This is a genomic window from Bacteroides sp. NSJ-39, from assembly GCF_014287315.1.
GTDB lineage: Bacteria > Bacteroidota > Bacteroidia > Bacteroidales > Bacteroidaceae > Bacteroides > Bacteroides finegoldii.
Genome location: NZ_JACOOB010000014.1, coordinates 1 through 57,671, shown reverse-complemented (window position 1 = coordinate 57,671; position 57,671 = coordinate 1). Strand labels below are relative to the sequence as shown.

General features: G+C 42.2%; 46 protein-coding genes, 1 rRNA gene and 2 pseudogenes (1 of these 49 running past the window's edge). 13 read left to right on the top strand and 36 right to left on the bottom strand.

The window, feature by feature from the left end; genetic code table 11:
* Together H8S63_RS14980 and H8S63_RS14975 are read left to right on the top strand one after the other, a co-directional pair.
* Positions 1 to 3,522 carry the 3' portion of a DUF4132 domain-containing protein gene (locus H8S63_RS14980; RefSeq protein WP_186927244.1) on the top strand. 1,539 nt of this gene lie to the left of the window's left edge, so the window shows 3,522 of its 5,061 coding nt (coding positions 1,540-5,061); its start codon lies off the left edge, out of view; it ends in the stop codon at positions 3,520 to 3,522.
* 7 nt (positions 3,523 to 3,529) lie between these two features.
* The gene (locus H8S63_RS14975) at positions 3,530 to 4,000 is read left to right on the top strand and encodes a GAF domain-containing protein (RefSeq protein WP_022275904.1); all 471 of its coding nucleotides are present in this window, start codon (positions 3,530 to 3,532) and stop codon (positions 3,998 to 4,000) included.
* A 112-nt stretch (positions 4,001 to 4,112) separates the two neighbouring features.
* Here the strand turns inward: H8S63_RS14975 and H8S63_RS14970 are convergent, their stop codons facing one another.
* The 5 genes from H8S63_RS14970 to H8S63_RS14950 form a co-directional block, all read right to left on the bottom strand.
* Positions 4,113 to 4,427 carry a chaperone modulator CbpM gene (locus tag H8S63_RS14970; protein ID WP_008025905.1) on the bottom strand — a complete coding sequence of 105 codons (315 nt, stop codon included), beginning with the start codon at positions 4,425 to 4,427 and terminating at the stop codon, positions 4,113 to 4,115.
* Positions 4,428 to 4,441: 14 nt separating this feature from the next.
* The gene (locus H8S63_RS14965) at positions 4,442 to 5,407 is read right to left on the bottom strand and encodes a DnaJ C-terminal domain-containing protein (RefSeq protein WP_007748510.1); all 966 of its coding nucleotides are present in this window, start codon (positions 5,405 to 5,407) and stop codon (positions 4,442 to 4,444) included.
* A 94-nt stretch (positions 5,408 to 5,501) separates the two neighbouring features.
* Positions 5,502 to 7,205 (bottom strand): phosphoethanolamine transferase, encoded by a 1,704-nt coding sequence (locus H8S63_RS14960; RefSeq protein ID WP_186927243.1) that lies wholly within the window; start codon positions 7,203 to 7,205, stop codon positions 5,502 to 5,504.
* Positions 7,192 to 8,391, bottom strand: coding sequence for a BamA/TamA family outer membrane protein (locus H8S63_RS14955; protein WP_186927242.1), 1,200 nt, complete (start codon positions 8,389 to 8,391; stop codon positions 7,192 to 7,194). Before H8S63_RS14955 ends, H8S63_RS14960 begins: the two co-directional genes overlap by 14 nt.
* 266 nt (positions 8,392 to 8,657) lie before the next feature.
* Positions 8,658 to 8,876, bottom strand: a complete 219-nt coding sequence (locus tag H8S63_RS14950; protein ID WP_007758501.1) for a winged helix-turn-helix domain-containing protein — start codon at positions 8,874 to 8,876, stop codon at positions 8,658 to 8,660.
* Between the two features lie 134 nt (positions 8,877 to 9,010).
* Between H8S63_RS14950 and H8S63_RS14945 the strand changes: the two are divergent.
* From H8S63_RS14945 to H8S63_RS14930, 4 genes and pseudogenes are all read left to right on the top strand, one after another.
* Positions 9,011 to 10,092, top strand: a pseudogene (locus tag H8S63_RS14945) (thiamine pyrophosphate-binding protein); the annotation flags it as partial.
* 216 nt (positions 10,093 to 10,308) lie between these two features.
* Positions 10,309 to 11,226, top strand: coding sequence for a DUF2157 domain-containing protein (locus tag H8S63_RS14940; protein ID WP_186927241.1), 918 nt, complete (start codon positions 10,309 to 10,311; stop codon positions 11,224 to 11,226).
* Positions 11,210 to 12,181 (top strand): DUF4401 domain-containing protein, encoded by a 972-nt coding sequence (locus H8S63_RS14935; protein ID WP_186927240.1) that lies wholly within the window; start codon positions 11,210 to 11,212, stop codon positions 12,179 to 12,181. Before H8S63_RS14940 ends, H8S63_RS14935 begins: the two co-directional genes overlap by 17 nt.
* Positions 12,168 to 12,665, top strand: a complete 498-nt coding sequence (locus tag H8S63_RS14930; RefSeq protein ID WP_186927239.1) for a GDYXXLXY domain-containing protein — start codon at positions 12,168 to 12,170, stop codon at positions 12,663 to 12,665. Before H8S63_RS14935 ends, H8S63_RS14930 begins: the two co-directional genes overlap by 14 nt.
* A 72-nt stretch (positions 12,666 to 12,737) precedes the next feature.
* Here the strand turns inward: H8S63_RS14930 and groL are convergent, their stop codons facing one another.
* From groL to H8S63_RS14910, 4 genes are all read right to left on the bottom strand, one after another.
* Positions 12,738 to 14,375, bottom strand: coding sequence for a chaperonin GroEL (gene groL / locus H8S63_RS14925; protein WP_186927238.1), 1,638 nt, complete (start codon positions 14,373 to 14,375; stop codon positions 12,738 to 12,740).
* A gap of 43 nt (positions 14,376 to 14,418) precedes the next feature.
* On the bottom strand, positions 14,419 to 14,691 hold the full coding sequence (locus tag H8S63_RS14920) for a co-chaperone GroES (RefSeq protein WP_004314007.1): 273 nt from the start codon (positions 14,689 to 14,691) through the stop codon (positions 14,419 to 14,421).
* Between the two features lie 791 nt (positions 14,692 to 15,482).
* Entirely contained in the window at positions 15,483 to 16,190 is a 708-nt protein-coding gene (locus H8S63_RS14915; RefSeq protein WP_186927237.1) for a DUF5039 domain-containing protein, read from the bottom strand.
* 17 nt (positions 16,191 to 16,207) lie between these two features.
* On the bottom strand, positions 16,208 to 16,756 hold the full coding sequence (locus H8S63_RS14910; RefSeq protein WP_007748539.1) for an NUDIX hydrolase: 549 nt from the start codon (positions 16,754 to 16,756) through the stop codon (positions 16,208 to 16,210).
* A 154-nt stretch (positions 16,757 to 16,910) separates the two neighbouring features.
* Here H8S63_RS14910 and H8S63_RS14905 point away from each other — a divergent pair, with 154 nt between their 5' ends.
* From H8S63_RS14905 to hydF, 4 genes are read left to right on the top strand one after another with little or no spacing between them, the layout of a single operon-like run.
* Positions 16,911 to 18,380: a 4Fe-4S dicluster domain-containing protein gene (locus H8S63_RS14905; protein WP_007748547.1), complete on the top strand. Its 1,470-nt coding sequence runs from the start codon at positions 16,911 to 16,913 to the stop codon at positions 18,378 to 18,380.
* Entirely contained in the window at positions 18,361 to 19,500 is a 1,140-nt protein-coding gene (gene hydE, locus H8S63_RS14900; protein WP_186927236.1) for a [FeFe] hydrogenase H-cluster radical SAM maturase HydE, read from the top strand. The genes H8S63_RS14905 and hydE overlap by 20 nt, the downstream gene beginning before the upstream one ends.
* Positions 19,497 to 20,918, top strand: coding sequence for a [FeFe] hydrogenase H-cluster radical SAM maturase HydG (hydG, locus tag H8S63_RS14895; protein WP_186927235.1), 1,422 nt, complete (start codon positions 19,497 to 19,499; stop codon positions 20,916 to 20,918). The genes hydE and hydG overlap by 4 nt, the downstream gene beginning before the upstream one ends.
* Positions 20,915 to 22,105 carry a [FeFe] hydrogenase H-cluster maturation GTPase HydF gene (gene hydF, locus H8S63_RS14890; RefSeq protein WP_186927234.1) on the top strand — a complete coding sequence of 397 codons (1,191 nt, stop codon included), beginning with the start codon at positions 20,915 to 20,917 and terminating at the stop codon, positions 22,103 to 22,105. The genes hydG and hydF overlap by 4 nt, the downstream gene beginning before the upstream one ends.
* An 83-nt stretch (positions 22,106 to 22,188) precedes the next feature.
* Here hydF and hisS read toward each other — a convergent pair whose 3' ends face one another.
* The 7 genes from hisS to H8S63_RS14855 all read right to left on the bottom strand — a co-directional run bounded on the left by hisS (position 22,189) and on the right by H8S63_RS14855 (position 29,605).
* Entirely contained in the window at positions 22,189 to 23,550 is a 1,362-nt protein-coding gene (gene hisS / locus H8S63_RS14885) for a histidine--tRNA ligase (protein WP_186927233.1), read from the bottom strand.
* Positions 23,551 to 23,649: 99 nt separating this feature from the next.
* Positions 23,650 to 24,327: a zinc metallopeptidase gene (locus tag H8S63_RS14880; protein ID WP_022275614.1), complete on the bottom strand. Its 678-nt coding sequence runs from the start codon at positions 24,325 to 24,327 to the stop codon at positions 23,650 to 23,652.
* Between the two features lie 130 nt (positions 24,328 to 24,457).
* A complete protein-coding gene (locus tag H8S63_RS14875; protein WP_186927232.1) occupies positions 24,458 to 25,729 on the bottom strand; it encodes an adenylosuccinate synthase in 1,272 nt (423 codons plus the stop codon).
* A complete protein-coding gene (locus H8S63_RS14870; RefSeq protein WP_007758474.1) occupies positions 25,726 to 26,214 on the bottom strand; it encodes a Fur family transcriptional regulator in 489 nt (162 codons plus the stop codon). The genes H8S63_RS14875 and H8S63_RS14870 overlap by 4 nt, the downstream gene beginning before the upstream one ends.
* 116 nt (positions 26,215 to 26,330) lie before the next feature.
* On the bottom strand, positions 26,331 to 26,990 hold the full coding sequence (locus tag H8S63_RS14865) for a DNA alkylation repair protein (RefSeq protein ID WP_007748568.1): 660 nt from the start codon (positions 26,988 to 26,990) through the stop codon (positions 26,331 to 26,333).
* Positions 26,991 to 26,996: 6 nt separating this feature from the next.
* Positions 26,997 to 29,045: a dihydrofolate reductase gene (locus tag H8S63_RS14860; RefSeq protein WP_186927231.1), complete on the bottom strand. Its 2,049-nt coding sequence runs from the start codon at positions 29,043 to 29,045 to the stop codon at positions 26,997 to 26,999.
* Positions 29,046 to 29,140: 95 nt separating this feature from the next.
* Positions 29,141 to 29,605 carry an AraC family transcriptional regulator gene (locus H8S63_RS14855; RefSeq protein ID WP_007748573.1) on the bottom strand — a complete coding sequence of 155 codons (465 nt, stop codon included), beginning with the start codon at positions 29,603 to 29,605 and terminating at the stop codon, positions 29,141 to 29,143.
* A gap of 269 nt (positions 29,606 to 29,874) precedes the next feature.
* On the opposite strand from H8S63_RS14855, the gene recQ reads away from it, so the two are divergent.
* Positions 29,875 to 31,680: a DNA helicase RecQ gene (gene recQ / locus H8S63_RS14850; protein ID WP_186927230.1), complete on the top strand. Its 1,806-nt coding sequence runs from the start codon at positions 29,875 to 29,877 to the stop codon at positions 31,678 to 31,680.
* On the opposite strand, the pseudogene H8S63_RS14845 reads toward recQ, so the two are convergent.
* The 3 genes and pseudogenes from H8S63_RS14845 to cysK form a co-directional block, all read right to left on the bottom strand.
* Positions 31,673 to 31,789, bottom strand: a pseudogene (locus H8S63_RS14845) (MGMT family protein); the annotation flags it as partial. The gene recQ and the pseudogene H8S63_RS14845 sit on opposite strands and share 8 nt — an antisense overlap.
* Before the next feature lie 2 nt (positions 31,790 to 31,791).
* Complete coding sequence (locus H8S63_RS14840) at positions 31,792 to 32,610, bottom strand: lipopolysaccharide assembly protein LapB (protein WP_186927229.1); 819 nt, start codon at positions 32,608 to 32,610, stop codon at positions 31,792 to 31,794.
* Positions 32,611 to 32,643: 33 nt separating this feature from the next.
* Positions 32,644 to 33,594 carry a cysteine synthase A gene (gene cysK / locus H8S63_RS14835; RefSeq protein ID WP_186927228.1) on the bottom strand — a complete coding sequence of 317 codons (951 nt, stop codon included), beginning with the start codon at positions 33,592 to 33,594 and terminating at the stop codon, positions 32,644 to 32,646.
* A gap of 132 nt (positions 33,595 to 33,726) precedes the next feature.
* On the opposite strand from cysK, the gene H8S63_RS14830 reads away from it, so the two are divergent.
* Both H8S63_RS14830 and H8S63_RS14825 read left to right on the top strand, forming a co-directional pair.
* On the top strand, positions 33,727 to 35,562 hold the full coding sequence (locus H8S63_RS14830; protein ID WP_186927227.1) for an LTA synthase family protein: 1,836 nt from the start codon (positions 33,727 to 33,729) through the stop codon (positions 35,560 to 35,562).
* A gap of 50 nt (positions 35,563 to 35,612) precedes the next feature.
* Positions 35,613 to 36,302, top strand: a complete 690-nt coding sequence (locus H8S63_RS14825) for a phosphatase PAP2 family protein (RefSeq protein ID WP_186927226.1) — start codon at positions 35,613 to 35,615, stop codon at positions 36,300 to 36,302.
* An 83-nt stretch (positions 36,303 to 36,385) separates the two neighbouring features.
* Here H8S63_RS14825 and leuB read toward each other — a convergent pair whose 3' ends face one another.
* From leuB to rrf, 17 genes are all read right to left on the bottom strand, one after another.
* Positions 36,386 to 37,447 carry a 3-isopropylmalate dehydrogenase gene (gene leuB, locus H8S63_RS14820; RefSeq protein ID WP_004311790.1) on the bottom strand — a complete coding sequence of 354 codons (1,062 nt, stop codon included), beginning with the start codon at positions 37,445 to 37,447 and terminating at the stop codon, positions 36,386 to 36,388.
* Between the two features lie 60 nt (positions 37,448 to 37,507).
* Positions 37,508 to 39,055, bottom strand: a complete 1,548-nt coding sequence (locus H8S63_RS14815) for an alpha-isopropylmalate synthase regulatory domain-containing protein (protein ID WP_004315473.1) — start codon at positions 39,053 to 39,055, stop codon at positions 37,508 to 37,510.
* Entirely contained in the window at positions 39,037 to 39,633 is a 597-nt protein-coding gene (leuD, locus tag H8S63_RS14810; RefSeq protein ID WP_186927225.1) for a 3-isopropylmalate dehydratase small subunit, read from the bottom strand. Before leuD ends, H8S63_RS14815 begins: the two co-directional genes overlap by 19 nt.
* Positions 39,634 to 39,674: 41 nt before the next feature.
* Positions 39,675 to 41,069 carry a 3-isopropylmalate dehydratase large subunit gene (gene leuC, locus H8S63_RS14805; RefSeq protein ID WP_004311792.1) on the bottom strand — a complete coding sequence of 465 codons (1,395 nt, stop codon included), beginning with the start codon at positions 41,067 to 41,069 and terminating at the stop codon, positions 39,675 to 39,677.
* 81 nt (positions 41,070 to 41,150) lie between these two features.
* The gene (locus H8S63_RS14800; RefSeq protein ID WP_004315472.1) at positions 41,151 to 42,647 is read right to left on the bottom strand and encodes a 2-isopropylmalate synthase; all 1,497 of its coding nucleotides are present in this window, start codon (positions 42,645 to 42,647) and stop codon (positions 41,151 to 41,153) included.
* Between the two features lie 440 nt (positions 42,648 to 43,087).
* Complete coding sequence (locus tag H8S63_RS14795; RefSeq protein WP_186927224.1) at positions 43,088 to 43,516, bottom strand: hypothetical protein; 429 nt, start codon at positions 43,514 to 43,516, stop codon at positions 43,088 to 43,090.
* Positions 43,513 to 44,241, bottom strand: coding sequence for a hypothetical protein (locus tag H8S63_RS14790; protein WP_186927223.1), 729 nt, complete (start codon positions 44,239 to 44,241; stop codon positions 43,513 to 43,515). The genes H8S63_RS14795 and H8S63_RS14790 overlap by 4 nt, the downstream gene beginning before the upstream one ends.
* A 152-nt stretch (positions 44,242 to 44,393) precedes the next feature.
* Positions 44,394 to 44,933, bottom strand: coding sequence for an RNA polymerase sigma-70 factor (locus H8S63_RS14785; protein WP_007748606.1), 540 nt, complete (start codon positions 44,931 to 44,933; stop codon positions 44,394 to 44,396).
* Positions 44,934 to 45,082: 149 nt separating this feature from the next.
* Positions 45,083 to 46,414: a DUF4989 domain-containing protein gene (locus tag H8S63_RS14780; protein ID WP_186927222.1), complete on the bottom strand. Its 1,332-nt coding sequence runs from the start codon at positions 46,412 to 46,414 to the stop codon at positions 45,083 to 45,085.
* A gap of 75 nt (positions 46,415 to 46,489) precedes the next feature.
* Positions 46,490 to 47,920 carry a BT_3987 domain-containing protein gene (locus tag H8S63_RS14775; RefSeq protein ID WP_186927221.1) on the bottom strand — a complete coding sequence of 477 codons (1,431 nt, stop codon included), beginning with the start codon at positions 47,918 to 47,920 and terminating at the stop codon, positions 46,490 to 46,492.
* Between the two features lie 27 nt (positions 47,921 to 47,947).
* Positions 47,948 to 49,105: a DUF1735 and LamG domain-containing protein gene (locus H8S63_RS14770; protein ID WP_186927220.1), complete on the bottom strand. Its 1,158-nt coding sequence runs from the start codon at positions 49,103 to 49,105 to the stop codon at positions 47,948 to 47,950.
* A gap of 8 nt (positions 49,106 to 49,113) precedes the next feature.
* On the bottom strand, positions 49,114 to 50,181 hold the full coding sequence (locus tag H8S63_RS14765; RefSeq protein WP_255467671.1) for a glycoside hydrolase family 18: 1,068 nt from the start codon (positions 50,179 to 50,181) through the stop codon (positions 49,114 to 49,116).
* A gap of 22 nt (positions 50,182 to 50,203) precedes the next feature.
* The gene (locus H8S63_RS14760; protein WP_186927218.1) at positions 50,204 to 51,829 is read right to left on the bottom strand and encodes a SusD/RagB family nutrient-binding outer membrane lipoprotein; all 1,626 of its coding nucleotides are present in this window, start codon (positions 51,827 to 51,829) and stop codon (positions 50,204 to 50,206) included.
* 11 nt (positions 51,830 to 51,840) lie between these two features.
* A complete protein-coding gene (locus H8S63_RS14755) occupies positions 51,841 to 55,197 on the bottom strand; it encodes a TonB-dependent receptor (protein WP_022275625.1) in 3,357 nt (1,118 codons plus the stop codon).
* A gap of 93 nt (positions 55,198 to 55,290) precedes the next feature.
* Positions 55,291 to 56,262, bottom strand: a complete 972-nt coding sequence (locus tag H8S63_RS14750; protein WP_007748631.1) for a FecR family protein — start codon at positions 56,260 to 56,262, stop codon at positions 55,291 to 55,293.
* Positions 56,263 to 56,335: 73 nt separating this feature from the next.
* The gene (locus H8S63_RS14745; RefSeq protein WP_186927217.1) at positions 56,336 to 56,932 is read right to left on the bottom strand and encodes an RNA polymerase sigma factor; all 597 of its coding nucleotides are present in this window, start codon (positions 56,930 to 56,932) and stop codon (positions 56,336 to 56,338) included.
* 622 nt (positions 56,933 to 57,554) lie between these two features.
* Positions 57,555 to 57,665 (bottom strand): 5S ribosomal RNA (rrf, locus tag H8S63_RS14740).
* Between the last annotated feature and the right edge of the window lie 6 nt (positions 57,666 to 57,671).

Sequence of the window (57,671 nt, the reverse complement as noted above, 5' to 3'; positions counted from 1 at the left end):
GACGTTCGTGACGAAGCCTACAAAGTCTTGTCCGAGATGACTTTGTCGCCCGAACAGAATCAGAAAGTAGAAGAGTTGCTGCGCTTCAAATATAGTGAGATGCGTATCAACGCCATCAATCTATTGATGAAGCAGCCGAAAGAACAACTGTCCGGCAGTATCCGCCGCTTACTAACAGACAAGGTGGCCGAACGCCGCCTGGCCGGATTGGATATGATGAAGACTATTCACAACATAGAATTCCTGCAAGATACCTATCAGGAACTGATCCCCACCGTCAAAGAAATTCAGAAACCGAACGCGAAAGAAAAAGTGTTGATAGAATCTCTGATCGGCGACGGAACGGAAGAAAACACCGCACAACACTATACCAAAGATAACGGCTTCGGTCTGTACGACCCGGCTCTTGAAGTCAATCTGCCGGAAATTACCCAGGATAAAGGATTCAACGTGAAAAAAGCATTCGAATTCATTTGTTTCGGAAGGGCCAAACTTGTATTTAAAAAACTAAGCAAATACATCGAAATCTATAAGAATGAAGAGTTCAAGAATGGGTACGGAGAAGCACGCCTGGTAGGCAACAGTGTCCTAATAAACTGGAGCAACTACGGAGGATTGAGCGGACTCGGTTTCCCGGAACTGTGGAAGGCCTTCTACGAAGAAGAGATCGGAAGCTATGACAAATTACTGATGATGAGTTTCATGCTTGCATCGACAGGCGCTCCTAAAGACGATGACGACTACGATGAAGAGGATGAAGAAGACATCAAGGCAGACCAGAAATCAAGCAACACTTTCGAGCCGCTTATCAACCGGATGTATGCCGGCATCACTTACCGCGGATTGCAGAAAGAACTCCGTAAGATGCCGTACTACGAACAGATGAGTGATATTATCGAAGCATTGTCATACGAGTACAAAGACGAAGCAGTCTACCAACGATTGGCTGTCAATATGCTGCTCCAACTGTTGCCTTTGCTGAATACTAAAAACATTTTCCGCCAGTACACCAACAAGCATGCATGGCTTCGGGACAAACTGGAATATGGAGAAAAGGAGATCGTTTACCCGATACATAACAACAAGTTCGTGAATTTCTGGCTTGAAATGCCTCAAAAGCCTATGAGTGATGATCTGTTTATCCGCTACTTCACGGTGCGCTACCAACTTTACAAGCTCACCAACTACATGGAACACACACCCGAACTGGAAGAAACAGACTCTTACCTTCATGCCACAGACTTCGCCCGTGCATGGATGCTCGGAATCATCCCGACAGAAGAAGTATACCGCGAAATGATGGGACGCATCAGCTCGCCCGCCCAGATCAAGGCAATCACCACGGTATTGAACGACAACGTTCGTTTCAATAAGGAAAAAGAAAGATACGCCGACATCAAAAACGTCGATTTCTCTCTCTTCCGTTCTCTTGCACAGAAGATAGTAGACCGGATTCTTGAAATCGAACTGAAACGGGGAGACTCCGAGACACAAGTCACCAGCCTTGCGGAAGAACTAAGTTATATTTATGGAGCGGACACATTTATCCACATTCTGCAAGCATTCGGCAAAGATACTTTCATACGCGACAACTACAACTGGGGCAGCACCAAACGAGGTGTATTGAGCAGCTTGCTCCATGCTTGCCATCCCCTACCAACAGATACCAGCGAAAACCTGAAGAAACTGGCGAAGCAAGCCGAAATCAGTGACGAACGACTGGTAGAAGCCGCCATGTTCGCTCCGCAATGGATTGAACTGACCGAAAAGGCAATAGGCTGGAAAGGACTGACAAGTGCCGCCTATTATTTCCACGCCCATACCAATGAAACATGTGACGACAAGAAAAAAGCAATCATCGCCCGCTACACCCCTATCGACGTGGAAGACTTGCGGGAAGGTGCTTTTGATATCGACTGGTTCAGGGATGCATTTAAGACAATTGGCAAACGACGCTTCGAAGTGGTCTACAATGCCGCCAAATATATATCATGCAGCAATAGCCATACCCGTGCCCGCAAGTTTGCCGATGCCACCAACGGCGCAGTGAAGGCGGCAGATGTAAAGAAAGAAATAGTTGCCAAACGCAACAAAGACTTATTGATGAGCTACGGCCTCATCCCATTGGGACGGAAACCGGACAAAGAACTGCTGGATCGTTATCAATACCTGCAAAAGTTCCTGAAAGAGAGTAAGGAATTCGGTGCTCAAAGGCAGGAAAGCGAAAAGAAAGCGGTAAACATCGCCCTGCAAAACCTAGCACGCAACTCCGGCTACGGAGACGTTACCCGTCTGACCTGGAGCATGGAAACGGAACTAATCAAAGAACTTCTCCCCTACCTGTCTCCCAAAGAGATAGACGGCGTAGAAGTGTATGTGCAAATCAATGAGGAAGGCAAATCGGAGATTAAACAAATCAAAGACGGCAAAGAGCTCAACAGTATGCCTGCCAAACTGAAAAAGCATCCGTATATAGAAGAACTGAAAGCGGTACACAAAAAGCTGAAAGACCAGTATACCCGCTCCCGCGTGATGCTGGAACAGGCGATGGAAGACTGTACCCGTTTTGAAGAAAGCGAATTGCGCAAGTTGATGCAGAACCCTGTCATCTGGCCATTGTTGAGACATCTTGTCTTTATCTGTAACGGACAGACGGGCTTCTACACCGATGGATTGCTGGTGACTGTAAATGCCGTTTGCCTACCGTTAAAACCGAAAGACGAGTTACGCATCGCCCATCCCACAGACTTGTACGCAAGCGGTGACTGGCATGCTTATCAGAAATTCCTGTTCGACAAAGCAATCCGCCAGCCTTTCAAACAGGTGTTCCGTGAGCTCTATGTTCCGACTTCGGAAGAAGTGGAAGCTACTCAATCCCGCCGTTACGCCGGCAATCAGATCCAACCGCAGAAAACGGTTGCCGTACTGAAAGGCCGTCGCTGGGTAGCCGACTACGAAGACGGTTTGCAAAAGATCTATTACAAAGAGAACATCATCGCCACCATCTATGCGATGGCAGACTGGTTCTCTCCTGCCGACATCGAAGCTCCGACGTTAGAATATGTCTGCTTCCACAACCGCAAGGACTACAAGCTGATGAAAATCTCGGAGATTCCTCCTGTCATTTTCTCGGAAGTGATGAGAGACGTAGACTTGGCAGTAAGTGTAGCCCATGCCGGAAGCGTCGATCCGGAAACCAGCCACTCTACCATCGAGATGCGTAGCGTGCTGGTGGAACTGACAATGCCGTTGTTCCATTTCAAGAACGTGACGATAAAAGGAAGTTTTGCTCACATCGAAGGCAAACTGGGTAAGTACAATATCCATCTGGGCAGCGGCGTGATTCATCAGGAAGGCGGCGCGCAAATTGCCGTTCTTCCGGTACATTCGCAAAATCGCGGACGCCTGTTCCTGCCTTTTGTAGATGAAGATCCGAAGACAGCCGAGATATTGACTAAGATTATCTTCTTTGCAGAAGACGATAAGATAAAAGACCCGAGCATCCTGAACCAAATCAAATAGAAAAGAGATGGCAGAGAATTTAATCATCGGCACAGGAAATAAGGAGGAGAAATACCGGGAGTTACTTCCGCAACTGCACGCTTTGGTAAGTACGGAAACGGATCTCATAGCTAACCTTGCCAACGTTGCAGCGGCGCTCAAACAGACTTTCGGTTTCTTTTGGGTAGGCTTTTACCTTGTGAAAGAGGATGAACTCGTACTGGGTCCGTTTCAGGGTCCCATTGCCTGCACCCGCATCCGCCTCGGCAGAGGAGTTTGCGGCACAGCTTGGAAAGAGGCCCGGACACTGATTGTTCCTGACGTAGAACAGTTTCCCGGACACATTGCTTGTAGTTCGGACTCGAAATCGGAAATAGTAGTACCGATCCTCCAACAGGGTGAAGTCATTGGAGTGCTGGATATTGACAGTGATGAACTGGATAGTTTCGACACCATCGACGCACGCTATCTGGAAGAGATTTGTACGTATATTGGATAAGTTGACAACCATGCAAACGTCCTGAAAAAACAGAGGCTCTGATTGAGTGAATCAGAGCCTCTGTTTACTATAAATAGAGCCTCTGTTCGGATCAAACAGAGGCTCTATTTTTTTACCAGTCCATATCTTCTATTTCCCGTTCCCGGTACAGCAGAAGTTGTTTGCGAAGCGAACTCATTTCGCGTCTCATATCTTCCATCTTTTCCAGTAAATGATGAATGGCATCGATCCCTTCCATATTGATGGATAAGTCGTAGTACATTCTGCTGTAACGCTCCACGTTCGGGAGTTCCGACAAAAGCAGATAATGTTCGCCGCCTTCGGTATGTACGTTAATCAAACCGCCCTCTTCCAACAAATCGATGAATGAAGGCTCAATATGACATTTGTGACAGTATTCACTGACAATAATTAATTCGGTCTGCATAGTACTCATTCATTTTAGTTCATACTCTGTAATTGACGGAACAACTCTTTCTGTTTGTCGGTCAAGTTCGTAGGAATCTTGACGGAATAGGTCACAATCAAGTCACCGAATTGTCCTTCCTTCTTATAAACCGGGAATCCTTTACCTTTCAGCCGGACTTTCGTACCGTTCTGCGTTTCCGGTTTTATCTTCAGTTTCACTTTACCGTCCAGCGTGTCGATCACTTTCTCACCTCCCAATACAGCAGAGTAAAGGTCTACTTCCACATCTACGTACAGGTCGTCGCCCAGGCGTTTGAACACCGGGTCTTCGGCTATCACGAACGTAATGTACAAGTCGCCCGCAGGTCCTCCGTTGACACCTTCGGCTCCGTAGCCTTTCAGTTTGATTACCTGTCCGTCGGCTACACCGGCAGGGATGGTGATACGCACTTGTTTACCATTGACGGTCAATATCTGCTTATGCGTTTGAGCAGCATCACGAAGGGAAAGATGAAGTTCGGCATTAAAGTCCTGTCCGCGGAATCCCGCAGAGCCTTGTCCTCTTCCTCCCCGATGTCCGAACATGGATTCGAAGAAATCGGAAAATCCACTGGCATTGCCACCGGAAAATCCCTCTCCATCGGAGCTATACCAATAACTTCCGTTACCGTCGGAGAAACCTTGACCTGCACCGCCGAATCCGCCGAACCCTCCCGCACCGCCATAGCCTCCGGCTTGTTGCTGTGCACGCTTCTGCGCTTCGAATTCATCGGCATGTTTCCAATGTTCTCCGTACTCATCATACTTTTTACGTTTCTCTGGATCACTTAGTACTTCATTGGCTTCGTTGATTTCCTGAAATTTATCCTTTGCACTAGGGTCATTAGGATTCAAGTCAGGGTGATATTTCCGGGCCAACTTACGAAAAGCCTTTTTGATATCATTCTGCGAAGCACTTTTGTCTACTCCAAGAATCTTGTAATAATCTATATAGGCCATGTTTTATGAATTTAATCGTTCATACATCATACGGCAAATAACACGCCAATCCCGCTTTTGGATGCAGAAATTAACAAGGATTAATACCTAATACTTAATACTTGATATTCCTCTTTTCCAGCATCTGGAAGTCTTGCTTCTTCATACCCAAATCATCCAGCGGACGGGGTTCGTTGTGATCGTTCAGATAAACTCTCGGTTTTAGGACGTAGTGCGGAGCCGTTACAGATTGCGAATCATTCCGGTAAGGAGTTTCTATTCCGGCTAAAGACAACATGGTCGGGAAGAAAGAGCTGCTGGAAGAAACATTCTTATCCTTATTATCAATGGCGGTATCCCAGTATTCGGGATAAGTTTCGCGGTAGTTGTCGGACATCCAGATGAGGAACGGCACGTGAAGTTGATAATAAGAAGGTACGGGAGAAGCGTGGAGAAACAGATGGCGGGAATCGTCGAAAATGTCCTCACCATGATCGGAAGTGTAGAGCATGGCCGCATCTATCTGCTGCTTTTCCAGCATGTGGATAAGGCGTGACAAGAAACCGTCCGTGTAACGGATGGAGTTGTCATAGGCATTGACCAGGTTATCCCGGTATTTTCTTTCTGCTTCCATCGGATAATCGGGCGTAAAGAAAGCACTTTCCAACGGGTAACGTTCGCGGTAGTTAAAGTGAGAACCGTAGGTATGGAGCACGATAAATTGTTTCGTCGCACCTTTAGCCAGTTCCTGCTCCACCAATTTCAGAAGTTCGTCGTCAGAAGGATTGTAGGAGGAGCTGACAGAATCTTCTTTTATAAAATCGTACGTATCGGCTTCCATTCCGAAGAAGTCGATAAACGAATGGTTGTAACGTTGGTTGGAGAAAAAGGCTGTCCGGAAACCTGCCTCTTTGAAAGCGGTGATGATTCCTTTCTGATGATAGATAGAGTCGTAGTTGCAAGCGGTAGCGTCCGACATCAACATGGGGACACTTTTATGTGTCGTATTCGACTCTGTCAGTACTTTCGGGAAAGCAATCAGACCCGATTGCCGGGATAAGAGCGGGTTTGTTTCACGTTCGTAACCATACAGTTGCCAGTTCAGGGCACGGGAGGTTTCTCCTACGACCATTACGTATACTTCCCGTTTCTCTTTCGGATGCGTAGGCAGGGCATGGAAAGTAAAGTCCTTCGAAGTACGGTGATAATTCTGCGTCAAGGCGGTTCGTTGGAAGGCAAGACCTACGTTATAACACACGTTCAGCGGATATAAATCGGACTTCAACTCATATCCCGGGTCCTGCATATATGCTCCGACAAGGCTAAGGAGGGAAATCCCAAAGACTATGGAGGCTCTCTTCCGTTCTCTGCGGATAAATTCTACCGTGAGTTTCCGTTTACGTACAATTGAAATGGTTCCCAATATCAAAGCAGGTACGTAGAGTATGATGACAGCAATAATGGCAGGTGTGAGATTATCAAGCAATTCGAGGGCTTCACTCGAATTGGTAGTCACCAGGTTCAGAAACATATCGACAGCGATAATGGACTGGCCGAACAAATAAAGCAATACAATCTGAAAGGCTCCGAAAAACAGGAACAGGAATAAAATCCAAAGCATCTTGCCACAGTTTCTCGACAAAGTCATCAACAGATAATAGCAGCCGAAAGGCAAAAGCACATTACACACCTTTGCCATCAACGGTAAAGGCTCTGTCAAACAGAGCACAAGGTTGGGTACTATCAAGATGAAGAGGAACAGATAAAACAAATGTTCCTGATTCTCCAACCAATTCTTTATATTCTTAAAAAGCTTCATTGATATTAAAAATAAATCCGGTCTGGTGTTTGCCAAACCCTAAATCCAAACGTACATTTACTCTCTTCTTAAACTCCCAACGATAACCGAAACCATAATTAGGCAGAATATGTTTCGGAGTAAACTCGGAGAGTCGTGGAAAAATCGTTCCCGCTCCTGCCCATACAGCCACTCCATTCCGTTTCCAGACGTGTTGCCGGAGTTCTATTTGCGCATCCATTGCTCCTTTGTCCCGATAGCGTCCTTCGTAATATCCGCGCATGGAGTAAGAGCTTCCCAGCGTTGCCATCAATCCCCACGGGGTATCGCCATAGGTGAGCAATGTGTGGAATTGTCCTGCCAGCACTCCGCCTTTCCATACGGGCTGATAATAGCTGGTAGTCAGTTCTGTGCTGCTAAACGCATATTTATTGCCGAGAAAAGCCGGGCTGAATCGCTGGTCTATCCGCAAGTAGTAGCCGTGAAATGCATTTGTCAGGAAATCACGTGAATCGTAAAGGAGGGAAAGCCCCAAGCTGGTATTGGTGGTCCGGGCCGCCATTCCTTCCCATAGTTCCGGTTTATCAAAGTCCCGCCCGTCAATATAATCGAATATGGCCATCGGGCCGATGTAGAAGTTCTTTGCCAGCCGGAACATAAAATCGACTTTCACCTGTGCTTGAAAACGTTTATAGTCGCTTTCATTATCAGAGTTGGCTCCATTGTCATATCCCCGTCCCCAATACAGGCTGGGGAAAGAATAGAAATAGAGATTGTAATTCAAGCGGTATTTGTCTTGTGGAAACAGATGGTTCCCACGGATTCCCAACAGATAGAAGCCGACCGTCGACACATCTCCGTAAAGAGAGACATTGGAGGGAGGAAGAAGCGAATCGTTCCGATCGGTGCGATATAGTCCGGCTGCCACCAGTCCGAGTCCGAACTTGGTGTCACTGGAATAGTGGGGACCGCCTATCACACTGAAATCAAACTTTTTATTCTTTTTTTCCTTATTGGCGTCATTGAAGTAATCAAGAAACTTTTTAAAGAAGTTGCGCTTTGCCGGAATGGAATCTTCCATGGTTGCAGATACAGAATCCTCCGGCAGTTCAATTTTAGTAGAATGCAGCTGTGCGCCCAACGGGGTTTGTGTCAACAACAAAAGCGCGAATATGATTAGCCTGTTCTGTCTAGTATTCATAATCATAAGAAGTAGAAAACATTGCGGACAAAGTTAGTTTCAAACTTCTTATAAAAACAGAGATTTAGGCGTTTTTGTTGTTCCGGATTTCCTTTTTAACGTTTTAAAAGTCTTATAAATTCGTCTACATCCTCCTTTGTGGCATCAAAAGAAGGTTCAATGCCTCCGATACACAAAGCGGAAAAAGAATAAAAAACGAGAGTCTCCAGAGTCCCGACCGTTCCGTCATTCCTCCGGAGACTCTTCTGTTCCCGTTAAAGCGTCAGACTCTTTTAGCCAATATAAACATTCACACAGAGATATACATAAAGCTCTTCATCACACTGATCGAACTCTATTTTGCTCTCTCTTGACAACCACCCCAAAGCGGCACCCAGCTCTTTATCTTTCAGCCCGGATTTTCTCTTCAAAAGTCCATAGCTCCACTTCTCATTATTGCTAAGCAGTTGCCAAACCTTACCGGCATTCACGCCGATTTCATTTTTGTTCATTTTCCTAGAGTTATTAAAAGGTTTAATACATTAGGTTAAGATTTCGCCTATAAAGATAACAAAAGGATATTGCAATTGTTTATACATCTTCACTAGAAAGTTGTTACAGAATTAATTTTAACATAAAAGCGATGATGTGTCCCGACACAGAGACGTTATTAGCATATGTTAAAGTAGAACTTTTCTTTGCAGCCATCTGTTATTACATAAAAATCAATCCTAAACCAATTACAGCTATGGCAAAAAAATAGCAGAACAGCTGATAGATACTCTGGTAAAATCCGGAGTTGAACGCATCTACACCGTAACAGGCGACAGTCTGAATGAAGTAAACGAAGCAGTCAGAAAAAACGATTAAATAAAATGAATACATATGCGCCACGAAGAAACAGGGGCGTATGCCGCTGCGGCAGAAGCACAACTGACCGGTCGCCCGGGATGCTGCGCGGGAAGTAGCGGACCGGGACATATTCATCTGATTAACGGCTTGTATGACGCACACCGATCCGGCGCACCGGTAATCGCCATTGCCTCTACAATTCCTACCGGAGAGTTCGGCACGGAATATTTTCAGGAGACGAATACCATCAAACTTTTTAACGATTGCAGTTATTATAATGAAGTAGCCACTACTCCCGCACAATTTCCACGTATGCTCCAATCGGCCATACAAACAGCTGTCACCCGTAAAGGGGTGTCCGTCATCGGGCTACCGGGAGACTTGGCAAAGGCTTCTGCCGTTGCTATCGACTCGTCGGTCCGGAACTATCCTGCCCCACCGGAAGTTTGCCCGTCGGAAGAAGATTTGGCTCAATTGGCCGACTTGTTAAACAAACATACACGTATCACTCTTTTCTGTGGCATCGGTTGCCGGGGAGCTCACGAGGAAGTAATCGCGCTTTCCGAGAAGCTGAACGCTCCGGTTGTATATACTTTCAAAAGAAAGATGGAGATACAATATGAAAATCCGTATGAAGTGGGTATGACCGGATTGCTGGGAATGCCGTCGGGCTATTACAGCATGCATGAAGCCGAAGTGCTTCTCATACTCGGCACCGACTTTCCATATTCCGCTTTCTTGCCGGATGACATAAAGATAGTACAGATTGACATAAAGCCCGAACGTCTGGGACGTTGTGCAAAGGTTGATATCGGACTTTGCGGTGATGTTAAACTTAGCATCCAAAGTTTATTGCATATGCTGAATCCGAAGACGCTCACAAGAAGTAATTGATACCATCAATTCTAACTTTAAGCATATACGGGAGGTATTTTAAGTTATTCTCTTTTTAAGTTCTTCAATACCTCTCCCAAAGTATGACTTACTATTATTGCTAATCGCAATAAGGTAAGTCATACCTTTTTATAGTCTATCTTGAAGTGGAAATCATTTTATTTTCTTATGTTTGCAATTATCAAAAAGTAAAAACACATGGAAAAGCCCGACTTTTCGCCTTTATCCCGACAAGCTCTACATGCAAATAAAAAAGAGTGGAATCAATTCCTTTCTATTTTTTTATTGGCAGTGGGTGTTGGCTTTACAGTGGCAGGCATCGTCTTCTTTTTTGCCTATAACTGGGAGGAACTACCTAAATTTGCAAAATTAGGAATGGTAGAAGTTTTATTAGTAGCCTCTGCCCTGCTCGCTACATTTACCCGTTGGAGTAAGCTCGTCAAACAAATTCTCCTCACCGGAGCTACATTTCTGATAGGTACGCTTTTCGCTGTCTTCGGACAAATTTACCAAACAGGGGCCGATGCTTACGATCTCTTTCTGGGATGGACTCTTTTCACCATTCTTTGGGCGATTGCTATCCGCTTCGCTCCGTTATGGCTGACGTTCATCGGATTACTTTGTACTACGATATGGCTGTATAATATACAAATTGCCGGCTATGGCTCTTGGGAAATAACTCTATTGGGCAATGCAGTAACCTGGATATGTGCCGTGGCAACTATTATTACGGAATGGATGAGTGCGAAAGGTCATTTGAACAGAAACAATCGTTGGTTTGTCAGTCTTCTTTCGTTGGCTACCATTCTACACACCAGCTTTCTGTTAATGGCGGCCATCTGTGATGATTATACCATATTATCTGTTCCTCTCATAACTACCGTCCTTCTATTCGCAGCGGGACTTTGGTACGGATGGAGAAAAAAGAGTCTGTTCTATCTGGCTATCATTCCTTTTGCCACATTAATGATTTTATTGACTACATTCATATCTAAAAGTGATCTTAGGCATGTTCAGATATTTTTCTATGGAGGAATCATTGTCATCAGCGGAACAACTTTACTCATTTACATCATTCTTCATCTAAAAAAGCAATGGTATGGCGCAGAAGCATAACCTCACTATTCAAGTCGTATCTATTATCGGGGGAATCCTGACGGCTATTTTCTTTCTGGGATTTCTGGCACTTGCCAGAATCATTCAATCAGAGATTTCCAGTCTGATTATAGGAACTTTGTTAATCATTACTACGTTAATAATCAGCCGCATCGTTATCCGGCCTTTTCTGGATGCGATGAACATCACTTTATATATAGCAGGATGCGTATTGGCAGGCTTTGGCATGAGTGCTAATATTCATACCCTCTTCTTTATACTTATAATAATCAGTATACTCACTTTCTTTTTATCGAGAGGATTCATTCTCCCCTTTCTTTCAGTCATTCTGTTTAATATATCTTTATTTGGAGAAGTTGCCTATGTCTTTTCTTCATTTTATCCCCTGCAAATAGCAGTAATCCCTATCCTCGGAGCATTTCTATTTATCAATGCTTTCGAAAAGCTGTTTGAAGGTACAAAGACGGAAAATTATTTTTCCAAATACAGACCATTTCATGCCGGTTTATTTGTATCTAGTATCGTATCACTGGGAGGATTATCAGTCAGTTACCTGGTATCGGAAACAAATAGCTGGCTCGTATCGGGCATATTGTCCGTTTATATATGGATAGGACTTCTCATCATGATTCAACAAATCATACAGGTCATGAAAGGGAATAATCCAGTGAATCAGGTTAGTATCTATATTCTTTGTATTATCATTTGTCTGCCTACCGTATTTGCTCCTTATTTATCCGGTAGTTTGCTACTGATTTTAATATGTTTTCATTATGGTTATAGAGCAGAGTGTACCGCTGCACTCCTTCTCTTTATCTATGCCGTTTCCAAATACTATTATGATTTGAATTTGAGCCTGCTCACCAAATCCATTACGCTTTTCTTCATCGGAATTGCATGTATTGCAGCCTGGTATTTCTTCACTCAAAAAAGAACAAGACATGAAAAAATATAGCCGAATATTAATTATCGTAAACCTGATACTGTTACTAGGGTATTTCAACTGGTCGGTTTATAAGAAAGAGCAAATCTTGAAAGACGGACGGTTGGTTTTGTTACAGTTAGTTCCTGTCGATCCCCGCTCTCTTATGCAAGGAGACTATATGAGACTTAACTACCAGGAAGCCTCATCAGCTCCGGTAGACGAACAAACTGCCACACGCGGTTATGCCGTACTTCGAACTGACAGTAATCAGGTAGGAGAAATAGTGCGACTGCAAAATGCTTTAGAACCTGTAAACAGTGATGAACTGGTCATCAAATATAAAATAGTACATCACAGGCTCTTCCTCGGTGCCGAATCTTTCTTCTTCGAAGAAGGACAGGATACTCTTTATCAAAAAGCCATGTATGGCGGACTGAAAGTAGATGATAAAGGACAAAGTTTACTTGTAGGACTGTATGATAAGGACTTTCATCGTATTCAATCTGATAAATAAATAATAATCGAGTGAGGTTGTGTCAAAACGCTGACACAACCTCCTCCTATATTCATTCTACGAAAGCCGGAATTACATCATTCCGCCCATGCCTCCCATTCCGGGAGCACCCATCGGCATTTCTGGTTTATCTTCCTTCTTTTCTACGATTACACATTCAGTAGTCAGGAACATACCAGCGATAGAAGCTGCATTTTCCAAAGCTACACGAGCAACCTTAGCAGGATCTACCACACCGGCAGCGTGCAAGTTTTCGTAAACATCCGTACGGGCATTGTAACCGAAGTCACCCTTTCCTTCACGTACTTTCTGAACAACTACAGCACCTTCTTTACCGGCATTAGCTACAATCTCACGAAGCGGTTCCTCGATGGCGCGTTTGATGATACCGATACCGGTTGTCTCATCAGCATTGTCACCCGTCAGACCTTCCAAAGATTCGATGGCACGGATGTAAGCTACGCCACCACCCGGAATAATACCTTCTTCGATAGCAGCACGGGTTGCACGCAATGCGTCATCTACACGGTCTTTCTTTTCTTTCATTTCCACTTCAGAAGCAGCACCTACATAGAGAACAGCTACACCACCTGACAATTTAGCCAGACGTTCCTGCAATTTCTCGCGGTCATAATCAGACTTAGTTGAAGCAATCTGAGCTTTGATCTGTTCGCAACGTTCTTTGATATTGGCTTTGTCACCTGCACCGTTTACGATTGTTGTATTGTCTTTAGAAACAGTAACCTTGTCGGCAGTACCCAACATTTCGATGGTAGCCTGTTCCAGTTTCAAACCTTTTTCTTCACTGATAACAACACCACCTGTCAGGATAGCAATATCTTCAAGCATTTCTTTACGACGATCACCGAAGCCCGGAGCCTTCACTGCACAAATCTTCAATTGAGAACGCAGACGGTTTACTACCAATGTAGTCAATGCTTCGCTATCTACATCTTCTGCAATTACCAACAAAGGACGACCTGTCTGTACAGCTGGTTCAAGGATAGGCAAGAAATCTTTCAGGTTAGAAATCTTCTTGTCGTAGATCAGGATGTAAGGTTTCTCCATCTCACATTCCATCTTTTCCGTATTTGTTACGAAATAAGCCGACAAATAACCACGGTCGAACTGCATACCTTCCACTACGCCGATGGTAGTATCAGTACCCTTAGCTTCTTCGATAGTGATAACACCGTCTTTAGAAACTTTACGCATAGCGTCAGCAATCAATTTACCGATCACCGGATCATTGTTTGCAGATACAGTAGCCACTTGCTCGATCTTATCGTAGTTGTCACCTACTGTTTCAGCTTGGTTCTTGATTGATTCCACTACTTTGGCAACAGCCTTGTCGATACCGCGTTTGATATCCATCGGGCTGGCACCTGCTGTTACGTTCTTCAAACCTTCAGCTACGATAGCCTGAGCAAGAACAGTTGCAGTAGTTGTACCGTCACCTGCATCGTCACCTGTCTTAGAAGCGACCTCTTTTACCAACTGTGCACCAGTATTCTGGTAAGCATCTGCCAATTCGATTTCTTTTGCTACTGTCACACCGTCTTTTGTGATGTGCGGAGCACCGAATTTCTTCTCAATGATAACGTTACGTCCTTTCGGGCCCAGAGTTACTTTTACTGCATTTGCCAAAGAATCGACACCTTTTTTCAATTGGTCACGGGCATCGATATTGAATAATATTTCTTTTGCCATCTCTTTATTTACTATTTAAAGATTTACTATTTACTATTATTAATTAACCCAAAACAGCGAGAACATCGCTCTGACGCATGATAAGATATTTAGTACCTTCAACATCAAGTTCTGTTCCGGCATATTTACCATAAAGAACTGTATCGCCTACTTTCAATACCATCTCTTCGTCTTTCGTACCGTGACCTACTGCCACAACTTCACCCTTCAAAGGTTTTTCTTTTGCTGTATCAGGGATAATGATACCACCAATTGTTTTTTCTTCTGCAGGTGCAGGGAGGATAAGCACTCTGTCTGCTAATGGTTTAATGTTCATAGTTACTTGTTATATTTTAGTTATACATTTAATGTTTAGATGTTACCCGTCATTTTCAGGCGGAACGCTAAAAACATTGCGAAAAGTGTGCCAAAGCAGTTTAGTGATTCTTTGTCAGAAATTGAACTGACAAAATGGCTGTCTGCCTACCTCGTTATGGCAAAAACAAATGAATCCCGTGCGAAAGTTTTCGCACAGGAATCATATTATGCCTTATTATAACATGAGTTTGATATATTAATAGTCTTCACCTTTTCACTGTAATTCCTCATTCATCAGTGTTAACGGGTGAAGAGCGACATCTTCACCCGCATTTACACCTCCGGTTCATTAATAACAAGCTTACTTTCTATAGGCACTAAACTTCTTTTCTATTATAGATAAACCTCTCTTCTTCCGAATATAAAATTCTTTTGCACTAGACACAATCTATAAACGCAAGTTGCGTTTATAAAAACAAAGCTTGCGTTTATAAAAACAAAGGCTTCGTTTTTATAATCAAAGCCTTCGTTTATAGTTTATCTATAACCAAAAAGAAATTAGTTCTTATAGAAAGGAAGTTTAGATCCTATAGAAAAGAAGTTCATCTACAATATCCGGTCGCCATCAGACCAATTATCGGTATACATAGATAGCTTAAGAAGAGGAAAGCGGGTGAAATATATGCCCTTCACCTGCTAACGTCCATGAATAAGGCGTTATAGCGAAAAGGTGAAGGGCATATCACATTTGTACGACACACGGACATCATACCTTAATTCCGGTAAATCAGACAGATGGAAAGTCTTTTCTTACTCTTCTTTATCTTCAGTCAAGCCATACTTTGCTCTCGTAATTTTCCGTACAAGTTCCCTTTGAACACTTTCCAATGCGTTCACTTCTTTATCCAACAGTTCCAAAGCTGAACCTTTCTGTAACAGATAAGAACGGTCTGAGTATTTTATCATAGAAGTGGGCACTGCCTTATTATCCTTTTTATATTGTTCAATCATATATCGCAAAGCTTCCGATCTATATTTACAAACGGTCTTCCGTTCCGCATAATATAATTCTTTGTAAGCATTGTCTTCACTTCTCAACTTCTTCCAAAAAGCAGAAAAAGCTGCCGACACCGCATCTTTCTCTTCCTTAGATACAGCCTCCGATTGTCTCTTTTTAAGCTCCCTATATTCCTTATATGTATTTAAGAACTTATCCAGCGCATCTTTACAGACTTTATGCTCAAGCCGGTAATTTTCCAATGAAGCAGGACGGTTATATTCAACAATCTCTTGCAGGTAAGGCACATCATTCCAACTGATATACTTATTATTCGCTTCACAATAGTCTGCGTAAGCACTCACAAGTTGCCAACTATATTCTTTTGTTTTCTGATTCAGTTCTTCATTGATGGCCGACAAACTTTTCTCCATTTCCTGTAAATCCTGCGCTAATGCGGTCTGCATACTCCCCCATCCCGAAATGAACAGACAAAGGACGCTTAATAATGTTGTTTTCATAATATAATGATTTTAAATTATAGACTTGCCATGTATTTCCAAAGCGGAGCGGCATTCAGAGACTGCATAATTTCGTTATTCTCAAGCAACGTCCTCACCTCTTCCAATGTGAACAAATGCACAGAAATATCTTCCGTAGCTTCCAAATGTTGATGATCTATCAGTTCCACATCTGTGGCGAGAAAGCAATGAGTCAAGTTGGTGTGAGTACTCGGATTAGCCGAAACTACCATATATTCCTGCCAGTTCCCATTGCCATACCCTGTTTCTTCCCACAATTCGCGCTGGGCGGATACCAGTGGCGAAACATCTTCCTTCTCGCACACACCGGCGCAAAGTTCATAACAAGTCCGTCCGATTCCAGGACGGTACTGACGAACAAAAACAAATTTACCTTCTTTGGTGATGGCAATCGTATTCACCCAATCGGGATATTCTAAGATATAATATTCGGGGATATGATTCCCATTTGGGAGCAACATATCTTCGCAACGTACAGTTAGCCAAGGGCGACGAAACAGGTACTTACTACTCACAGTTTGCCATGCTTTATTCTTTTCTTCCATGAAGTTTCATTTTTCTTCCGACAAATATAGGAATTTCCAGCGAACCACCTCACTTCGCCTGTTTATTTTCTTTTATTGCAAAAAACTTAAATATTGAAATAGTGTTCGTATCTTTGCACCGGCTAACTAATAATCTCTTTATTTTTATTACAATATGGCATTTACGAATAATATTATGATTGTCCGGCACAAATTGCTGGCAGACCTTGTAAGACTCTGGAAAAACGACCAGTTAATAGAAAAGATAGACCGGCTCCCCGTAGAACTGAGTCCCCGAAGATCGAAGCCGATGGGACGTTGCTGCATACATAAAGAACGGGCGGTATGGAGATATAAGACTTTTCCTTTGATGGGATTGGATATGACGGATGAACATGATGAAGTCGCTCCCCTCTCTGATTATGCGCGTATGGCATTGAGCCGCCCCGAGCCGAATAAGGAAAATATCATGTGTGTGATTGACGAAGCATGTTCTTCCTGTGTCCAAATCAACTATGAGATTACCAATCTTTGTCGCGGATGCGTAGCCCGCAGTTGCTATATGAACTGCCCCAAAGACGCTATACGCTTCAAAAAGAACGGTCAGGCGATGATTGACCATGACACTTGCGTCAGTTGCGGTATTTGCCATAAGAGTTGTCCTTATCATGCCATTGTGTATATCCCCGTGCCATGTGAGGAGTCTTGTCCGGTAAAAGCGATCAGCAAAGACGAACATGGCATAGAGCATATCGATGAAAGTAAATGTATCTATTGTGGTAAGTGCCTGAACGCTTGTCCATTTGGTGCAATCTTTGAGATTTCACAGACATTCGATGTCTTGCAGCATATCCGTAAAGGAGAAAAGCTGGTTGCCATCGTTGCACCGTCCATTCTCGGGCAGTTCAACACAACCATAGAAAAGGTATATGGAGCATTTAAGGAAATAGGATTCGCTGATGTCATTGAGGTTGCTGAAGGTGCCATGCAGACTACCAGCAACGAAGCTCACGAGTTATTGGAGAAGTTGGAAGAGGGACAGAAATTCATGACCACTTCTTGTTGTCCTTCCTACATAGAGTTAGTCGAAAAACATATTCCGGGAATGAAGCCATACGTATCTTCCACCGGTTCACCCATGTATTATGCCGCACGGATCGCCAAAGAAAAACACCCGGACGCAAAAATCGTATTCGTCGGCCCCTGTATAGCCAAGCGTAAAGAAGTCCGACGAGACGAAGCGGTAGACTACATTCTGACATTTGAGGAAATAGGTTCTATTCTTGATGGATTCGATATCCAACTGGAACAAATGCAGGAATTTTCCATTTTGCACACTTCCGTCCGCGAAGCACACGGGTTTGCCCAAGCAGGCGGCGTGATGGGGGCTGTCAAGGCTTACTTGAAAGAAGAAGCGGAGAAAATCAACGCGATACAAGTATCGGACATCAATAAGAAGAATATCGCTCTGTTACGCGCTTGCGCCAAGACGGGAAAAGCTGCCGGACAATTCATCGAAGTGATGGCTTGCGAAGGCGGATGTATCACCGGTCCAAGTACGCATAACGATATTGTTTCAGGACGTCGCCAACTGGTACAAGAGCTTCTCAAACGCAAAGAGAGCTATGAAACAATGGATCGATAGGCTACGGCGGGAAAGAACACTCCGACCGGAAGAGTTCCGGCAACTGTTGACTGAATGTGACGCAGAGCTGCTGCGTCACATCAACAAACAGGCGCAGGAAGTCAGTCTCCTTCATTTTGGAAACAAGATTTATATCCGTGGACTGATTGAAATCAGTAATTGCTGCCGGAACAACTGCTATTACTGCGGCATTCGTAAAGGTAATCCAAACATCGAGCGTTATCGTCTGACGCAGGAAAGCATATTGGACTGTTGCAAACAGGGATATGAGTCAGGTTTCCGTACTTTCGTCCTGCAAGGTGGAGAAGATCCCGTCCTGACGGATGATAAGATAGAGAGGATAGTCACAAACATCCGGCAAGAATACCCGGACTGTGCCATTACATTATCACTCGGAGAGAAGTCCCGCAATACGTATGAACGTTTTTTCAAAGCAGGCGCCAACCGTTATCTGCTACGCCACGAAACTTACAACGAGGCACACTACCAACAGCTGCATCCGGCGGAGATGTCCGGCAAGCGGCGTTTGCAATGTCTGCAAGATTTAAAAGACATCGGTTACCAGACAGGAACCGGAATTATGGTCGGCAGTCCCGGACAGACAGTGGAAGATATTGTCGAAGATATCTTATTTATAGAACGGCTCCGTCCGGAAATGATCGGCATAGGTCCTTTCCTGCCGCATCATGATACCCCTTTTGCCCAATGCCCAAGTGGAACAGTGGCACAGACAGTTCTCCTATTATCCATCTTCCGCCTGATGCATCCATCTGCATTGATTCCGGCAACAACGGCTTTAGCGACTCTTGCCTCCGACGGAAGAGAACGGGGAATATTGGCAGGCGCCAATGTAGTAATGCCTAACCTCTCTCCGCGCGAGGAACGGAAGAAATATGAGTTATATAATGACAAAGCTTCACTCGGAGCGGAATCTGCCGAAGGCTTGATTGCCCTACAAAAACAGCTGAATGCCATCGGCTACGAGATTTCCACCGAAAGAGGGGACTTTATACAGTACACCACAGATTACACGGATTTTCACAGATTAAGAATGAACCGGAATAAATCTGTGAAAATCCGTGTAATCTGTGGTGAAAATGAAAAAAGAGAAAATATATGATATACCAAAAAGATTCATCAAAAGCAGAAGAGTTTATCCACCACGAAGAAATTCTGGATACGCTGGAATACGCTAAAAACAATAAAGACAACCGTGCACTTATCGAGCAGCTGATTGAAAAGGCCTCCCATTGTAAAGGATTGAGCCATCGCGAAGCAGCCCTGTTGCTGGAATGCAACCAGCCCGACCTTATAGAACGCATATTTCATCTTGCTAAAGAAATCAAGCAAAAATTCTATGGTAACCGCATCGTGATGTTCGCACCGCTCTATCTGTCGAACTATTGCGTAAACGGTTGTACATATTGCCCGTATCACGCCAAGAACAAGACAATTGCCCGCAAGAAACTGACACAGGAAGAGATTCGCCGGGAAGTGATCGCCTTACAGGACATGGGACACAAGCGTCTTGCTCTTGAAGCCGGAGAACATCCATCACTGAATCCGATAGAATATATCCTGGAGTCCATAAAGACAATTTATAGCATTCAGCATAAGAACGGTGCCATCCGCCGGGTGAATGTCAACATCGCTGCTACTACGGTAGAAAATTACCGTAAACTGAAAGAAGCGGGTATCGGTACCTACATTCTATTTCAGGAAACTTATCACAAGGAAAACTACGAAACCCTCCACCCTACCGGACCGAAAAGTAACTATGCTTACCATACGGAAGCAATGGACCGTGCAATGGAAGGAGGTATTGATGATGTGGGGATTGGAGTTCTTTTCGGTCTGAATACTTATCGGTATGATTTTGTAGGATTGTTAATGCATACCGAACATCTGGAAGCTAAGTTCGGTGTAGGACCACATACCATCAGCGTCCCCCGAATCTGTTCGGCAGATGATATTGACGCCGGAGACTTTCCCAATGCCATCTCAGATGAAATATTCAGCAAGATTGTGGCTGTGATTCGGATTGCCGTTCCTTATACGGGAATGATTATTTCCACCCGTGAATCACAGGAATCCCGTAAAAAAGTTCTCGAACTGGGTATCTCGCAAATCAGTGGCGGCTCACGTACCAGTGTAGGCGGTTATGCCGAAACAGAATTACCCGAAAACAACTCCGCTCAATTTGATGTCAGCGATACACGGACATTGGACGAAGTGGTCAACTGGCTACTCGAACTAGGCTATATTCCTAGTTTTTGCACTGCCTGCTACCGGGAAGGACGAACGGGAGACCGCTTCATGTCATTAGTCAAATCCGGTCAGATAGCAAATTGCTGCGGGCCGAACGCTCTGATGACCTTGAAAGAGTATCTGGAAGACTATGCCTCCGAAGATACCCGTCGGAAAGGATTGGAGCTGATTTCCAAAGAAACGGAACGAATTCCCAATCCCAAAATCAGAGAAATAGCTATCCGTAACTTAAAAGAAATTTCCAACGGTAAAAGAGATTTTCGCTTATGAGCCTGACAGATACTCCAAATGCCAACAGACTTCATATAGCCCTTTTCGGCAGACGGAACAGTGGTAAATCTTCTCTTGTCAATGCATTGACGGGACAGGATACCGTCCTCGTTTCAGATACTCCGGGAACGACTACCGATCTTGTATCCAAAGCTATGGAAATGCAAGGTATTGGTCCGTGTTTGTTTATAGATACTCCGGGGTTCGATGATGAGGGAGAGCTGGGAGAGCTGCGTGTCAGCCGGACTTTAAAAGCTATTGAGAAAACGGATATTGCATTGCTGCTATGTGGGGATACTACCTTTTCTCATGAAAAAGAGATGCTAGCACTATTGAAAGAGAAGAATATCCCTGTCATTCCGGTATTGAATAAAATAGATATAAGAGAGAACAGTGATAGCTTAGCTACATACATTGAGAAAGAATGTAAAATACGTCCATTGCTCGTCAGTGCAAAAGAAGAGATAGGAATCGAGCAAATCCGGCAGGCAATTCTTGAAAAACTGCCTTCGGATTTCGGTCAGCAAAGCATTACCGGAGAGCTTACCGCAGAGAATGATCTTGTTCTTCTCGTCATGCCGCAGGATATCCAAGCTCCCAAAGGCAGACTTATCCTGCCGCAAGTGCAGACAATCCGTGAATTGCTAGACAAGAAATGCCTTGTTGTGAGTTGCACTACCGACAAGTTGACAGAGACATTACAAGCTCTCGCCCGTCCTCCGAAACTAATCATCACCGACTCGCAAGTTTTCAAAGCTGTTTATGAACAGAAACCGAAAGAAAGCAAACTGACCTCTTTTTCGGTACTTTTTGCCGGTTATAAGGGAGACATTCATTACTATGTAGAAAGCGCCACCGTCATTGAAAGCCTGACGGAGGATTCACGCGTATTGATTGCGGAGGCTTGCACCCATGCTCCCCTTACCGAAGATATAGGAAGAGTGAAACTTCCCCGCCTATTACGCAAACGAATTGGCGAAAAGTTACAGATCGACATTGTAGGCGGAACGGATTTCCCTCAGGATCTCATGCCTTACGACTTGATTATCCATTGCGGAGCATGTATGTTCAACCGCAAATATGTGCTAAGCCGCATCGAACGTGCACGGGAGCAGCACATCCCCATGACAAATTATGGAGTGGCTATCGCCTACCTCAACGGAATACTTGACCAAATAGAATATTAAACAGTACACACGAAAAGAAAAAATAAGGTGCCGCTGATTGTGAAGTCAACGACACCTTATTTATTTTATATTCCTACTATCTCTTATCTTATAGCGGCAATCAATTCTTCCGCCGAAACAAGATTCTGTTCTCCTGTCTCCATATTCTTCAGCATTGCTTTGCCTTCGTTCATTTCATTCTCACCGACAATAGCTACAAACGGAATATTCTTTGCATTGGCATAGCTCATCTGCTTCTTCATCTTAGCCGTATCGGGGAAAATCTCCGCACGGATACCTGCAGCACGTACTTTCGATAAAATGCCCATAGAGAACGCGGCTTCCTTCTCACCAAAGTTAATAAACAGAAGTTCGGTTCCATTCACAGCTTCTTTAGGATAAAGGTCGAGTTGGTTCAGCACATCAAAGATACGGTCTGCACCAAAGGAAATACCGACACCTGATACTCCTGCCATGCCGAATACACCGGTCAAGTTGTCATAGCGACCACCACCTGTGATACTGCCGATCTGCACATCCAATGCTTTTACTTCAAAAATAGCACCGGTATAATAATTCAGTCCGCGAGCTAATGTCAGGTCAAGTTCGATTTCATTCTTCAATCCCATTGTCTCTAAAGTATTCAGAATAAATTCGCTCTCTTCTACCCCTTTCAATCCTACTTCGCTGGCTGCCAACACATTTTTCAGCGTCGCCAACTTTTCCGCATTCGTTCCGCTAAGGAGAATGATCGGTTGTAGCTTGGCAATAGCCTCATCACTGATACCTTTCTCTTTCAGTTCGGCATTTACATTGTCCAAACCGATTTTATCCAACTTATCTATGGCAACAGTGATATCGACAATCTTATCCGATTCACCGATAATCTCGGCAATACCGGAAAGAATCTTGCGGTTATTGATTTTAATGCACACACGGATGTTGAAACGGCTGAATACAGTATCGACAATCTGCATCAATTCGACTTCGTTCAGCAAGGAATCACTTCCCACCACGTCTGCATCACACTGATAAAACTCGCGATAACGTCCTTTCTGCGGACGGTCGGCACGCCATACCGGCTGTATCTGATAACGCTTGAAAGGGAAAGTGATTTCGTCACGGTGCATCACTACATAACGTGCAAAAGGTACTGTCAAGTCATAACGCAATCCTTTCTCACAGAACTTACTTGCCAGCTTAGCGGCATTACGGCCCAATAATTCTTCGTCTGTGATTCCTGAGAAGTAATCACCCGAATTCTGAATCTTAAAAAGGAGTTTATCACCTTCGTCACCGTACTTTCCCATCAACGTAGAAAGCATCTCCATCGCAGGAGTTTCTATCTGCTGAAAACCATACAGATGGTATACGTCACGAATTGTATTGAATATATAATTACGCTTCGCCATTTCTACCGGCGAGAAGTCACGAGTTCCTTTAGGAATACTTGGTTTTGCTGCCATGATATTGCTGTTTATAATTTTAATTGCGCAAATTTACTGCAAATTTCCGAGCAATGCTTACATATATACGAAAAAATCCTCTATAGTCTTCGGAAAGACTTAGTCTCTTCTACCCATGAAAATCATGATATAGTAAACCAACGTAGCCAATGAACTCAATGCAGCAACTACATAGGTATAAGCAGCAGAACGAAGAGCATCTTCAGCTTGTGCATGATTGTACGAGTTAGTAATGCCGGATGAACTCAACCATACCAATGCACGTTTACTTGCATTGATTTCCACTGGCAACGTGATAAAACTGAACAATGTAGTCATAGCAAACAAAATAATACCTGCCAGCAATAACTGCGGAAATGTGTTCACCAACAAGATACCACCCAGCAATACCCATGTCATAATGGAAGAGGCAAAGTTAACTACCGGAACCAACGCACTACGCATCTTCAAAGGAGCATACATACGCGCATGCTGCACGGCATGACCACATTCATGAGCCGCTACGGCAGCCGCCATTATACTATTACTTTCGTACACTCCTTCACTCAGATTCACCGTTTTGTTAGTCGGATTATAGTGATCGGTCAACTGACCCGGCGTATGCGTCACCTGTACATCATAAATTCCATTGTCATGCAACATCTTGATAGCTACGTCGCGTCCTGTCATTCCATTTCCTGTAGGAATCTTAGAATACTTTTTGAATTTGCTCTGCAAATTCATTTGTACCAGCCAACTTACTACGGCTATTCCTATAAATAATACCCAATAAGACATATTCATTTCATTTTAATTATTACTCTATATCTCCATATACAAATTGTTTGCCAAAAATAAGGGGAAACTATCAATGTCAGAATAGTTTCCCCTTGCTTTTATGAAGAATTAGCTAAAAATTAGTCAATTATTATTCTTCAGTATAGCGTTCGATAGTTTGTGCTCTGTCCGGTCCTACAGATACAATCTTGATTTGTACCCCCAACTGCTCCTCCAGGAAAGTCAGATAAGCATTGAATTCTTCCGGGAATTCATCTTCGCTCTGCATCTTAGTCATATCTGTCTTCCAACCGGGAAGTTCTGCATATACAGGTTCCACGCCTTCTGTGATATCGTACGGGAAATAGTCGATTTCCTCACCATTTACCTTGTAAGCTACACAAGCCTTGATGGTATCGAAAGTATCGAGCACATCGCTCTTCATCATAATCAACTTAGTAACTCCGTTTACCATTACAGAATATTTCAATGCTACCAAGTCAATCCATCCGCAACGACGCTTACGGCCGGTCACAGCACCAAACTCATGTCCCAATGCGCCAATCTTGTCGCCTGTCTCATCAAACAACTCCGAAGGGAACGGACCTGCACCTACACGTGTACAATATGCTTTGAAGATACCATATACCTCCCCGATACGGTTAGGAGCTACGCCCAAGCCTGTACAAGCACCTGCACAAACCGTATTAGAAGAAGTTACGAACGGATATGAACCGAAGTCAATGTCAAGCATAGTACCTTGGGCACCTTCACAAAGTACGCTCTTACCATCCTTCAACAAATTGTTTATTTCATGTTCACTATCTACGAAATGGAATTGTTTCAGATATTCAATACCTTCCAGCCAAGTCTTTTCCAGCTCCGTCAAGTCATATTCATAATTCAGACTTTTCAGAATCTGTTCGTGACGGGCTTTCGCTGCGGCATATTTCTGTTCGAAATTATGAAGGATATCTCCAACACGAACACCGTTACGACTAACTTTATCTGTATATGTAGGACCAATACCCTTACCGGTAGTTCCTACTTTGGCATCCCCTTTGGCAGCTTCATAGGCAGCGTCAAGGATACGATGTGTCGGAAGAATCAAGTGAGCCTTCTTTGAAATATGCAAACGTTCTTTCAACGGATGACCGGATGCTTCAAGAGCCTCAGCCTCTGCCTTGAACAGCGCCGGGTCAAGTACCACACCATTGCCGATGATGTTTACCTTATTTCCCTGAAAAATACCGGAAGGAATAGAGCGAAGTACATACTTCTGTCCTTCAAACTCAAGTGTGTGACCGGCATTCGGGCCGCCCTGAAAACGAGCAACCACATCGTACTTAGGTGTTAAAACGTCGACTACTTTTCCTTTACCTTCGTCGCCCCATTGTAATCCTAATAGAACATCTACTTTCATCTTTCTTTTTTATTGTTGTTATTGACTTTTTTCCGTTTGTTGGCTCTGTCGCACTTGCTGCATATCCCATATATATATAAGGAATAATGCGAAAGCTGGAAGCGGCTTAATTTCGTATTTTCAATGGCATGCTGCAATTCCTCATTCTGAAACTCAGTCACTTTACCGCATTGCGTACATATCTGGTGATGATGCGTTTCACGATTGTATGATTTTTCGTATTGGGAAGAAGTACCGAACTGATGCTTAATGACCAGCCGTGCATTGATAAGAAGAATAATGGTATTGTAAAGAGTAGCCCGACTCACCCGGAAATTCTCCTGATCCATCATTCGTGAATAAAGCATGTCGATATCGAAATGACCGTCGATAGAATAAATTGTATCGAGTATGGCGTAGCGTTCAGGAGTCTTACGATGCCCGTTCGCAGTGAGATATTCAGTGAATATCTGCCTTACTGTATCTTTCACGTTTTGAGTTTCCATCATCAGCCAAAATTAGCGCGAACAAAGTTAAGCCTTTTTTGCGGAACGCAAAAGGATTTTAATAAATTATCAATTTGCTCCTATGCCAATATACCAATTAAAAGTACACAGGCTTATTATTCCATCTCCGCCTTTACCATATTATAAAGCATTTGCTCTCCTTCCATATTGGAATCGGCCATTCCTTCTACCAACCGACATACCCGGAAAGCATTCTCTTCGTTGTGCTGCATATATTTACGAATCACCAGCAAAGCAGCATTGCGTACATGATAACTTTCGGAGTGAACGGCGCAAATAGCCTGGTCAAGCAACTCACCGGCAGCCCGTTCAGTCATATCTCCCTTTTTCATCAGAAGCCGGGCAGCAGTCAGGAACCCACAAGTCTGTATATATTCCCGTTCATCGGCTATCCAGTGGAAAGACTTGGCAGGGGCATACGGCAGATTCTGAAAAAGATTCATACACGTCAGTTCCGCAATCTCTATATTCCGGATATCCTCTACCCAAATATCGGCTATCTCAGGATAAAAAGTATCAATCGGCTGCAACAGTCCGGCCAATATTTTACATTCGCGGATATCCTCTTTCCACAAGGCCTGCGCCAAGTCGTGATTCTTCTCGTAATTCCCTGCGATCATTTTGATACGGGGCAGTTCGACACCAAAATTCAATTTGTATACCAACCCCTTTTCACGCATACTTTGGGACACAGCCCCGTTCATTGAGAGACGGAGCTGTGTCTTGATATCTTTCAGTTGTTCTTTAATATCCATTTCAGATTAGTTGTTTACCGAAGGCAACGGAGAGTTTTCGGTGCTGTAACGCAACATCTGTTCTGCATAACCTTCGTCGTATGATACGGTGACATCCGTAATGTTACCGTTTTCATCCGTCACCAGTTCATATTTAGGATTCACAAAACCTTTGTAAGGAGCCAGATTCAACTTCTTATAGCGTTCCAGTATCTCAGCATGCAGAGTCGGATCTACTTTCACCGCATAATTCTCTACCAATGAACGGGCACCTTCAAAATCACCGGTCGACTTGATACGTTGGATCTCAGCCAATAACTCACCGAAAAGTTCGCGTACCTTCGGATAATCGTTGATGACCACATACGTCTTTCCATCCTTCTTCACCAATTCCACGACTTTATCGGCAGCTCCTTTCTCATAGACCCAACGGGCTATTAACTGACGGTTACGCATGTGAGCTTCCTCCACATTGTTTCCCGGTTCGATACGTACCAACTGAGTCATCAGACCATTCATCAGATACGTGTAATATTGAGCTTTATAAGCTTCCGGAGAGGAAAGAAGTTTCAGTTCCACCAATTTCGAATCAGCCACATAGTACAATCCGAACAAGTCGGCACGGGCTTCCTCAATCGTAGAGCCGTAAGCCTTCAACGCATCAGGATCTACTCCCGGAAGCAACTTCCCGGAACCATGTCCCAGACACTCATGCAAATCCGTGTGAAGTTCGTCCGTCAGATCGGAATAAGCGTCGATCAACTGTCTTTCCGTATCGCTATAAACGAATTCCTCATTAAACCCGTTTCCATGAGCCGCCTTATTGTAAGCGTCCGTAATGTTACCGATAGTCACCGATTTAGAACCGTGATGCGCACGAATCCAGTTAGCATTCGGAAGATTGATACCGATAGCAGTTGACGGATAGAGATCACCGGCAAGGATAGCGGCGGTAATCACCTTAGCCGACACACCCTTCACTTCATCTTTCTTGAAAGACCTGTCCACCGGAGAATGATCCTCGAACCATTGAGCATTGCTGCTGATAATTTCCGTACGGCGAGTAGCTTCCAGATCTTTGAAGTTGACCAAAGATTCCCAGCTCGCTTTCATGCCTAGCGGATCTCCATAACTTTCTGTAAATCCATTCACAAAATCAATTCGCGAGTCAAGGTCTTTCACCCAAAGAATAGCATATTCATCAAAATCTTTCAGGCTACCGGTCTCATAGAACTGAATCAGTTGGGCAATCACAGCTTTCTGTGCATCATTCTCAGCCACCGCTTCCGCTTTCTTCAGCCAATACACAATCTTCTCAATAGCCTGTGTATAAAGCCCGCCGACTTTCCATACTTTCTCCTGCAACTTTCCATTCTCTTTTACCAGACGGCTATTCAAGCCATAAGAAATGGGAGTCTCATCTTTCGGATCCTTCATCGCTCCGTAGAAAGCCTCCGCTTCCTGTTGCGTCACCCCATCGTAATAGTTACAAGCCGAAGTCAGCACAAGATCCTCACCATCCGCCTGATTCACCCGTTTCGGCATAATAGCCGGATCAAAGATCACGGGGAATAACTCATCACAAAGCTGTTCGGCAGTCTGCCCCTCTGCAAGCGGAAGCTGCTTGGCGTCGAGGGCAAGCACAGCTTGTTTCAAAAAGTCCTGTGAGAAATTCGGTACAAATTTCTCCGAGCCATAATGATGGTGAATACCATTGGAGAACCATACTCTTTTCAAGTAAATCTCCATGTTCTTAAAGTCAGAAGTTGCCTTATCCCCCTGATAATTCGTATATACCGCTTCGAGCATCCGACGGATTCTCAAATTATATTTTCCATTCTGGTCGAACAGAATATCCCTTCCTTCCAAAGCAGCCTGTGTCAGGTAATAAATCAGTTCTTTCTGTTTCAGCGTCAGTTCCTCGAATCCGGGAACCTTGTAACGCAAAATCTGTAAATCAGCAAATTGTTCCACTGTGTAATCAAATTTTTCTGCATCAGCAGTTGTTGTTTTACTTCCTCCGCACGATGTCAAAAGCGTGGCGGCAATAGTCATTGAAATAAGATGTTTCTTCATAATGCTAGTGTTGATCAATTAAAATGAGAAAAGGAATTATCTCCAAACATTTTCATTTAGAGGTAATTCCTTTTGGCTAATTCCGGAACACGCTATTACTTTTTGCTTTCCAAATGTTTCTTGCGGTATCCGTTAGGAGTCTCACCTATATTCTTGTAAAATGCGGCATAAAAAGATTGACGATTTGCGAAACCAACCATGGCACTAATTTCTTCCACATTCTTGTCGGCATAACGTTTGTCAGTCAATAAATGCAAAGCATCTTTCACTCTGTATTCATTCAACAAACAAGAATAATTCATACCGAAACGCGAGTTCACTACTGCAGAAAGGTAACGAGTATTCGTCTTCAATTCTTTCGCCAAGTCTTTTGCTGAATAATCAGGATCCTTGTACTTTTTCTGTACGACTATGATATTCAAGATCTTGTCATACAACTCATCTGCCAATTCCGGTCTGATTAACGACCTATATGCAGCCTTCTTTTCTTTCTTCTCCCTCAAATTGTAAGGGCGTTTTTTCGGAGTTTCTTCCGATGTTTTGTTCTCTAAATCACTCATTGAATTAACTGGTTAGGGTTTGTTCATTTGTTAGTAGGTTGCATACTTGCAACGTTACATGTTACAAATGTCTTACTTTTTTTTTAAACACACAATTATTTTGTGCGTTTTTTTCCGAATAAACAATCAAAAGCCTTGAAAAAGAGGGATTAAGCTCGAATAATAAGAAACTTTAACCTTTTTATATTTCATATCGGAAACAGAAATCACTCATTATCATAATTGACGAATAAAAACGTACCTTTGCAGCAAGTTTAAATTAACGTCCAATGAGAGATACTCTAAAAACATATTTCGGATACGACAGTTTCCGTCCGCTACAAGAAGAAATCATCCGGCATATTCTAGATAAACAGGATGCACTGGTTCTAATGCCCACAGGTGGAGGAAAATCCATCTGTTATCAATTGCCCGCTTTGCTCAGCGAAGGTACTGCTATCGTGGTTTCTCCGCTTATCTCACTCATGAAAGATCAGGTGGAAGCGTTACAGGCAAACGGCATTGCCGCCGGAGCTCTGAATAGCAGTAATGACGAAACGGAAAATGCCAATTTACGGCGTTCCTGCGTTGCGGGGAAGCTGAAACTGCTTTATATTTCTCCTGAAAAGTTGTTGGCGGAAAAAGACTACCTGCTACGGGATATGAACATTTCTCTATTTGCCATAGACGAAGCTCATTGTATCTCTCAATGGGGACACGATTTTCGTCCGGAGTATACACAGATGGGAGTCCTCCATCAACAATTCCCACAAGTGCCCATCATCGCTTTAACTGCCACTGCGGATAAAATCACCCGCGAAGATATCATCCGTCAGCTACATCTTATCCGACCTCGTACGTTTATTTCTTCTTTCGACCGCCCCAACATCAGCCTAACAGTCAAACGGGGATTTCAGGCGAAAGAAAAAAATAAAGCCATCATAGAATTCATCCAACGCCATGGAAAAGAAAGCGGAATTATCTACTGCATGAGCCGTAACAAGACAGAAACTGTAGCCCAAATGCTGCTAAAGCAAGGTATCCGTTGTGGGGTCTATCATGCCGGTTTATCCGCACAGCAACGTGACGAGACACAAAATGATTTCATCAACGACCGCATTCAGGTAGTGTGTGCCACCATCGCTTTCGGTATGGGAATCGACAAATCAAATGTACGCTGGGTGATTCACTATAATCTGCCCAAAAGTATAGAAAGCTTTTATCAGGAAATCGGACGTGCCGGACGGGATGGCCTGCCCAGCGATACTGTATTGTTTTATTCATTAGGCGACCTGATACTACTGACCAAATTTGCATCGGAAAGTAGCCAACAAAAGATCAATCTCGAGAAACTTCAACGAATGCAACAATATGCGGAAGCTGACATCTGCCGGAGACGCATCTTATTGAGCTATTTCGGAGAGACAGCCACAGAGGACTGCGGAAATTGTGATGTCTGCAAGAATCCCCCCCAGCGTTTTGATGGGACAGTCATTGTACAAAAAGCACTAAGCGCCATTGCACGTGCGGAACAACAGATCGGGACAGGGCTTCTGATCGACATTCTGCGGGGAAGCTATTCGGCAGAGGTGACAGCGAAAGGGTACCAAGAACTCAAGACATTCGGTGTCGGACGTGATATTCCCCCTCGCGATTGGCAAGATTACCTTCTCCAGATGTTGCAACTCGGCTATTTTGAAATAGCTTATAACGAGAACAACCATCTGAAAATCACGCCCAGCGGAAGTGACATTCTTTTTGGGAGAGCAAAAGCCACATTGGCAGTTATCCGTCACGAAGAGACCGCTACACGAAAAGGGAAAAAGAAGAAAGTAGTGGTAGCCAAAGAACTTCCTTTCGGCCTGGCAGGCGGCGAAAGCGAAGATTTATTCGAAGCACTGCGCGGATTAAGAAAACAATTAGCTGACCAGGAAGGTCTGCCCGCCTATATTGTATTGTCGGACAAAGTATTACATCTGCTCAGCATTTCACGACCTACCACCATTGAAGATTTCGGATCTATCAGCGGTATCGGAGAATATAAGAAGAAAAAGTATGGTAAAGATTTCGTCAACCTAATCCGGCAGTTCACCTGACATCCGACTCCAAATCCAGTAAAGCCTTTTTTGTCGGCAGCCTACCCGCATAACCGGTCAAAGCACAGTTACCGTCAATCACACGATGACAGGGAATAAGTATTGAAATGGTTATCTACATTGTTTCAACTGCTCGTGTAAATCGGCAGGAGGTACTCCCAGCGAAATGGCTTTCTCAAAGTCCGATTTTGCCAATGCCTTTTTTTTCTGTACCAGATAGATATTTCCACGCAACAAATAAGCATCAGCCGACGAGGTATCCAACCGGATCGCTTCCTCCAAATCAACCAGCGCCAAATCTTCATGTTTCATGTCACGCTCCACATCGGCACGGGCTATATACAGTGTCGCATCCTCAGGATATTCCACAATCATCTTATTCAGAATGGCAAGAGCTTCACGGAACTTTCCTTCTTTCTGTTCCAGCGTAGCCAATCCCAGCCGACCGCTATAACTCTGCGGGTCAAGTTCCAATAAACGATTATAATCAATACGGGCAGCCGGATAATCCCTGCGGAGTACATAAATATACGCACGCATCAATAAGGCTTCCTTATTTTGCTTATCCCCGTCAAGCACCTGGCAATAATCAGTATAAGCGCGATCTGTCTTTCCCATTTCCATATAGATGGCGGCACGGTCCAACAAAATAGGAACTGCCAATGGAGCAAAGTTCAAGGCAAAAGAATAAGATTCGAGTGCCTTATCAAACTCTCCCAAACGACGTTGTACCAATCCCAGATTGGAAAAAAGCAACGCATTCTTCGCATTTTTCGGTTCCAGTTTCAAAGCACGAAGCAAAAGTTCTTCCGCTTGTGGAAGACTGTCTTTTTCGATACAGTCAATAGCCCTTTCGGACAATTGCTGATAAGTTTGCGCATACAAGGCAACCGGGAAACAGAAAAATAAAGCAATAATCGTTCTTACCATGGTTCAGATCTTTTTAGTATTTATAAATCAAAATCAGTCCAACGGATATGCGTCAAATGCAAACAATTCCGTTGACAAATAACGCTCTCCCGTATCAGGTAACAACGCCACTATCTTTTTGTTTTTAAATTCCGGACGCTGTGCTAGTTGACGGGCTGCATACACAGCTGCTCCCGAAGAAATTCCGGTCAACAAGCCTTCCGTTGCCGATAGCTCACGTCCTGCACGAATCGCTTCATCATCAGGCACACCGATAACTTCGTCTATCATAGAAGCATCATAAAGTTTAGGAATAAAATTGGCTCCGATTCCCTGAATACGGTGTGGAGCCGCCTGTCCACCTTCCAATACAGGAGACGCAGCCGGTTCTACCGCTACGATATAAATATCGGGATTATGTTTCTTTAAAGCACGGGCTACACCGCAAACCGTTCCTCCGGTGCCGACTCCGGCAACAAAAACGTCTACTTCACCATCTGTATCCCGCCAGATTTCTTCTCCTGTCGTACGCTCATGCGCCGCCGCATTGGCTGGATTCTCAAATTGTTGCAGAATCACCGAACCGGGAATACTGTCTCGCAATTCCTCAGCCTTTGCAATGGAAGCCGCCATTCCGCCCAAGCCGTCTGTCAGAACGATTTCCGCACCGAGTGCTTTCAACAGGTTACGCCGTTCCAGACTCATCGTCTCAGGCATTGTCAATATCAGGTGATATCCTTTGATGGTAGCGACCATTGCCAGTCCGACACCTGTATTTCCGCTTGTCGGTTCGATTATCGTTGCGCCGGGCTTCAATACCCCACGTGCCTCCGCATCTTCAATCATCGAAAGAGCCACCCTGTCTTTCACACTTCCCGCCGGATTAAAGGCCTCCAGTTTGGCAATAATATTTTGTTCCAGACCATACTTACCACAATAACCGGAAAGCTCCATCAGAGGAGTATTCCCCACTAAATCTATTAGTTTCTTCGCAATCTTAGCCATTTCATTACTTAATTTTTGTCACACACACGACAAAGATATGGAAAAAAAGAGATGTTTTATATTACATCATGAGAAAGATAACGAAAAGTATACTAACTTTGTATCCGTTCAATTATTTTAAATTTACACATTATGAAAAAGAGAATTATCCAATTTCTCACGACATACTTTTTATTTGTCCTCTTGTTTGTTCTTCAAAAGCCGGTCTTCATGGTCTACTACCATGATTTATACGCCGATGTTTCTTTCGGTGATTATTTTAGTGTCATGTGGCACGGCTTACCTTTGGATTTATCACTCGCAGGTTACCTCACCGCCATTCCCGGCCTGATACTTATCGCTTCCGCCTGGACGGATTCGTCTATACTCCGCCGCATCCGGCAAGTCTATTTCGGATTGATAGCATTTGTCATGGCATGTATCTTTATTGTCGATCTCGGGCTATACGGTTTCTGGGGATTCCGTCTTGACGCCACCCCCATTTTCTATTTCTTCTCCTCACCCAAAGATGCTATCGCAAGCGTCAGTTTCTGGTTCGTTTTATTGGGAATATTAGCAATGTTGGTCTATGCGGCTGTTTTATATTCTATCTTTTATATCGTACTGATCCGTGAAAGAAAACCTTTAAAGATACCCTATCGCCGACAAAATGTTTCATTCGCGCTATTATTGCTCACCGCCGCACTTTTCATCCCCATTCGTGGCGGGTTCACCGTATCGACCATGAATCTGAGTAAAGTCTATTACAGCCAGGATCAGCGAATGAATCATGCCGCCATCAATCCGGCATTCAGTTTCATGTATTCTGCTACCCATCAGAATAATTTTGAGAAACAATATCGGTTCATGGACCCTCAAAAGGCCGACGAATTGTTTGCGGAAATGGTAGACAAACCTGCCGTAACTGCCGACAGTATTTCCCAATTATTAAATACACAACGCCCGAATATTATCTTTATTATTCTCGAAAGTTTCTCCACACACCTGATGGAAACTTTCGGCGGACATCCGAACGTAGCTGTCAATATGGATAAATTCGCCAAAGAAGGCATATTATTCAGCAATTTTTACGCTAGCAGCTTCCGTACCGATCGTGGGCTGGCTTCCATCATCAGTGGTTATCCCGGACAGCCAAGCACCAGCATTATGAAATATCCCGAAAAGACGGACAAACTTCCTTCTATTCCACGAAGTTTGAGAAATGCGGGATACAGTCTGGAATATTATTACGGAGGGGACGCCGACTTTACGAATATGCGTTCTTATCTGGTATCCTCCGGCATTGAGAGAATTGTATGCGATAAGGATTTTCCATTGTCCGAACGTACCGGAAAATGGGGAGCGCAGGACCATGTATTATTCCAACGTCTGATGAAAGACATCAAGGAGGAAAAACAGCAAGAACCTTTTCTTAAACTCGTGCAAACCTCAAGCAGTCATGAACCTTTTGAAGTTCCGTTCCACAGACTGGACGATAAAATACTCAATGCTTTTGCCTATGCGGACAGTTGCGTGGGAGATTTCGTAGAACAATATAAGGAGACGCAGCTTTGGAAAAACACCCTATTTGTACTTGTTCCCGATCATCAGGGAGCTTATCCGTATCCGATAGAGAATCCGTTGGACGGGCAGACCATCCCGTTAATCTTGCTTGGCGGAGCAATCAAAGAGCCTCGTGTAATAGATACGTATGCTTCACAAATTGACATTGCCGCCACCTTGCTCGCACAGCTGGGGGTGCCACACGATGACTTTACATTCAGCAAAAACATACTGAACCCGTCATCTCCGCATTTCGGATATTTTACCCGACCGAACTTCTTCGGCATGGTTACTCCCGAAAACCAGTTGGTATATAACCTGGATGCAAATACCGTACAACTTGACGAAGGTCCAGAGAAAGGTGCCAATCTGGAGAAGGGAAAAGCTTTCCTCCAAAAGCTCTACGATGACCTAGCCAAACGATAAAGCCGGAGAACAATTGAATAATCACAGTAAAAATATAAAAACAGAACCAGATGGTACATACTGACATCATCCAATATCTTTCGGAGATAGATACAAATGTTTTCCTATATTTCAATGGTATCCACTCTCCCTTTTGGGACTATTTCATGACTTCCTTTACAGGAAAAATAATTTGGGTACCGATGTACGCCACCATCCTATACATATTACTAAAGAACTTCCATTGGAAAGCCGCTCTGTGTTATGTAGCCGCTATTGCACTTATCATCACCTTCGCCGACCAGATGTGCAGCAGTATCATCCGTCCGGTCGTGGCACGCCTGCGCCCTTCCAATCCGGAAAGTCCCATTGTAGATATGGTATATATCGTCAACAATTATCGTGGCGGGAGCTACGGTTTCCCGTCGTGTCATGCAGCCAATTCATTCGGTCTTGCCATGTACGTGGTCTTCATGTTCCGCAAACGCTGGCTAAGCATTTTCATTATCGTATGGGCCCTCTTCAATTGTTACACACGCGTATATCTAGGGGTACATTATCCGGGTGATTTGCTTGTCGGAGGAATTATCGGCGGATTCGGCGGATGGCTGTTCGCTACCATTGCCCATAAAGCAACCATCTATCTGGAACCTTCTACCCGTATGAAGAGAAAAGAACTCAAACAATGGTCAGTCACTATTTATGTAGGATTACTGACCGTACTCGGAATCATTATCTATTCCACTATTAAAAGCTGGTAGAACACAACGACACTATTTCAAACTGGGAAGTAAAAGCCTGACACCGTTTCCGATGCCAGGCTTTTACTTTTCATCCGGATTCGTCAAGCTTTCTTGATATAATCAACAATCCACTGTCCTACTTCTTTCGTTCCGTATTTAGCACCGTCAGCCACCTGGATTTCCGGTGTACGTACATTCTCATCCAAAGAAGCGTCTACTGCTTTACGAATCAGCGCACCCTCTTCTTTGCAATCGAAATACTCAAACAACATAGCTACGGAAAGAATTTGTGCCAACGGATTAGCAATATTCAATCCTTTAGCCTGCGGCCATGAACCGTGAATAGGTTCAAACACCGGAGTGCTCTCGCCTGTGGAAGCAGAAGGAAGCAAGCCCATAGAACCACTAATTACAGAACCTTCGTCAGTCAGAATATCACCGAAGGTGTTTTCCGTTACCATCACATCGAAGAAAGCAGGTTCCTGAATCATTTTCATTGCAGCATTGTCCACAAACATATAGTCTGTTGTCACTTCCGGATAGTTCGGAGCCATTTCCTGTGCAATCTGACGCCACAGACGGGAAGAAGCCAACACGTTTGCCTTATCTACCACCGTCAGGTGTTTTCTACGCTTCATCGCATATTCAAAAGCCACTTTCAAGATACGTTCGATTTCCGGACGAGTATAATAGTTGGTATCATACGCTTTGTCATTATCCTGATATTTTTCACCGAAATACATACCTCCGGTCAACTCACGGATACAGATAAAATCTGCGTTCTCTACCAGTTCCGCACGCAACGGAGATTTGTGAATCAGGCATTTGAATGTCTGCACCGGACGGATATTAGCGAAAAGTCCCAATTTCTTACGCATCGCCAACAAACCTTGTTCCGGACGTACCTTAGCAGTAGGGTCGTTATCAAATTTCGGATCGCCTACGGCAGAGAATAAAACAGCATCCGCATCTTTACAAACCTGATAGGTTGCTTCCGGAAACGGATCGCCTACTTTATCAATCGCATCAGCTCCACAGATTGCATATTCGTAACTTACTTTGTGGCCAAACTTCTCGCAAACGGCACTCATCACATCTACACCTTGCACAGAGATCTCCGGTCCGATGCCGTCGCCTGCTAATACAGCAATTTTAAAATCCATAATCGTTTATTCTTCTATTTATATATTCTTATAAAAAACATTCTTTGGGCAAGTTATCTCTCACTTGCTCTTCTCATATTCATCTTCGATGAGGTTCAACATCTTCATAGTAGCTTTGATGGCAGCTTCCGTCTGATCGGCATCAAGTCCGCGAGTACGGAACACCTGCTCGTCATAACTCCATGTGATTACTGTCTGCACAAATGCATCCGTACGCCCACCGGGAGGGATTGTCACTGCATAATTGGTCAGCATCGGGAATTTGCGTCCCAATGTCACCTTATATATCTTACGCAATGCACGAACAAAAGCATCATACTGGCCATCACCGCCTGAACTCTCTTCGTACTCTTTTCCGTTGATTTCTATCTTCAACGTAGCCATCGGTTTCAATCCATGAGCCAGATTCACAAAATAGCTCTTCAGTTTGACCTTCTCACCAATCGCTCCATGCTTCAACACATCAGAAACGATGTACGGCAAATCTTCCTGTGTCACCAATTCTTTCTTGTCACCCAGTTCGATGATACGCTCCGTCACCTTGCGCATAGCATCTTCATCCAGTTCCAATCCGAGGTCTTCGAGATTTTTGCGGATATTGGCTTTGCCACTTGTCTTGCCCAACGCATATTCACGTTTACGACCAAAGCGCTCGGGAAGCAAATCATTACAGTAAAGATTATTTTTGTTATCGCCGTCGGCATGCACACCTGCCACTTGCGTAAAGACATTCTCACCTACAATCGGTTTGTTGGCAGGTATCATAATACCCGAATAAGACTCCACTACCCGGCTGACATCATTCAAACGGCTCTCGTCGATATTGGTCGCCGCATTGAAATGATCTTTCAGGATGGCTTGCACACTTGCGAGGGGAGCATTTCCTGCTCGTTCGCCCAGTCCGTTGATGGTGGTATGCAGTCCTTTTACACCGCTTAATACGGCTGCAAGAACGTTGCTCACTGCCAAATCATAGTCATTGTGCGCATGGAAATCGAGATGAGTATTCGGATAACGTTTCTTCATCTTCCGCATATACTCTATCACTTGCAAGGGATTCAAGATACCCAACGTGTCAGGCAACATATAACGCTTGACACTCGTCTCTTGCAATCCATCCATCAACTGGAATACATATTCAGGAGAATCTTTGATACCGTTACTCCAATCTTCCAGATAAACATTGACGGTTATATCCTGTTCGTCGGCATAATGCACCACATTAATGATATCTGCCAGATGTTCTTCCGGTGTCTTTTTCAGTTGTTGCGTACAATGCTTCAGTGAACCTTTGCAAAGAAGATTAATCACACGGCAACCGGTACGCTGAATCCAATCGACAGAAGTATGCCCGTCAACAAAGCCGAGCACTTCCACTTTATGGAGCAGATTGCGACGGGCCGCCCAGTCGCAAATCATCTTCACGGCTTCAAACTCACCGTCCGACACACGCGCCGAAGCAACCTCCACCCGGTCTACCTTCAAATCTTCTAACAGCAAACGGGCGATCATTAGTTTCTCATGAGGCACGAAAGATACTCCGCTGGTTTGTTCACCATCACGGAGCGTTGTGTCCATGATTTCTATTTTCACGCCTTCTTTTCCCATTCTTCTATTTTATCTTTATTGCTTAACAAGAAATCGATATCGTCCAATCCGTTCATCAAACAAAGTTTCTTGTAAGCATTGATTTCAAAATGTTCACTTTTACCTGTCGCCTTGTTGGTGATGGTCTGTTCGGGAAGATTCACTTCCACTTCCATCTTCGGGTCTGCTTCTATCGAATCGAACAATTCTTGCAGAAACTCCTCGGTTACAACCACCGGAAGCACAAAGTTGTTCAACTCATTATTCTTATGAATATCGGCAAAAAAACTGGATACCACCACACGGAAACCATAGCCGGCAATTGCCCAGGCTGCGTGTTCACGGCTGGAACCCGAACCGAAGTTCTTACCTGCCACCAATATCTGTCCGCTGTAAGTAGGGTTGTTCAACACAAACTCCTTGTTCAGGGCACCATCTGCATTGTAACGCCAGTCACGGAAAAGGTTATCACCGAAGAATTTTTCTTCACGAGTGGTTGCTTTCAAGAAACGTGCCGGAATAATCTGGTCAGTATCTACGTTTTCTAAAGGAAGAGGTACACAAGTACTTGTGATTATATTAAATTTTGTCTTAGCCATCGCCTTATTTATGAATTATAAATTATGATTTATGATTGAAATTACATCAGTTCTCTCGGATCGGTAATCACACCTGTCACCGCAGCAGCAGCAGCCACCAGAGGACTAGCTAACAAGGTGCGTGCACCAGGTCCCTGACGTCCTTCGAAGTTACGGTTGCTGGTAGATACCGAATATTTCCCGGCAGGAATCTTATCATCGTTCATTGCCAGACAAGCAGAACATCCCGGCTGACGAATAGCAAATCCGGCTTCCGTCAAAATCTTGTCGATTCCTTCCTTACGGATCTGTGCGTCTACCATCCATGAACCCGGAACCAGCCATGCAATTACATTTTCCGCTTTCTTGCGGCCTTTCACGATGGAAGCAAATGCACGGAAATCTTCGATACGCCCGTTTGTACAAGCGCCGAGGAATACATAATCAATCTTTTTGCCCAACAAAGATTCTCCCGGTTGGAATCCCATATAGTCCATTGATTTCTTGAATGAAACCTGTGCAGCTTCGCTCATTCCTTCCATCGTAGGAATGTGCTGTGTGATGCCCATACCCATACCCGGATTCGTTCCGTAAGTAATCATCGGCTCAATATCAGCAGCTTCAAAACGGACTTCCTTGTCGAATACGGCATCGTCATCACTCTTCAATGTCTTCCAATATGCCAAAGCCTTGTCCCATGCTTCGCCTTGCGGAGCACTTTCACGTCCCTTGATATATTCAAAAGTCACTTCGTCCGGAGCAACCATCCCACCACGTGCACCCATTTCGATAGAAAGGTTACAAAGGGTAAGACGTCCCTCCATTGTCAGATTGCGGATAGCCGAACCTGCATATTCTACGAAGTAACCAGTAGCACCGCTGGTAGTCATCTTAGACATCATATACAAAGCTACATCTTTTGCAGTCACCCCTTTACCCAGTTCACCGTCTACGGTGATACGCATTGTTTTCGGTCTTGACTGAAGAATACATTGCGAAGCCAATACCATTTCCACTTCACTTGTTCCGATGCCGAAAGCGATTGCTCCCATCGCACCATGAGTAGAAGTGTGAGAGTCACCGCAGACAATCGTCATTCCCGGCAAAGTCAAACCACGTTCGGGACCTACCACATGGATAATTCCATTCTTCGGATGCATCATACCGTAGTGTGTCAAACCAAAATCCTTCGCATTCTTAGTCAATGTGTCGACCTGCGTTTTAGAAATCGGATCCTCAATCTCCTTATCCTGATCGTGTGTCGGTGTGTTATGGTCGGGCATACAAAATACTTTTTCCGGACGCAACACTCCGATTCCACGTTCACGCAATCCGGCAAAAGCTTGCGGACTAGTCACTTCGTGACAATATAAGCGATCAATATAAAGCTGTGTAGGACCATCTTCCACAGTAGTCACCACGTGGGCATCCCATATCTTATCAAATAATGTATTCATCTGTTTATTTACTATTTTACTAATTACTATTTACTATTTTAGTCAATCTCTACAATGCCGATACGACTGTCAGTCTCTTTTTTATGATTTGAATTTGTTAATACAGTCAATATAAGCTTCTACGGAAGCGGCAATAATATCTGTATTAGCTCCAAAACCATAATAAATCTGGTTATCGTATTCTACCTGCATGTGTACTTTACCTACATCATCACTTCCCTTGCTGATAGCCTGAATAGTAAACTCTTTCAAAGTCATGTGGCGTTCTACAATCTTTTTCAATGCCTTGATAGCTGCATCTACCGGACCGTTACCGCTGGCACAAGCCTCAAACTTCTCACCGGCAATGTTCAATCCCAAACTAGCTACCGAACGAACGCCGACACCACTCGTCACCTGCAAATAATCCAGTTTAATGCGATGATTCTGGCTACGGTCTGCGCCTGCCAATACTAAAATATCGTCATCATTAATATCTTTTTTCTTATCAGCCAACTTCAAGAACTCATCATATACCTTATCCAGCTTTTCCTGCTCCAGGTCAACTCCCAAGATAGAAAGACGATTTTTCAATGCGGCACGTCCGCTACGGGCTGTCAATACGATAGAGTTATCATCAATACCCACATCATGCGGATCAATAATCTCATACGTCTGTACATTCTTCAACACACCGTCCTGATGGATACCTGAAGAATGTGCGAAAGCATTACGCCCAACAATCGCTTTATTCGGCTGTACCGGCATATTCATCAGGCTGGATACCATGCGGCTGGTCGGATAAATCTTCTGTGTATTGATATTGGTCTGAATATCTATTTCGTGGTGACTCTTGATAATCATGGCGATTTCTTCGAGGGCAGTATTTCCTGCACGTTCGCCGATACCGTTGATGGTAACTTCCACCTGACGTGCGCCGTTCAAAACACCGGCTATCGTATTGGCAGTAGCCATACCCAAGTCGTTGTGACAGTGAGTAGAAAGTATGGCATTATCGATGCCGTCTACATGGTCAATCAGGTATTTTATCTTAGCACCATATTCTGAAGGCAAGCAATAGCCCGTTGTATCAGGAATATTCACTACGGTAGCTCCCGCTTTGATAACGGCTTCCACCACACGTGCCAGATATTCGTTATCCGTACGGCCTGCGTCTTCTGCATAAAACTCTACATCGTCCACAAAACGGCGGGCGTATTTCACGGCAGCTACCGCACGTTCGATAATCTCCTCACGATTCGAATTGAATTTATATTTAATGTGCGAATCAGAAGTACCGATACCGGTATGAATACGTTTATGTTTAGCAAATTTCAGTGCATCTACAGCAACATCAATATCTTTTTGAACTGCACGTGTCAAAGCACAGATAGTAGGCCAAGTCACCGCTTTTGAAATCTCAATCACTGAATTAAAATCTCCCGGGCTCGAAATGGGGAACCCGGCTTCAATCACGTCTACTCCCAACGCTTCCAATGCCTTTGCTACCTGAATCTTCTCTACTGTATTCAACTGGCATCCCGGAACCTGTTCACCATCTCTAAGAGTGGTATCAAAAATAAATAACCTATTGTCCATATTCTATGTATATTATATATAATTATTAGTATTAAAAAAAGCCTTTCACACTTGGAAGTGAGAAAGGCTTTCGTATATTTTCATTTATACACATTTACGCGCAGCACTCACTTCCACTAACCTTTGATAGTAGAATAATAATACCGCATAGTAGAATATGTATAAACATCTGGTTCATTTCTTGTCTCTTTTATAGTTTGACGGTGCAAAGGTATGGATTATTTCGTTACATCCAAACAAAACGTTACTTTTTTATCATATAAAATTTCATTTCATAAGTTTTAATCGGGTATTATCTAAAATATATCACTAAAGAAATCAAAAGATATGCAGACCATACTCACACAATGGAGCTGATGAAAGCTTTATAAAAAAACAAGCGGAAAAATATACAAGGAAACACCGTGCATATCTTTCCGCCATAATTTTAGCTATATATATTATTTCAAAGGAGTAAATTCCCTATATTCCCGAGACATATCCAAACTTCCATATTCTCCCCATCGATCATAAACTGCAAACTTCGCGGTTGTGAGTTCTTCAATATCCCAATAATGATCTTCACCGAAATAAATCGTATTGGAACTTTGGTTATAAAAAGCCCACCGATAATAGATTTCACTCTGGGATTCCTCACCATCCTTACCTGTTACAACAATAGTACGTGTACAAGTACCATCTCTTCTGAACCGATAAATATCCTGAGCCGTTTCTTCCGTATCATAAACGACCTTTTCACCGGCCCATACCACATCACAAATCAAAGAGATAATATTATCTTCTCCTTCCTCATAGTATCCGCTCTTTTCAACACAACCGGTCAGGAAGAAAAAAACAGAGCAAACAAGAGGGATGCATAACCTTTTCATCTACGTAAAAATCTAAGGTCTGCTATATATGGAATCTCTTCATTCAGACTGACCACTTCAAAATCCCAGTCCACATTATCGTTTGCAAACCATTCAAAGCAAGGATTGATGTGATAGCCAACACCACAGAACAATACCCCGACATTTTCCTTTTCACCCTTGCCATTCAATTCACATGTTACCAAGAATGCCCATCCTGCATTCTTATAAGCCTGTGGATTCAACTCTACAGATGTCTCGATATAATTACAATCACTAACATAATACTGTTCCTTGTAACTAGTCACATTTAAAGAAGAGACTGTCGAAGAATAGTTGCCGCCCAGCTTCTGGCGCAGTTCCACCGGAGAATCCTCATTTATACGGTTTACATAAATTTCATCTTCAGTTATCATTACGATATAGTCAACTGCACAAGAAGAAATCAGCTGCTCCGATATCTGATTTATACGCGAAAGACTCTTGTTGAAAATTTCAAGGTTCAGCAAATTGACCGAATTTAATTCTTCCACAGCTGAATTCTTTATATACGACAAAACTGAAGTATGCTTGTTTGAGTTGACATAATATTCGTGAGTAGTTTTATTAATATCCACAAAGTCATTCAAAACGGCAACATCCTGTTCATAATTACGACTTGCAGGAGTAGGAACATTCAAATTATCCCGGCAACTCTGAAAAAACAAAGTAAACAGGACAAAAGTCAAGGTAAAGATCTGCTTCATAACTGGTAATATTATTGGTTCGCATTAGCAATAATTGATGGTAAATGTATTAATCAAATCATTACAAAACAACATCAAAAGCATAAAAACAAGTTAATATTAACATGAATTATAACATGTGGCACAGCATCCTCAATTTTCTTCCTCATGCTTCATCCGGCAAATGCTCCCAAAACCTTTCTTAATTCGATTAACGTCAAATATATTTGTTGTTCTACTGTACGGACTGATATATTCATCTTGTCTGCAATTTCTTTATGACTTTTCCCATAAAAACGACTAAGTTCAAATACAGTTCTTCTGCGTTCAGGAATGCTTTCTAATTTTAAATAAATACCTTGCAATATTTCACGAAAATAAATACTCTCCAACAAATCACGATCTGTCAAATCTGATGACTCTTCCAAAAAACGCTCCTTATATTCCAACCTGATTTTCTGATGTTTAGATATATTCAGAGCTATATTTTTAGTCATAATCAGAATATAGGCATCAAGTTCCCTTTTATTATCAATCCATATACTTTGCTGCTCCCAAAGTTTAGTAAAAACTTCCTGAGCTACATCTTCTGCATCCAATTCTGATTTTAATAAACTATAAGCCAAATTCTTTACTTTAGAATAATTGACCTCAAACATGCGAGAAAATACATCAATAACTTTCTTTCTATTATTGTCTCTCATAAATTCCATCAAAATAAAGAAACAAAGAAGCTTATTTCCAAAACTCTTCTCTAAAAAATAGAAACGCAAAATCCGAACAATAATATTCAAATTTTGCGTTTCATTTTACCCTAATATTGTTCTAAATATCCTTCTAAAATTTAAACAATAAAAAGTCACTATTCATACAAAGACACTTCAGCAACATAAATAACAGACGAATACAAGGCAAAAAATTCTAGCTTGACATACCTAGCTTCCATTCCTGTATAAAACTCCAACAAGTTTTCGTTTCTATTAGGCAATTCTGCTAAATCTGCTTGTTCTACCCATTGAATTTTATCCTTTGAAGTGCACACTCTGATATTTTTAGGACCTGCTGGAGTAGAATAAGAATAATAATCTATTTTTATACCTTCCAACATATGTAAATTCTTCATATCTACAATAAAGCTTGCCGGCAAACTCCAACTAGCCCCCCAAAGTGTTTTTCCTCCTGTTGTAAGAGAATCAAACAAAACGTTCCCATCCCCTGAAAAATTTGACAGTTCAATAGCGGAACAATCCTCTTTATTTATCATGCTCCACTCTTGAGGAAGGACGTCAACGACACCCATATTCAGCATTTTTTTCTTAACCGTTATAGATATGGAATTCTCCCCTTCTTTTTTTACTGTAGCATCTTCCGTTTCTATACCTAATTTCAGATTTATCAAAAAAGTAGCAGGCATAGCATCCTCAAGCAGAAAGTCGTTTGTCACAGTCCACGTCACTTCTTCCGAAGAGATTTGACCAGCTGGAATTACAATCTTATTAGGAACAACGGTTACATTTTCTAAATATTTTTCTGCAATTCCTTCAGTAAATATCTGTATAGCAACATCCTTATTTGCAGGCTTATCCAACATTACTTTGAATTTATAAGCAATGGGGTCTTGCTCCTCAATAGCACCATTAACAAATGTACGCTCAAAAGAGGCACTATTTTGATTTTCCCCATGTACAGATACCGCCACACAATAAGCCTCTTTTTCTATCATAATCTTACTTTCCATAGGCTCTTCACCTATATTAAATCCATTCACATTAGCTTTAACACCAAGTACATAAGTCTCTTCTTCCAAAGTAGAAGCTGCAAAATTAAAATCATCGTCTTTCAAAGAAACGGTTACTACCGCATCTGTTTCTCCGGCAGCCAATAAGACCTCGGAAGTGCTTAAGATAACTTTCTCTACTGGGATGTTAGAACAAATTGGTTCAAAATTTACAATCATATCTTCCGGAGAAGCTTTGAAACGGAACACATATGTTCTTGTTAAAGGAGCATCCAACTTCAAAGTGCCATCGCTCAGATAAGTAGCAACAACATTATTATCACCATTACTACCTTGAACTAATATTTCCGGTTGGTTAATAGGGAAATTCTTCAAATCCAAATTTTCATCATCCAGACAAGAGGATAATATACCCATACAGAGAATAGGCATATAAAAAATTTTTTTTATTCTCATATTCTTATTTTCAGGTTAATATAACATTCGAATAGTTGTTAATACATTAAAAATACTTTTCTCTAGCATTAACTATCATAAATCCTCCGGATACTTAGATGGAGTAGTTTCATTTTTTTTATAAAAGATTGTCGGATCTTTCAATTTAGAGCCATATAGTTCATAAGCACCACTCAAACGCCGAAAAATCGTTCTATAATTACTCGGATTAGCAGCAAATCCCATATGCCACCCATAACCACCACTCAATATTTTCTGAGCACCATAACTATCCAAAGAACCACCACCATTCAAATTAAATTCTGCAGCCAAACCTGCACACTTCCATTTACCCATATTACCTAAAGGATAAGCTGCTGAACCATAATTAGGTACAACTATATCAATCCACTCATCAACATCTACTCCATCTACAGATTCAACTCCATACATATTTCCATATGCAAAAACTGTAACCAACTTATCAGGCATTACCTGTTTGGTTTCATAGCAGAGACGTGCTCCCGCTTGAGCAGAAGGGGTAGCAAATGAAGGATTATCAAGATCTGGATAAAGCGAATATTCATCATCATAATTTACTCCATCCAAGTTATAAGCCTTGCAGTATTGAGCAATCTCACGTGCGAATACTTTAGCCCCCTCGGTAGAAAGTTGAGCCAATCCTGCCATATCATGATTACCCAATAAACCTAACAAGACTTTTATACCGCGTTTACGCAATGGCTGCAAAAGAGTTTCATTATTATCTAACAAATACTGAACATTCGGATTACATTTTATATATGGACGTCCTGCTTCAGAATCATAGTTGATATTAGCAGCAAATAAAACAACTACATCCCAAAAATATTTACCATTTTCCAATTGGAAAGAAAGAGCATTTAATGGATTTACATCATTTACTTCAAAAAACAAAAATCCTTTTGGCTTATCCTCTCCTTTGAAAGCGTCACCAAACTTTCTCATGTCCTTAACTAAATATACACAGTGACGATCTTGCTCATTTTTTATTGTAAGGTCAGAAGTAGGTTCCGTTATTGAGAGAGGTAAAGCATATGTCTTTCCTGCCTCCAAATCATCTGAAATCTTTATTGTCATTTCCACCTCTAAACTTCTTCCACAATTTCCAGAGTTTAAAGTACCATCATTAGCAAAAATGACCGCACTTGCCGGAAGCATTTCAAAATCTGTGTTATGTTCTTGATTATAGTTTTCCAAATAAGATTCATCTATAACTATCTTAGCTGAAGTTTCAGCTGAAGAATTCTTCGATAAAGACATTCGAACTTTAGTTGAATACTGATTAGAAGTATATAATTCAATAATATTATTGACTTTATTAGATGAAGCGTCGCAAAGAAAAACTCTATTTTCATAAATTCCCTCCAAAGCCGATTCATCAAACTGCTTTCCAATCTCTAAATCATCAGCACAAGAAAAACATAATGATGTTCCTGCACAACACAAAACACCAAACAATAACGTATATATATCTTTTCGTTTCATATGTACAATCCTATATTAAGTTTGTAATTATTTTATTTGCGGAAGTTCAACATTTACCCATGTTGGAGTACCACCAACAGCACTGATGTCGTTACCATTTCCTGTATGATCCTTTATATCACTTCCAGTTCCTTCATTAAATTTCCAATATGCTATTAGTCCTGGAGAATGAGGATCAACTTCATACGGATTCTTAGCTATTTCCTCAGCACTACGTTGAATATTCCAAATACGCACTTCTGAAATATCACCAGGCAGCCAACGCGTATCATCATATGCTTTACCAATATAACAGCCATTTGATGATAAGTTTACAGCACGACTGGCAGCATTATCCGAATAAACTTTCACTCCATCTTTATAATAGATACGTTCGCGAGTAGTTGCATCATAGACGATGGCAATATGCACCCATTCTTTTACAGGCAAACTGGCAACAGCATTCGGAGCAGGGAAATTTCCACCGGGAGCTACACATTGCAATTGATCACGCGGACGATCAGCATCGCCAATACGAACAAGGAACTCACCTTCAACCCCAAATACTGTACTCAGTGCGTTATCACGCCCTGCAACCCAATCATTACTACGCACTAAAGCTTCCACTGTTACAACATTTACAGAATGTACATCAGTATCCCAATAAATAGGGAAATACATTTTCTCAATATTAGCTACCACATTGATCAATGCCGCACCCTTGAATATAAAATAAGCAGTTCTTTTACTATCAAGTACCTCGATATCCGCATCCGTTATTGTAACCGGTAACACATAGCGTCTTGACTTGTCCAACTTATTTGTGTTTTTAAAGTTAACAACAACATCATCACTACTGATATCTCCCGCTTTAATCGTAACCGACTTGACCGGAATCTCATAATAATCAGCAGCCAAAACCTGTGCGTTATCATTAAAAGCCAAATTATAAGCAGCAGTCAATTGCGGAGCAGCATCAAAAGAAATATTCACCTCTCTATCCAACGGATCAGCCAAGCGATAAGATATGGACCGGGTAGCTTCCGAAATGGTCTCTTTAATCAACAAATCATCCCTAACTTGCTGGGAAGTGACAAATACCTTATTATCATAATGGTGTTCATCATCAATATCATTATTTTGGCAACTTCCCAATACTAATGAGCAAAAAGAAAGGGAAGCAAACATATACTTATGTAATTTCATATCTTCTTTTATTTTGACGGATTCATTATACTAATAACCTCACGAATTGAAGAGAACGTATTATTATAATAATCATCCTGTACATTCATAACAAACATTCCTTTTCTTTCAAATCCAGTTGACGCCTGCACATTCCACCATGCGGCTCCTTGAGTAGCTAAAGTTTTATTTCCTTCAGAGTCAACTGTATTCCAATATCCTATCACCTGATTCTTGTCATCCGGCTGCGGTAGTTGAACACACGCAATAAAACGGTCAGCAGGGACAGGGTTTATCCCTTCATACAATTCTTTCGCATCTTCTCCTGCCTGAACAGCCAATAACGCCTTGACACTTAAATCATCACCATTTGTTGACAAAGCTGTTTTAAGAATAATATAATCAGCCAACCCTATTATTCCCATATTTTCAGCTGTAAGATATTGTACATTAGTATAAAAGAACAACGACTTATCGGATGCTTGCTTCCACTCTTTCAGTTTATTCAAGAAGTTTGTCTGACGAGATGTATATACCTCAAGCTCCTCACCTTTCAAGCTAACCAAAGAACGACCGGTATAATCAGCAATAATACCATCATAATTATCCGCTAAAGCAAGCATCTCATCTGTACGTTTGTCCAAATAAGCCCGACCTTCTTCTTCCGTCAAGTCAGGATTAGCTTTCTTCATCTCCTTCCATTCTTCCTCAAATTTAGAAAAATCAATACTGTACACCACCTTCGTACCTTTCTCTCTGACTATTCTTATTTCGTCCAGCATATTTCCGGACAATTTATCCGGATTATTCAAACTGATATAGTCGATACTGTCAGGCAAAGCGGACAATCTTTCGGCCTGTTTGGAAGGATCTGCCACATTCTCCACAGATACTATAGTCAATTTATGCTCACTTGCTTTATAAATATTCAGATCTTTCAGATAATCAGCGTATAGTTGAGGATTTTGTTCTTCAAGCGAAGGAGTATGTATATCCAGACTCTCCACATCCGTCCAGTCCTCACAAGAACAGAATGAGAGTGACATAGTCATGCATATCGCAACACACAGTCCGCTATATCCAAATGTATTTTTCATAAACATTATCTACTTTATTATATTACTTTGTTTTTTTAGCCCACCAGAGATCACGTCCCATATCATCCCGGCCACCCAGATAAGTAGCCACGGCATAATTTATATTTACAGGATTATCTCCATATTCCGATGCTGGATAAGGAATACGCCGCGCACCTCTTTCCGAGTCAACGATACCGCCACTCTTATTACCGGCCGCAGTAGCAGGAATCAGATGCGGGTAGCCGGTACGACGGTAATCCGCCCATGCCTCATTACCCAACTGCCAGTTAGCGATCCATTTCTGAATGATAATGCGCTCCTGTTTTTCTTCTGGTGAAGCAGCATTATCCCATTTCACAGTGATTCTGGACAAGTCTCTGTCATAAGAATTCTTTCCGTCCGGATCTACATAAGTTTCAGGGCGTAAAGTCTCGTTATTCAGATATTCCTCTGCTCCGTCCGCCCCCCACTGTTCGAATGACAAGCGAATACCGGTATTGTAAAACTCACCGGCTTCACCTCCCATATTGAAATTATAGATAGCCGCCGCTTCTGCACGCAGGAAAGCGACTTCCGCAGCATTCATCCAATATAACGGATCATTCGGCTTCATATTAATTCCGGAATATTTGTGTCCGGTAGTTTCAAGCACCGGGATAATAATACCTCTACGCAATCCGACATACTCATGTCCTTTCCATTCCGACTTGACAAAATATTTTTCCCGCCGAGGGTCTTCATAACCATTCATATAGCAGATAATATCGGCTGCTGCATGTGTATCTCCACCTGTCAGACAGGCGCTATTATCTTCTTTGTGAACACCGATATGATTGTATTCCTTAGCCACATAAATAGGGTTATTTACAGAACCGGAGAAATAACTCCATGCCGCATTATCTGTATTCTGTTCGATCACACCACCGTTTTGGGGGTCAACAGCTTCTTCCGCCATCTTCTGTGCTGTCACCTTGTCAACATTGGCTATGCGAATAGCCAGACGAAGTTTAAGCGAATTGGCAAAACGAATCCATTTTTTCACATCACCCTGATAAATGTAGTCAGCCGAAGCAGTCAAACGGTCATTCGGATGCTCATTCAACACACCGATAGAATGATTCAGTTCTTCAAAGAATTTATTATAAACTTCCTGTTCCGAATCATACGGAGTTGTTATAGAACCATCCGCTCCTATTTTAGAATACGGAATCGGTCCGTAAGCATCCGCAATACGATGCATGGCTGCAACCTTTATAATTGTCGCAATAGCCAAAGGAACCGGGTTGTTCGTATTTTGTGATACTACCTCTACAATACTCAAGTTGGAATAAAGTACCGGAAGCACCTTATCACTTTTCAGAAAAACATTTGTCCAGCCATCTTCAGGGTTAAAGTTCGAAATCGTACGTTCCCATGATGCTTTGGAATCGGCAAAATATCCTCCCATAGGACCGCCCAGCAAACAATCTGTAAACTGTGCCGTATTGACATCCGGAGAGACCACACAACCGGCAAGGTTGTTCATGGCCGAACCCAGCGCATAGTCGTCGGCAGACAAGTCGCCTGGTTGGTAAGGGTTTGAATTGATATCCTCATACTTGGCGGTACAGGATGACACAGCCGCCATTAATGAAGCGAAAATAAATGTATTTAATATCTTTTTCATAGTCACTTTTATTAGAATTTGAAATTCAGACTGAAACCTACATTACGCAAAGAAGGCATCATGAAGTTGTCGATTCCCTGATAGAAATTATCTGTCGATGCCACAGCCTCCGGATCGAAAGGAGCCTTGTTGTAAATCATCCACAAGTTGCGACCTATCAATGAAACTTTAATGTCACAGACATTAGCCAGCCATTTTCTCGGAATAGTATAACCTATCGAAGCCTCCTGCAAACGAACGTTGGTAGCCGAATAAGTATAATACTGCGGCACAGCGGTGCTACCTACTGTTGTATACCAATTCTCCGGATTAACTCTGTCATTTCCATTAATCAATACAAAACCATTATCACGCGCATCGGCTGAAGCCTCGGAAACGCCAAACTTATCAAGTATAGCCTGTGTTCTTGAAAATACTACACCACCCAGACGAGCAGAAATCATGAATCCTACATGGAAATTCTTCCACATAAAGTTGTTACGCCATGCAAGATTTCCCTTCGGCAATACACTTCCCAACTTGATATAAGAATCGGGGTTATCTATTTTCTGAGTATATACGTTATTCGATTCATCCATATAAATAGCACCGTTAGCATCACGACGTAAATCTGTACGTGAATATAAATCTCCCATACTGCCACCTTCACGCAGGATAAAACGTAAATCTGCATATCCGCCCATATCAAGTGAAGGTATGGAGAAAAGCTGCCCGGTTATAGGATTGATAACATTGTCCGCCAAAGATTCAATCTTGTTCTTATTCATTGAATAAGTCAAACCACTCATCCATGTGAAATTACGCCATGTATTTTCAAAATTCAGAGCAAGCTCTATACCTTGATTGCGTACGCTACCGGTTTGAATATACATTTTTGAATATTTATTAATCGGAAGTTGCGGATTAAAAGTCTGATTTTCAGTTTTTGCATTATAATAAGTAGCATCCAACTCAAAATATTTCAAGAAACGAGCATTAAAACCGATTTCAAAAGAATTAGTACGTTCCGGTTTCAATGAATACATCGGATATTGAGTCAGTACGCTCCATTGATTGGCAGAAGTGCTCCATTCGTAGCGCGGATTGGCAAGATAACGTTGGAAAGCCGAACCGACAGAGGCAAACGAACCACGCAGTTTAAGATAAGACAAATAATCTTTATTCAAATTAGGCATCAGTTCTGAGAGAACAACAGACAAACCTACTGACGGATAGAAGAAGCTCTTTGATGTAGAATTAGGTCCGGCTAATTGTGAAGGCCAGTCGTTACGTCCGGTAAGTGTCAAATAATAAGTACTCTTATATCCCAATTCAGCAGAAGCATAAATAGACTGAGTCTGCTCTCTCCATCCTTCTTGCAGACGACGGGCTTTCTGGCTTAAATTCTGAATAGCGAAATAATTGGTCAAACCGACCTGCTCACCCGGAAATGCATCACTGCCATCAGCAATTCCACCGCGGACTGTCATTAGATCTGATCGCACATCAGTAAATGATCCACCGATATTAGCACTCAGATTCCAGTCTTCACCAAAGTTCTTATTGATACTTACCAGAAAATCTGCATACAATTGTTTGTCCGAAGTCTTGGTTATACCGTACAAACCACGAGAAGAACCTTCCGTAAGCTGTGTATTGGTAGAAGCATAAAATTTCTCTGTATAATCATTATTGGCATTATCCAGACTTACGCGTCCTGAAACAGTCAGCCAATCCAATATTTTATAATTCAAACTTGCGCTCAACATATAACGGTCTTTCTTATTCTCACGCAAGTTGCGGTAATTCACCCAATATGGATTCTGCATCGTCATTGCAGCATCACCGATCGACCAGTTTTGAAGATAAACTTTACGTGCCGGATCATACAGTTCGTACAACTTCGCATCTTCCCAGTCATTACCGCGAGGATATAGGTAAGCTCCCACTAACGGGTTATTATATTCTCCCTGATTCACCATATTGCGGTCATTTTGCAAAATATAGCTGGCAGCTATATCAAGAGTCATCTTGTCGTTCAAGAAAGAAGTGGTATTGCGTACGCTGAAATTATAACGACTGTACTTATTGTTAGGAGTAATACCTTTTGAATTGATGGCAGCAGCCGATGCATAAGTTTGATTTTTTTCTGTACCGGTAGAGAAAGAAACACTTTCCGTGTTGATAATACCAGTCTGGAAATAATCATCCTTAGGATCATAGCCACGATAATTAGCTACTGTTAATTTTTCTCCCCAACTACGGTCTGAACCATCCAGGAAGCTTCCTCCTACACCGGTTCCATAACGGGTTTGGAAACGAGGCATTACGAAAGGCTGATTGAACTCCATACTTGAATTTACAGATATGCTAACCTTACCGACTTTTCCTTTTTTAGTTGTAATGATAATGGCACCATTGGCAGCTTCCGAACCATACAATGCAGCGGCAGCGGCACCAGTCAGAACCGACATAGATTCAATATCATCCGGATTGATATCTGCAATAGGCTCGGTAGCTCCCTGAGAATCAAATTCTTTTCCCCCACCTTTGCTACTACCGGCAAACATCGGGACACCGTCTACTACGTACAATGCATTGGAAGATTGCATAATGGATTTTGTTCCACGCATTACAACTTTAGATACGCCTCCGACTCCTGATGAAGAAGCATTAATTGTGACACCCGCCACTTTACCGTTAAGGGAATTAACAAAGTTGGCATCTTTATGTTCTGTCACCGCGTCTGTATTAACCTGCTGTACATTATAGCTCAATGCCTTTTCTGCACGCTTGATACCCAATGCAGTAACAACCACTTCGTCCAAAGTCTGAGTATCTTCTTTAAGGATTACATGTATAGATGATTGAGTACCTACCTTAATTTGTTGTGAAACATAACCTATATAAGATATATTCAAAATTTCATTTTTAGCCGCTTCGACCGTGAACTCTCCATTGATATCACTGATCGTTCCCTTACCTGTGGACATTGCAGCTATATTAACTCCAATTAGAGGCTCACCCGCTTCGTCTACAATAGATCCCTTCACTGTTACTGTGACTGAACCATTATTTACCTGGTCTTGTTTCGTTAAAATGATTTTAGCATTGGCAATTTCAAAATTAATGTGTAATGGAGTCAATGCTTTTTTCAACAGTTCATCAATAGTAGCCTGTTTAACTTGAACCGATATTTTTTGTTCCAAATCAAGATTATTATACATGAATGTATAATTCGTCTTCTGTTCGACTATCTCAAGAAAGACTTTAAGCGTTTGTTCTTTCAAAGATAAATCTATTCTTTGAGAATTTTGGGCACTCAAAGACTGAAATATCAATAAGAAAAAAAAGATATTAGCAAGTATCCTTTTTGTTATTTTTCCCATAATATTATGACTAAGTAAAAAAAGAAATGATTAATTTTATATATGCTTTTATAGAAAACATGGAAAAATATTTTTCATGTTTTATTTATATTTTCACTTATATCTGATGTTCACCTCCTCTCCGTTTATCTGGTAATCAATTGCTGTTATTCTATTTATTAGATCTAATATTTCTCTTAATGATTCACTTTTCAGAACAAATCCATATTTAACAGACGAATCCGAATTTTCTACGTGGATATTTACTCCATACCATTTTTCCAACTTCGCAAACACTTCTACCGCCGGAGTATTTTCAAACCTGAGCATATTCTGTGTCCATAAACACTCCATTTCAACATCACAGGGGAATAGTTTCCATGATTGTCTGTCTCTCGGTATCTGTACCTGCTGACCAGGTTCTAATTGTACCCTCTCTACAGCATTCTCCACCGTGACAGCTCCTCTGAGCAAAGAAACAGTTGCCATTTCTTCATCCGGATAGGCAGAAACGTTGAAAGCTGTACCGTGTACCACAATATTAATACCTTCTGCTTTAACAGTAAAACTATGCTCATCATCTTTGGTTACATCAAAAAAAGCCTCGCCTTTAAGAGTCACCTCACGATTATCACGATTGAATACGGAAGAATAGCTGAGATAAGAATCCGAATTAAGCCAAACTTGAGTCCCATCCGGAAGAAATATTTGTGTTTTTTGTCCTCTTTCTGCAAATACGGTAAAAACATCCTCTTGCCTGTTGAACTTTCCTGAAAAGTAATAAAATGATGCTGCCGAAACAAGAAGCGGTATCAGAATTGTAGCCGCAATTCGTGTCCAGGAAAAATTATGCGAAGGTTTGTTATCCGTTATCTGATTTTGAATATTATTAAGAACCCTGAATTTAACAGCATCATCCATCACCGGAATTTGCAGGTTTTGCTCCTTCCACAAAATATCCAATGCAGAGTCCATAGCTTCATCTGTTGCTTTTTGAACTTCTGATTTAAGGACTGTGTATTCGGCCGGACTAATTCTTGCTGAGAAAAACCGTCGCAATAAAACTTGGAGCAAATTATTTTTCATATTTCTGTTTTATAAGAAATACGCAAAATCCCCCAAATAGTCCCGACTCAATTTACATGTTATAAAACATAAATTAAAATTCGTTCCTTAACAATAGCAAGACTAATAACAAATAATGCAAGAGAGATAATTCTGATTTCAAAGTCTTCAATGCAAGAGTCAATTGATTCTTCACTGTTTTTTCCGAAACTCCCATCTTTTCGGCAATATCTTTAATCGAACATCCTTTTTCACGACTCAACTCAAAAATCACCAATTGCCTACTACTAAGTTTCTTTTTAGCTTCATTCAGTTTATCAAGAAATTCATCAAAATAAACTTCATTTTCTGTATTATTTTCTGTATAATTCTGATATGCGTCACTTTGAATATAAACTTCAAATGCAACACTATCAATTTTCTTACGAAATGAATCTATGATAAGGTTATGTGCAATAGTATAAAGATAGGATTTAAATGAAGTCTCTAAAGAAAGATTTTCTTTAGTCTGCCAAATCCTCAAAAAGGTTTCTTGCAGAATATCTTCAGCGTCATCAGGAGATTTAGTCAAGTTCAGCACAAAACCATAAAGCAAATCCGCATACATAAAGTACAGACGGGTAAAATCCTCATAAGAACCTTGTTTTACCTTCTTTATCAAGTCTATATGCAAATGTTTTTCAACAATCATAGTTTAAGGTTTAAATATAGATCATAAATACTTTTTATCAATAATTCATCCCGACAAAATGAATTCAATATAAACAACCCCATTCAATATCTTTTTATATATTCTCTCTCCGTTACAATTTCTTCTGCAAAAATATTTGCAAATATAATAAATAACATTACAATTTCAAAACTAAAAATTGTTACAATATCAAAAGTTTTTCATTAACAAAATGTTTGGAATATACCTAACTTATAACTTTATCCGAGAAGAAGCAATATAAAATATTAGAAATCAACAGAAAATTTAACTGGCTTCTACTCTGCATTCTCTGATATTGAATTAAAGGTTTCATGACGGAATCCACGTAAGTGTGACTGATTAAAAAAAGGATTATGCTATTATGAAAAAACAATATAATAGAGAGGTGAAAATAAAAAAGAGTAGTAAAAGAGGAAATACAAGCATACCAAAGTACCATTGATAAATCAAAAAACAGGGAAGTAATTTAGATTCACTATATTTGCTTTCTCGTTTGAGTAATATAAATTCATTTTGTTATACGAATTTTCAGATCGGGAACAGGAACGGCCGGAAAACAGAAAGCCCCTTGATTCGTTGCTGAATCAAGGGGCTTCTTAAAAAACGGCGGCTACCTACTCTCCCACTGTTACGCAGTACCATCGGCGTGACGAGGCTTAACTTCTCTGTTCGGAATGGGAAGAGGTGGAACCCTCGTGCTATAACCACCTGAATAAAT

Excerpts from the sequence above, each read along its gene's own strand:
- H8S63_RS14975 (WP_022275904.1), top strand. The coding sequence starts at position 3,530 with ATGGCAGAGAATTTAATCATCGGCACAGGAAATAAGGAGGAGAAATAC.
- H8S63_RS14970 (WP_008025905.1), bottom strand. The coding sequence starts at position 4,427 with ATGCAGACCGAATTAATTATTGTCAGTGAATACTGTCACAAATGTCAT.
- H8S63_RS14965 (WP_007748510.1), bottom strand. The coding sequence starts at position 5,407 with ATGGCCTATATAGATTATTACAAGATTCTTGGAGTAGACAAAAGTGCT.
- H8S63_RS14960 (WP_186927243.1), bottom strand. The coding sequence starts at position 7,205 with ATGAAGCTTTTTAAGAATATAAAGAATTGGTTGGAGAATCAGGAACAT.
- H8S63_RS14955 (WP_186927242.1), bottom strand. The coding sequence starts at position 8,391 with ATGATTATGAATACTAGACAGAACAGGCTAATCATATTCGCGCTTTTG.
- H8S63_RS14950 (WP_007758501.1), bottom strand. The coding sequence starts at position 8,876 with ATGAACAAAAATGAAATCGGCGTGAATGCCGGTAAGGTTTGGCAACTG.
- H8S63_RS14940 (WP_186927241.1), top strand. The coding sequence starts at position 10,309 with ATGGAAAAGCCCGACTTTTCGCCTTTATCCCGACAAGCTCTACATGCA.
- H8S63_RS14935 (WP_186927240.1), top strand. The coding sequence starts at position 11,210 with ATGGCGCAGAAGCATAACCTCACTATTCAAGTCGTATCTATTATCGGG.
- H8S63_RS14930 (WP_186927239.1), top strand. The coding sequence starts at position 12,168 with ATGAAAAAATATAGCCGAATATTAATTATCGTAAACCTGATACTGTTA.
- groL (WP_186927238.1), bottom strand. The coding sequence starts at position 14,375 with ATGGCAAAAGAAATATTATTCAATATCGATGCCCGTGACCAATTGAAA.
- H8S63_RS14920 (WP_004314007.1), bottom strand. The coding sequence starts at position 14,691 with ATGAACATTAAACCATTAGCAGACAGAGTGCTTATCCTCCCTGCACCT.
- H8S63_RS14915 (WP_186927237.1), bottom strand. The coding sequence starts at position 16,190 with ATGAAAACAACATTATTAAGCGTCCTTTGTCTGTTCATTTCGGGATGG.
- H8S63_RS14910 (WP_007748539.1), bottom strand. The coding sequence starts at position 16,756 with ATGGAAGAAAAGAATAAAGCATGGCAAACTGTGAGTAGTAAGTACCTG.
- H8S63_RS14905 (WP_007748547.1), top strand. The coding sequence starts at position 16,911 with ATGGCATTTACGAATAATATTATGATTGTCCGGCACAAATTGCTGGCA.
- hydE (WP_186927236.1), top strand. The coding sequence starts at position 18,361 with ATGAAACAATGGATCGATAGGCTACGGCGGGAAAGAACACTCCGACCG.
- hydG (WP_186927235.1), top strand. The coding sequence starts at position 19,497 with ATGATATACCAAAAAGATTCATCAAAAGCAGAAGAGTTTATCCACCAC.
- hydF (WP_186927234.1), top strand. The coding sequence starts at position 20,915 with ATGAGCCTGACAGATACTCCAAATGCCAACAGACTTCATATAGCCCTT.
- hisS (WP_186927233.1), bottom strand. The coding sequence starts at position 23,550 with ATGGCAGCAAAACCAAGTATTCCTAAAGGAACTCGTGACTTCTCGCCG.
- H8S63_RS14880 (WP_022275614.1), bottom strand. The coding sequence starts at position 24,327 with ATGTCTTATTGGGTATTATTTATAGGAATAGCCGTAGTAAGTTGGCTG.
- H8S63_RS14875 (WP_186927232.1), bottom strand. The coding sequence starts at position 25,729 with ATGAAAGTAGATGTTCTATTAGGATTACAATGGGGCGACGAAGGTAAA.
- H8S63_RS14870 (WP_007758474.1), bottom strand. The coding sequence starts at position 26,214 with ATGGAAACTCAAAACGTGAAAGATACAGTAAGGCAGATATTCACTGAA.
- H8S63_RS14865 (WP_007748568.1), bottom strand. The coding sequence starts at position 26,990 with ATGGATATTAAAGAACAACTGAAAGATATCAAGACACAGCTCCGTCTC.
- H8S63_RS14860 (WP_186927231.1), bottom strand. The coding sequence starts at position 29,045 with ATGAAGAAACATCTTATTTCAATGACTATTGCCGCCACGCTTTTGACA.
- H8S63_RS14855 (WP_007748573.1), bottom strand. The coding sequence starts at position 29,605 with ATGAGTGATTTAGAGAACAAAACATCGGAAGAAACTCCGAAAAAACGC.
- recQ (WP_186927230.1), top strand. The coding sequence starts at position 29,875 with ATGAGAGATACTCTAAAAACATATTTCGGATACGACAGTTTCCGTCCG.
- H8S63_RS14840 (WP_186927229.1), bottom strand. The coding sequence starts at position 32,610 with ATGGTAAGAACGATTATTGCTTTATTTTTCTGTTTCCCGGTTGCCTTG.
- cysK (WP_186927228.1), bottom strand. The coding sequence starts at position 33,594 with ATGGCTAAGATTGCGAAGAAACTAATAGATTTAGTGGGGAATACTCCT.
- H8S63_RS14830 (WP_186927227.1), top strand. The coding sequence starts at position 33,727 with ATGAAAAAGAGAATTATCCAATTTCTCACGACATACTTTTTATTTGTC.
- H8S63_RS14825 (WP_186927226.1), top strand. The coding sequence starts at position 35,613 with ATGGTACATACTGACATCATCCAATATCTTTCGGAGATAGATACAAAT.
- leuB (WP_004311790.1), bottom strand. The coding sequence starts at position 37,447 with ATGGATTTTAAAATTGCTGTATTAGCAGGCGACGGCATCGGACCGGAG.
- H8S63_RS14815 (WP_004315473.1), bottom strand. The coding sequence starts at position 39,055 with ATGGGAAAAGAAGGCGTGAAAATAGAAATCATGGACACAACGCTCCGT.
- leuD (WP_186927225.1), bottom strand. The coding sequence starts at position 39,633 with ATGGCTAAGACAAAATTTAATATAATCACAAGTACTTGTGTACCTCTT.
- leuC (WP_004311792.1), bottom strand. The coding sequence starts at position 41,069 with ATGAATACATTATTTGATAAGATATGGGATGCCCACGTGGTGACTACT.
- H8S63_RS14800 (WP_004315472.1), bottom strand. The coding sequence starts at position 42,647 with ATGGACAATAGGTTATTTATTTTTGATACCACTCTTAGAGATGGTGAA.
- H8S63_RS14795 (WP_186927224.1), bottom strand. The coding sequence starts at position 43,516 with ATGAAAAGGTTATGCATCCCTCTTGTTTGCTCTGTTTTTTTCTTCCTG.
- H8S63_RS14790 (WP_186927223.1), bottom strand. The coding sequence starts at position 44,241 with ATGAAGCAGATCTTTACCTTGACTTTTGTCCTGTTTACTTTGTTTTTT.
- H8S63_RS14785 (WP_007748606.1), bottom strand. The coding sequence starts at position 44,933 with ATGGAATTTATGAGAGACAATAATAGAAAGAAAGTTATTGATGTATTT.
- H8S63_RS14780 (WP_186927222.1), bottom strand. The coding sequence starts at position 46,414 with ATGAGAATAAAAAAAATTTTTTATATGCCTATTCTCTGTATGGGTATA.
- H8S63_RS14775 (WP_186927221.1), bottom strand. The coding sequence starts at position 47,920 with ATGAAACGAAAAGATATATATACGTTATTGTTTGGTGTTTTGTGTTGT.
- H8S63_RS14770 (WP_186927220.1), bottom strand. The coding sequence starts at position 49,105 with ATGAAATTACATAAGTATATGTTTGCTTCCCTTTCTTTTTGCTCATTA.
- H8S63_RS14765 (WP_255467671.1), bottom strand. The coding sequence starts at position 50,181 with ATGAAAAATACATTTGGATATAGCGGACTGTGTGTTGCGATATGCATG.
- H8S63_RS14760 (WP_186927218.1), bottom strand. The coding sequence starts at position 51,829 with ATGAAAAAGATATTAAATACATTTATTTTCGCTTCATTAATGGCGGCT.
- H8S63_RS14755 (WP_022275625.1), bottom strand. The coding sequence starts at position 55,197 with ATGGGAAAAATAACAAAAAGGATACTTGCTAATATCTTTTTTTTCTTA.
- H8S63_RS14750 (WP_007748631.1), bottom strand. The coding sequence starts at position 56,262 with ATGAAAAATAATTTGCTCCAAGTTTTATTGCGACGGTTTTTCTCAGCA.
- H8S63_RS14745 (WP_186927217.1), bottom strand. The coding sequence starts at position 56,932 with ATGATTGTTGAAAAACATTTGCATATAGACTTGATAAAGAAGGTAAAA.